General features: G+C 55.7%; 57 protein-coding genes and 6 pseudogenes (2 of these 63 only partly in view). 35 read left to right on the plus strand and 28 right to left on the minus strand.

The genetic code is table 11. The annotated features are described in order from the left end of the window. A protein-coding gene (locus RSAL33209_RS19885) for an AMP-binding protein (protein ID WP_325050148.1) crosses the window boundary here: on the plus strand, positions 1-876 show its 3' portion. It extends 66 nt beyond the left edge of the window; 876 of the gene's 942 nt are visible here — the last part of the coding sequence; its start codon lies off the left edge, out of view; the stop codon is at positions 874-876. 89 nt (positions 877-965) lie between these two features. On the opposite strand, the gene RSAL33209_RS15220 is transcribed toward RSAL33209_RS19885, so the two are convergent. Continuing rightward, a complete protein-coding gene (locus tag RSAL33209_RS15220; RefSeq protein WP_041684880.1) occupies positions 966-2,168 on the minus strand; it encodes an ROK family transcriptional regulator in 1,203 nt (400 codons plus the stop codon). A 142-nt stretch (positions 2,169-2,310) separates the two neighbouring features. On the opposite strand from RSAL33209_RS15220, the gene RSAL33209_RS15225 reads away from it, so the two are divergent. Further along, positions 2,311-3,195 carry an aminoglycoside phosphotransferase family protein gene (locus RSAL33209_RS15225; protein WP_012246804.1) on the plus strand — a complete coding sequence of 295 codons (885 nt, stop codon included), beginning with the start codon at positions 2,311-2,313 and terminating at the stop codon, positions 3,193-3,195. 11 nt (positions 3,196-3,206) lie between these two features. Here the strand turns inward: RSAL33209_RS15225 and RSAL33209_RS15230 are convergent, their stop codons facing one another. Further along, positions 3,207-4,367 (minus strand): class I SAM-dependent methyltransferase, encoded by a 1,161-nt coding sequence (locus tag RSAL33209_RS15230; protein WP_012246805.1) that lies wholly within the window; start codon positions 4,365-4,367, stop codon positions 3,207-3,209. A gap of 113 nt (positions 4,368-4,480) precedes the next feature. On the opposite strand from RSAL33209_RS15230, the gene RSAL33209_RS15235 reads away from it, so the two are divergent. The 3 genes from RSAL33209_RS15235 to RSAL33209_RS15245 all read left to right on the plus strand — a co-directional run bounded on the left by RSAL33209_RS15235 (position 4,481) and on the right by RSAL33209_RS15245 (position 6,832). After that, positions 4,481-4,945, plus strand: coding sequence for a hypothetical protein (locus RSAL33209_RS15235; RefSeq protein WP_012246806.1), 465 nt, complete (start codon positions 4,481-4,483; stop codon positions 4,943-4,945). An 88-nt stretch (positions 4,946-5,033) separates the two neighbouring features. Then, a complete protein-coding gene (locus RSAL33209_RS15240; RefSeq protein ID WP_145962104.1) occupies positions 5,034-6,170 on the plus strand; it encodes a sensor histidine kinase in 1,137 nt (378 codons plus the stop codon). Further along, positions 6,167-6,832 carry a response regulator transcription factor gene (locus tag RSAL33209_RS15245; protein WP_041685958.1) on the plus strand — a complete coding sequence of 222 codons (666 nt, stop codon included), beginning with the start codon at positions 6,167-6,169 and terminating at the stop codon, positions 6,830-6,832. The genes RSAL33209_RS15240 and RSAL33209_RS15245 overlap by 4 nt, the downstream gene beginning before the upstream one ends. On the opposite strand, the gene RSAL33209_RS15250 is transcribed toward RSAL33209_RS15245, so the two are convergent. Then, positions 6,801-7,538 (minus strand): potassium channel family protein, encoded by a 738-nt coding sequence (locus RSAL33209_RS15250; protein ID WP_041684882.1) that lies wholly within the window; start codon positions 7,536-7,538, stop codon positions 6,801-6,803. The two genes, RSAL33209_RS15245 and RSAL33209_RS15250, sit on opposite strands and share 32 nt — an antisense overlap. 102 nt (positions 7,539-7,640) lie before the next feature. On the opposite strand from RSAL33209_RS15250, the gene RSAL33209_RS15255 reads away from it, so the two are divergent. Further along, positions 7,641-8,066 carry a VOC family protein gene (locus tag RSAL33209_RS15255; protein WP_012246809.1) on the plus strand — a complete coding sequence of 142 codons (426 nt, stop codon included), beginning with the start codon at positions 7,641-7,643 and terminating at the stop codon, positions 8,064-8,066. Positions 8,067-8,149: 83 nt separating this feature from the next. Here RSAL33209_RS15255 and RSAL33209_RS18290 read toward each other — a convergent pair whose 3' ends face one another. Then, positions 8,150-8,539: a GyrI-like domain-containing protein gene (locus tag RSAL33209_RS18290; RefSeq protein WP_199533224.1), complete on the minus strand. Its 390-nt coding sequence runs from the start codon at positions 8,537-8,539 to the stop codon at positions 8,150-8,152. A gap of 110 nt (positions 8,540-8,649) precedes the next feature. Continuing rightward, positions 8,650-8,958 carry a MerR family transcriptional regulator gene (locus RSAL33209_RS18295; RefSeq protein WP_267895950.1) on the minus strand — a complete coding sequence of 103 codons (309 nt, stop codon included), beginning with the start codon at positions 8,956-8,958 and terminating at the stop codon, positions 8,650-8,652. A gap of 58 nt (positions 8,959-9,016) precedes the next feature. On the opposite strand from RSAL33209_RS18295, the pseudogene RSAL33209_RS17320 reads away from it, so the two are divergent. After that, positions 9,017-10,282, plus strand: a pseudogene (locus tag RSAL33209_RS17320) (IS3 family transposase). A 29-nt stretch (positions 10,283-10,311) separates the two neighbouring features. Here RSAL33209_RS17320 and RSAL33209_RS15275 read toward each other — a convergent pair. After that, positions 10,312-10,617, minus strand: a pseudogene (locus tag RSAL33209_RS15275) (LysR family transcriptional regulator); the annotation flags it as partial. 147 nt (positions 10,618-10,764) lie between these two features. On the opposite strand from RSAL33209_RS15275, the gene RSAL33209_RS15280 reads away from it, so the two are divergent. The 13 genes and pseudogenes from RSAL33209_RS15280 to RSAL33209_RS15340 all read left to right on the plus strand — a co-directional run bounded on the left by RSAL33209_RS15280 (position 10,765) and on the right by RSAL33209_RS15340 (position 22,807). Beyond that, positions 10,765-11,412 carry an alpha/beta hydrolase family protein gene (locus RSAL33209_RS15280; protein ID WP_049759028.1) on the plus strand — a complete coding sequence of 216 codons (648 nt, stop codon included), beginning with the start codon at positions 10,765-10,767 and terminating at the stop codon, positions 11,410-11,412. Positions 11,413-11,449: 37 nt separating this feature from the next. Beyond that, positions 11,450-12,751, plus strand: coding sequence for an NAD(P)/FAD-dependent oxidoreductase (locus tag RSAL33209_RS15285; protein ID WP_012246814.1), 1,302 nt, complete (start codon positions 11,450-11,452; stop codon positions 12,749-12,751). Continuing rightward, positions 12,739-13,518, plus strand: coding sequence for a DUF1365 domain-containing protein (locus tag RSAL33209_RS15290; protein WP_012246815.1), 780 nt, complete (start codon positions 12,739-12,741; stop codon positions 13,516-13,518). Before RSAL33209_RS15285 ends, RSAL33209_RS15290 begins: the two co-directional genes overlap by 13 nt. After that, the gene (locus RSAL33209_RS15295; protein ID WP_012246816.1) at positions 13,515-14,774 is read left to right on the plus strand and encodes an SAM-dependent methyltransferase; all 1,260 of its coding nucleotides are present in this window, start codon (positions 13,515-13,517) and stop codon (positions 14,772-14,774) included. Before RSAL33209_RS15290 ends, RSAL33209_RS15295 begins: the two co-directional genes overlap by 4 nt. Then, positions 14,771-15,991, plus strand: a complete 1,221-nt coding sequence (locus tag RSAL33209_RS15300; protein ID WP_012246817.1) for an SAM-dependent methyltransferase — start codon at positions 14,771-14,773, stop codon at positions 15,989-15,991. The genes RSAL33209_RS15295 and RSAL33209_RS15300 overlap by 4 nt, the downstream gene beginning before the upstream one ends. A 423-nt stretch (positions 15,992-16,414) precedes the next feature. Further along, the gene (gene nrdH, locus RSAL33209_RS15305) at positions 16,415-16,666 is read left to right on the plus strand and encodes a glutaredoxin-like protein NrdH (protein WP_041684883.1); all 252 of its coding nucleotides are present in this window, start codon (positions 16,415-16,417) and stop codon (positions 16,664-16,666) included. 69 nt (positions 16,667-16,735) lie between these two features. Then, positions 16,736-17,161: a class Ib ribonucleoside-diphosphate reductase assembly flavoprotein NrdI gene (gene nrdI / locus RSAL33209_RS15310; protein WP_049759029.1), complete on the plus strand. Its 426-nt coding sequence runs from the start codon at positions 16,736-16,738 to the stop codon at positions 17,159-17,161. A 74-nt stretch (positions 17,162-17,235) separates the two neighbouring features. Then, positions 17,236-19,356: a class 1b ribonucleoside-diphosphate reductase subunit alpha gene (gene nrdE / locus RSAL33209_RS15315; RefSeq protein WP_012246820.1), complete on the plus strand. Its 2,121-nt coding sequence runs from the start codon at positions 17,236-17,238 to the stop codon at positions 19,354-19,356. A 73-nt stretch (positions 19,357-19,429) separates the two neighbouring features. Beyond that, on the plus strand, positions 19,430-20,407 hold the full coding sequence (gene nrdF / locus RSAL33209_RS15320; RefSeq protein ID WP_012246821.1) for a class 1b ribonucleoside-diphosphate reductase subunit beta: 978 nt from the start codon (positions 19,430-19,432) through the stop codon (positions 20,405-20,407). Between the two features lie 137 nt (positions 20,408-20,544). After that, a complete protein-coding gene (locus RSAL33209_RS15325; RefSeq protein WP_012246822.1) occupies positions 20,545-21,018 on the plus strand; it encodes a DedA family protein in 474 nt (157 codons plus the stop codon). A 10-nt stretch (positions 21,019-21,028) separates the two neighbouring features. Continuing rightward, a complete protein-coding gene (locus RSAL33209_RS15330) occupies positions 21,029-21,823 on the plus strand; it encodes a thioesterase family protein (protein WP_114597762.1) in 795 nt (264 codons plus the stop codon). An 8-nt stretch (positions 21,824-21,831) separates the two neighbouring features. Next, positions 21,832-22,116: pseudogene (locus tag RSAL33209_RS15335) on the plus strand (DUF427 domain-containing protein). Between the two features lie 4 nt (positions 22,117-22,120). Beyond that, complete coding sequence (locus RSAL33209_RS15340) at positions 22,121-22,807, plus strand: lipoate--protein ligase family protein (RefSeq protein ID WP_012246826.1); 687 nt, start codon at positions 22,121-22,123, stop codon at positions 22,805-22,807. A gap of 3 nt (positions 22,808-22,810) precedes the next feature. Here the strand turns inward: RSAL33209_RS15340 and RSAL33209_RS15345 are convergent, their stop codons facing one another. From RSAL33209_RS15345 to RSAL33209_RS17325, 3 genes and pseudogenes are all read right to left on the minus strand, one after another. Further along, positions 22,811-23,086, minus strand: coding sequence for a mycoredoxin (locus RSAL33209_RS15345; protein WP_012246827.1), 276 nt, complete (start codon positions 23,084-23,086; stop codon positions 22,811-22,813). A 110-nt stretch (positions 23,087-23,196) separates the two neighbouring features. Next, positions 23,197-23,703, minus strand: coding sequence for a GNAT family N-acetyltransferase (locus RSAL33209_RS15350; RefSeq protein WP_012246828.1), 507 nt, complete (start codon positions 23,701-23,703; stop codon positions 23,197-23,199). Between the two features lie 686 nt (positions 23,704-24,389). Next, positions 24,390-25,656, minus strand: a pseudogene (locus RSAL33209_RS17325) (IS3 family transposase). A 24-nt stretch (positions 25,657-25,680) separates the two neighbouring features. Between RSAL33209_RS17325 and RSAL33209_RS15365 the strand changes: the two are divergent. After that, positions 25,681-25,944 (plus strand): annotated as a pseudogene (locus RSAL33209_RS15365) (nitrate reductase); the annotation flags it as partial. Positions 25,945-26,026: 82 nt separating this feature from the next. Here the strand turns inward: RSAL33209_RS15365 and RSAL33209_RS15370 are convergent. Both RSAL33209_RS15370 and RSAL33209_RS15375 read right to left on the minus strand, forming a co-directional pair. Then, entirely contained in the window at positions 26,027-27,388 is a 1,362-nt protein-coding gene (locus RSAL33209_RS15370) for an amino acid permease (protein ID WP_041684884.1), read from the minus strand. Positions 27,389-27,419: 31 nt separating this feature from the next. Then, entirely contained in the window at positions 27,420-28,430 is a 1,011-nt protein-coding gene (locus tag RSAL33209_RS15375) for a glycerate kinase (protein ID WP_267895951.1), read from the minus strand. 405 nt (positions 28,431-28,835) lie between these two features. Between RSAL33209_RS15375 and RSAL33209_RS15380 the strand changes: the two genes are divergently transcribed. Both RSAL33209_RS15380 and RSAL33209_RS15385 read left to right on the plus strand, forming a co-directional pair. Beyond that, on the plus strand, positions 28,836-29,453 hold the full coding sequence (locus RSAL33209_RS15380; RefSeq protein WP_012246835.1) for a hypothetical protein: 618 nt from the start codon (positions 28,836-28,838) through the stop codon (positions 29,451-29,453). A gap of 87 nt (positions 29,454-29,540) precedes the next feature. Next, positions 29,541-30,083, plus strand: a complete 543-nt coding sequence (locus RSAL33209_RS15385) for an NUDIX hydrolase family protein (RefSeq protein WP_012246836.1) — start codon at positions 29,541-29,543, stop codon at positions 30,081-30,083. Between the two features lie 152 nt (positions 30,084-30,235). On the opposite strand, the gene RSAL33209_RS16720 is transcribed toward RSAL33209_RS15385, so the two are convergent. Further along, positions 30,236-31,480: a metal ABC transporter solute-binding protein, Zn/Mn family gene (locus tag RSAL33209_RS16720; protein ID WP_158539328.1), complete on the minus strand. Its 1,245-nt coding sequence runs from the start codon at positions 31,478-31,480 to the stop codon at positions 30,236-30,238. Between the two features lie 225 nt (positions 31,481-31,705). Here RSAL33209_RS16720 and tgt point away from each other — a divergent pair, with 225 nt between their 5' ends. Continuing rightward, positions 31,706-33,022 (plus strand): tRNA guanosine(34) transglycosylase Tgt, encoded by a 1,317-nt coding sequence (gene tgt / locus RSAL33209_RS15395; protein WP_049759030.1) that lies wholly within the window; start codon positions 31,706-31,708, stop codon positions 33,020-33,022. Positions 33,023-33,079: 57 nt separating this feature from the next. Then, positions 33,080-34,865: pseudogene (locus RSAL33209_RS15400) on the plus strand (gamma-glutamyltransferase family protein). Positions 34,866-34,934: 69 nt separating this feature from the next. On the opposite strand, the gene RSAL33209_RS15405 reads toward RSAL33209_RS15400, so the two are convergent. The 4 genes from RSAL33209_RS15405 to RSAL33209_RS15420 form a co-directional block, all read right to left on the minus strand. Then, complete coding sequence (locus tag RSAL33209_RS15405) at positions 34,935-35,639, minus strand: queuosine precursor transporter (protein ID WP_041684885.1); 705 nt, start codon at positions 35,637-35,639, stop codon at positions 34,935-34,937. A gap of 74 nt (positions 35,640-35,713) precedes the next feature. Then, positions 35,714-37,240, minus strand: a complete 1,527-nt coding sequence (locus RSAL33209_RS15410; RefSeq protein ID WP_012246842.1) for an APC family permease — start codon at positions 37,238-37,240, stop codon at positions 35,714-35,716. Between the two features lie 38 nt (positions 37,241-37,278). Then, a complete protein-coding gene (locus tag RSAL33209_RS15415; protein WP_012246843.1) occupies positions 37,279-38,139 on the minus strand; it encodes a universal stress protein in 861 nt (286 codons plus the stop codon). A gap of 6 nt (positions 38,140-38,145) precedes the next feature. Continuing rightward, positions 38,146-39,528: a flavin monoamine oxidase family protein gene (locus RSAL33209_RS15420; protein ID WP_267895952.1), complete on the minus strand. Its 1,383-nt coding sequence runs from the start codon at positions 39,526-39,528 to the stop codon at positions 38,146-38,148. A gap of 145 nt (positions 39,529-39,673) precedes the next feature. Here RSAL33209_RS15420 and RSAL33209_RS15425 point away from each other — a divergent pair, with 145 nt between their 5' ends. The 3 genes from RSAL33209_RS15425 to RSAL33209_RS15435 all read left to right on the plus strand — a co-directional run bounded on the left by RSAL33209_RS15425 (position 39,674) and on the right by RSAL33209_RS15435 (position 42,826). Continuing rightward, positions 39,674-40,345, plus strand: a complete 672-nt coding sequence (locus RSAL33209_RS15425; protein ID WP_041685982.1) for a TetR/AcrR family transcriptional regulator — start codon at positions 39,674-39,676, stop codon at positions 40,343-40,345. A 720-nt stretch (positions 40,346-41,065) separates the two neighbouring features. Beyond that, complete coding sequence (locus tag RSAL33209_RS15430) at positions 41,066-41,776, plus strand: choice-of-anchor G family protein (RefSeq protein ID WP_158539329.1); 711 nt, start codon at positions 41,066-41,068, stop codon at positions 41,774-41,776. A 15-nt stretch (positions 41,777-41,791) separates the two neighbouring features. Continuing rightward, positions 41,792-42,826 (plus strand): hypothetical protein, encoded by a 1,035-nt coding sequence (locus RSAL33209_RS15435; protein ID WP_012246847.1) that lies wholly within the window; start codon positions 41,792-41,794, stop codon positions 42,824-42,826. 247 nt (positions 42,827-43,073) lie between these two features. Here the strand turns inward: RSAL33209_RS15435 and RSAL33209_RS15440 are convergent, their stop codons facing one another. The 3 genes from RSAL33209_RS15440 to RSAL33209_RS15450 form a co-directional block, all read right to left on the minus strand. Next, positions 43,074-44,147: an IS3 family transposase gene (locus tag RSAL33209_RS15440; protein WP_012243778.1), complete on the minus strand. Its 1,074-nt coding sequence runs from the start codon at positions 44,145-44,147 to the stop codon at positions 43,074-43,076. Positions 44,148-44,386: 239 nt separating this feature from the next. Then, the gene (locus tag RSAL33209_RS17690; RefSeq protein WP_012246848.1) at positions 44,387-44,530 is read right to left on the minus strand and encodes a hypothetical protein; all 144 of its coding nucleotides are present in this window, start codon (positions 44,528-44,530) and stop codon (positions 44,387-44,389) included. Continuing rightward, the gene (locus tag RSAL33209_RS15450; RefSeq protein WP_233494230.1) at positions 44,523-45,509 is read right to left on the minus strand and encodes a MurR/RpiR family transcriptional regulator; all 987 of its coding nucleotides are present in this window, start codon (positions 45,507-45,509) and stop codon (positions 44,523-44,525) included. The genes RSAL33209_RS17690 and RSAL33209_RS15450 overlap by 8 nt, the downstream gene beginning before the upstream one ends. A gap of 94 nt (positions 45,510-45,603) precedes the next feature. Between RSAL33209_RS15450 and RSAL33209_RS15455 the strand changes: the two genes are divergently transcribed. Further along, positions 45,604-46,368, plus strand: coding sequence for an N-acetylglucosamine kinase (locus tag RSAL33209_RS15455; RefSeq protein WP_012246850.1), 765 nt, complete (start codon positions 45,604-45,606; stop codon positions 46,366-46,368). A gap of 71 nt (positions 46,369-46,439) precedes the next feature. Then, on the plus strand, positions 46,440-46,595 hold the full coding sequence (locus RSAL33209_RS17695) for a hypothetical protein (RefSeq protein ID WP_012246851.1): 156 nt from the start codon (positions 46,440-46,442) through the stop codon (positions 46,593-46,595). A 1-nt stretch (position 46,596) separates the two neighbouring features. Here RSAL33209_RS17695 and RSAL33209_RS15460 read toward each other — a convergent pair whose 3' ends face one another. Genes RSAL33209_RS15460 through RSAL33209_RS15470 form a run of 3 tightly spaced genes read right to left on the minus strand, consistent with a single transcriptional unit; the run spans position 46,597 to position 49,031 of the window. Continuing rightward, a complete protein-coding gene (locus tag RSAL33209_RS15460) occupies positions 46,597-46,980 on the minus strand; it encodes a hypothetical protein (RefSeq protein WP_012246852.1) in 384 nt (127 codons plus the stop codon). 40 nt (positions 46,981-47,020) lie between these two features. Next, complete coding sequence (locus RSAL33209_RS15465) at positions 47,021-47,614, minus strand: DUF308 domain-containing protein (protein ID WP_012246853.1); 594 nt, start codon at positions 47,612-47,614, stop codon at positions 47,021-47,023. A gap of 52 nt (positions 47,615-47,666) precedes the next feature. After that, complete coding sequence (locus RSAL33209_RS15470; RefSeq protein WP_041684886.1) at positions 47,667-49,031, minus strand: MATE family efflux transporter; 1,365 nt, start codon at positions 49,029-49,031, stop codon at positions 47,667-47,669. Between the two features lie 50 nt (positions 49,032-49,081). Between RSAL33209_RS15470 and RSAL33209_RS19040 the strand changes: the two genes are divergently transcribed. Beyond that, on the plus strand, positions 49,082-49,459 hold the full coding sequence (locus RSAL33209_RS19040; protein WP_233494231.1) for a TOPRIM nucleotidyl transferase/hydrolase domain-containing protein: 378 nt from the start codon (positions 49,082-49,084) through the stop codon (positions 49,457-49,459). A gap of 11 nt (positions 49,460-49,470) precedes the next feature. After that, positions 49,471-49,758: a hypothetical protein gene (locus RSAL33209_RS19045; RefSeq protein ID WP_233494232.1), complete on the plus strand. Its 288-nt coding sequence runs from the start codon at positions 49,471-49,473 to the stop codon at positions 49,756-49,758. A gap of 44 nt (positions 49,759-49,802) precedes the next feature. Here the strand turns inward: RSAL33209_RS19045 and dnaB are convergent, their stop codons facing one another. After that, positions 49,803-51,188 carry a replicative DNA helicase gene (gene dnaB, locus RSAL33209_RS15480; protein ID WP_041684887.1) on the minus strand — a complete coding sequence of 462 codons (1,386 nt, stop codon included), beginning with the start codon at positions 51,186-51,188 and terminating at the stop codon, positions 49,803-49,805. A 541-nt stretch (positions 51,189-51,729) separates the two neighbouring features. On the opposite strand from dnaB, the gene RSAL33209_RS15485 reads away from it, so the two are divergent. Together RSAL33209_RS15485 and RSAL33209_RS15490 are read left to right on the plus strand one after the other, a co-directional pair. Continuing rightward, complete coding sequence (locus tag RSAL33209_RS15485; protein ID WP_012246857.1) at positions 51,730-52,077, plus strand: hypothetical protein; 348 nt, start codon at positions 51,730-51,732, stop codon at positions 52,075-52,077. Between the two features lie 5 nt (positions 52,078-52,082). Then, complete coding sequence (locus tag RSAL33209_RS15490) at positions 52,083-52,415, plus strand: DUF1801 domain-containing protein (RefSeq protein ID WP_012246858.1); 333 nt, start codon at positions 52,083-52,085, stop codon at positions 52,413-52,415. Between the two features lie 162 nt (positions 52,416-52,577). On the opposite strand, the gene rplI is transcribed toward RSAL33209_RS15490, so the two are convergent. The 5 genes from rplI to RSAL33209_RS15515 form a co-directional block, all read right to left on the minus strand. Continuing rightward, complete coding sequence (gene rplI, locus RSAL33209_RS15495) at positions 52,578-53,030, minus strand: 50S ribosomal protein L9 (RefSeq protein ID WP_012246859.1); 453 nt, start codon at positions 53,028-53,030, stop codon at positions 52,578-52,580. A gap of 30 nt (positions 53,031-53,060) precedes the next feature. After that, positions 53,061-53,300, minus strand: a complete 240-nt coding sequence (gene rpsR, locus RSAL33209_RS15500) for a 30S ribosomal protein S18 (RefSeq protein WP_010144869.1) — start codon at positions 53,298-53,300, stop codon at positions 53,061-53,063. Positions 53,301-53,429: 129 nt separating this feature from the next. Further along, positions 53,430-53,993: a single-stranded DNA-binding protein gene (locus tag RSAL33209_RS15505; protein ID WP_012246860.1), complete on the minus strand. Its 564-nt coding sequence runs from the start codon at positions 53,991-53,993 to the stop codon at positions 53,430-53,432. A 50-nt stretch (positions 53,994-54,043) separates the two neighbouring features. Further along, positions 54,044-54,349, minus strand: a complete 306-nt coding sequence (gene rpsF / locus RSAL33209_RS15510) for a 30S ribosomal protein S6 (protein ID WP_041684888.1) — start codon at positions 54,347-54,349, stop codon at positions 54,044-54,046. Further along, positions 54,331-55,851, minus strand: a complete 1,521-nt coding sequence (locus RSAL33209_RS15515) for an MFS transporter (protein WP_041684889.1) — start codon at positions 55,849-55,851, stop codon at positions 54,331-54,333. Before RSAL33209_RS15515 ends, rpsF begins: the two co-directional genes overlap by 19 nt. A 166-nt stretch (positions 55,852-56,017) precedes the next feature. Here RSAL33209_RS15515 and RSAL33209_RS19420 point away from each other — a divergent pair, with 166 nt between their 5' ends. Continuing rightward, a protein-coding gene (locus RSAL33209_RS19420; protein WP_012246863.1) for a DUF1345 domain-containing protein crosses the window boundary here: on the plus strand, positions 56,018-56,232 show its 5' portion. The gene runs 193 nt beyond the window's last position; 215 of the gene's 408 nt are visible here — the first part of the coding sequence; it begins with the start codon at positions 56,018-56,020; its stop codon lies beyond the right edge, outside the window.

Consider the following 56,232-nt stretch of genomic DNA (forward strand, 5'->3'; position numbering starts at 1 on the left):
ATTGTCATCCCGGCCCCGGCCTTCGATCCGGAACGCACCTTAGCTGCGGTTGAGACAGAGAAGTGCACGGCACTTTACGGCGTTCCGACCATGTTCATCGCCGAGCAAAATCTACCAAATTTCAAGGACTACGATCTTTCCAGCTTGCGAACGGGAATTATGGCTGGTTCGCCGTGCCCAGTCGAAGTGATGAAGCGTTGTATGACCGAAATGCATATGGCAGAAGTATCCATCGCCTATGGGATGACGGACACCTCACCTGTTTCAACTCAGACTCGACCGGAAGACGACGTCGAACGGCGCACTGCCAGCGTCGGCAGGGTCCATCCGCATCTTGAGGTCAAGGTGATTGATCCCACTACGGGTCTGACTGTTCCCCGCGATACTCCGGGAGAACTGTGCACTCGTGGCTATTCGGTGATGCTTGGATACTGGAATGACCCGGCAAAATCGGGTGAGGCAATCGACGCCGCACGTTGGATGCATACTGGCGATCTGGCTGAAATGCGCGGGGATGGCTATCTCAACATTTTTGGAAGAATCAAGGACATGGTGATCCGCGGTGGCGAGAACCTTTATCCACGCGAAATTGAGGAGTTTCTTTATACCCATCCGGATATTGCTGACGTTCAGGTCGTGGGCGTGCCCGATGAAAAGTATGGCGAGGAGCTGTGCGCTTGGATCACCCTGCGAGCTGGTGCCGCTGCCTTAGATCAGACCGAAATTGCTGATTTTTGCTCGGGCAAACTGTCGAAAAACAAGGTTCCACGTTATGTCTTGATCGTGGACAGTTTCCCCATGACGGTTACCGGAAAGGTCCGCAAGATGGACATGCGCGAAACATCGATTGAGCGGCTCGGCTTAAGCACGCACTGATTCCACTCGAGATAGCTAGACGACTTTGGGTTAGCAAGAAGTACCTACTTCTTGCTAACCCAAAGTCGTCTAGCTATCCAAAATCGAGGCTATTGCTCGCTTGCCAGGACTAAGCTCGCTGCATGCGGGCCGAAGGTGTCTTCAAGCACCAGGCAGGCCGCACCCACTGCACCAACATCGCTGCCCACTCCGGTACCAACTACCTCAACCGAGTGCACCTTTGAAGTGGCGCTACGCTCGTTGATTCGCTGTGGGAGTTTAGCCAGGAAAGTCGGCTCAAAATGTTTCCAAAACGGCCCGCCGAAGACGACGTGGTCGACGTCGAGCAGGTTTGCCTGTACCGAAACTGCAGTAGCGAAACGCTCTGCGGCTAGGTCCAAAATTTTCTGTGCCGCAGCATCTCCGGCCAAAGCGGCCTCGGACAGCGCCGCCATTTGTACTTGAAGCGACTTGCCTTTGTTATCCAGCACTGCTTTAAAGCCTGCGGCGGCAGCTTCAGCAACGATATTCTCTGGCATGCAGGTCACCTTCACGCAACCGCGCTTACCGCAATCGCAGTCAGGACCATCGGGGTCGGCAATAATGTGCCCTACTTCACCGGCATTGCCTGAACTGCCCCGGACGACTTCATCGTCCAGCACCAAGCCGCTGCCAATTCCGGTACCGATATAGACGAAGATGAAGCTCCCGCTACCGGAAAGACCGCCTGCCCAGATTTCAGCAACGGCGGCTGCCGTAACGTCTTTGTCCAAAAGTACCGGTAGCTCAACGGCTTTGTGTAGCCGCTCGCGAAGCTCGACTGTGCCCCAGCCCGGCATATGCGGAGGTTCAACAATCGCTCCGGTTGCGCCATCAATCGGCCCCGGCGCGGCGATGCCCAATCCGGCGATCTTGTTTCGTTCAATATTTTGCTCAGATATGATCGATTCGATCTCTTCCGCCATGGCATCAATAGTCTGCTGTGGCTCAGCATCCGGTTGTGTCAAGTGCGTCCGTGTGGTGACTACCGCGCCAGTAAGATCCAGCAGCGCATAGTTCGTTTCCACTGGATCTAAATGCACACCAACCGCGTACATTCCGCCGGGGTTCAGCCGTAAGATAGTTCGAGGCTTACCAGGACCGCTTCCGTATTTTCCGGCCTCAACGATCAGATTCTGGTCCAGCAACCTTCTACAGATGTTTGATACTGTTTGAGCCGCCAATCCGACGATACCGGCCAGCTCTACTCGGCTGAGCCCTTCAGGACTGCGACGAATCGCGTCCAGAATAACCGAAAGATTGAAGTCTCCCATCCGTGGCAGGTTGGTACCGCGTCTGCGTACCAGTGCCTTTTCCTCTGGCAATCTAACCTCGTCCCTAAAACTCGCCAATCCCCGTCCGCCTGCGCGGCAAGGTACTCTCAGCCCTATCCCAGCGACCGAAGGATCTCTCCCGATGGCCAATATGCCAATTGCTGAAGTTCATATCGACGAAGCTCTGGTGACCCAGCTACTCCGCGATCAGCACCCCGATTTGGCACACTTACCTGTTGACACTTTATCGAATGGTTGGGACAACGTTGTCTTCCGACTCGGCCACGATTATGTGGTCCGACTCCCTCGACGTGAGATCGCTGTTCAACTCATCCGTAATGAACAACTATTCTTGCCGCTCATTGCCGAACTGACTAGTCTTCGTTTGCCAACCCCGTTAAGGATGGGCGTTCCGAGTAGTCTATTCCCTTGGCCGTGGACCATTGCACCTTGGTTCGACGGCGAAGCGACTATCTTGTCCGCTCCGAGCGAACATACGCATCTTATCGGCCCTTTAGCGGAGTTCCTCACCGCCCTCCACAGACCAGCCGTTATTAATGCGCCGCGAAATCCTGTCCGCGGTATTTCGCTTCAACGACGAGACAAGGCTTTTCGGGACCGGCTAGGCTCCGCAAAGTTTGACCGATCTGCTGAAATCAGCAACCTCTGGGAAATATCGCTGGCCATTCCGGAATGGGATCTCGAACCATATTGGCTACACGGAGACCTGCATCCGGGAAACATTTTGATCCACGAGGCAAAGCTCAGCGCGGTGATTGACTTTGGTGATCTATGCAGCGGTGATCCGGCTGCCGACTTTGCCGTGGCCTGGATGGTGTTTGACGGCGCGGACCGGCACGAATTTCAGCGTCTAGTCACCACAAGCACGGGCGCCGACGCCGCCCTTTGGGCGCGAGCACGGGGCTGGGCGCTCAACTTCGGTACCCTTTTGCTGACCAATTCGGATGACAATCCACCGTTCAAAGCACTGGGTAGCCACACAATCGCGGCTGCGTTGGATTCCTGAATCAGTTTTTCTCAGCTACGGCGAGTTGATCGAAGTATCACGAACTTCGAGTTTTGCGCCAGCACGCTGCTTCTACCAACAACTTTTTCTAGAACTTTTGCGTGGGTCAAATGCCGGTTGTAAACGGTGAAAAGCTGACCGCCGGGACGCAATAGTCGGGATGCTGCATGAAAGAGCTTGGTGGCAACTGCTGAGTGCACAGCTGCACCGGAATGAAATGGTGGGTTGAGTAGAATCAAGTCCACGCTGCCCTCAGGCAGGGACACTGCGGCATCGTCCTGAAGCACTCCGACCTGAGGTACCCCGTTTGCTAGCGCAGTCGCCTGAGCAGAGGCTATCGATGCAGCTGATCGATCCGTCGCAATAACGCGGAGACCGCTTTGCGCACTAGCCATCTCCACGGCGAGTAGCCCTGTGCCACAACCGAGATCGAGCGCCGTACCAGATTCCGGAATGGCTATCGCCCCGGCGCGAACCTGTTCGATCAAAAATCGAGTGCCAATATCCAGCGATGCGCCCGCAAAGACCTCGCCGTGTGCTCGCACCTGCAAGTTCAGGTCAGCGATGACAGAGCCCCTAGGAAAATCGGCGCCGACGGCGGCCTCCCGTGGCAGCGAGGCGAACAACGGCCGAGATTTTTGCCTGGCTAAGCCAGCGGTAACTTCTTCGAACGAAGCTGCCAACACCCGATTCATGGCCAAACTCATGTGTTTGATCCGTCCGACGGCGATGACAATAACCTCAGGATCCGCAAATCGCGCAATCGCCTGAGCCATCTCTTCCAGTTCGGCAAGCGAGCGAGGAAGCTTCAACAACACTAGCTTCGCTCCGCCGAGCAGCTGAGCACCGCCGTCGTCAACGAAGGGAAGCTGCGTCAGCAGCTCGCCAAGCCCTAACCGCTCCGCATTGAGGCGTAAGGCCTGCTCGCCAGTCAACAAATCTTGATGCACCCGGATGCCGTTGAGCCCGGAACGAATCGTGAGTCCGAGCGCGACGCCCCCGTAGGAATCATTAAGCACCACGACGTCAGCTGCTTGAGTGGTTGAAGAATCCAAATGCTCAGTCGCTAAATCGAGAAGTAGCGCATCTGAAGCGTCCCAGGCAAACAAATTGCTGGATTCAATATCCGGTCGTCGACGCAAAAGCGCCGGGTCGAACTTAGTCTGCTCCATTCAGCCAATCGTAGGCGCTTACGATCTCCACCTCGCTATCCACCCTTGGGTGGTCGGCCTATCCCGCGAGAAAAAACACAATTGACGGGTACAACATTCTGAAAGGAACCACTGTGATTGAGTCGGCGCCCGGCCTAAACATCGGAATCGGTGTTCTCGTTCTCCTTTATATTCTTTACCGGCAACTAACCGTGCAGCCGCTACGCGAACGGTCCATCTTGCCCCTCGTCCTAGTCGTCGTGGGGCTTGTGGAGACTATCGGGTACGTTGCGAATAATCCGACAAACGGCGGCGAGGTGCTGTTGCTGATACTCAGTTTTTGCATCGGTATGGTACTTGCCGTAGCGCGGGCATTCACGGTAAAAATCAGCCGGCAAGCCAACGGCAGTGCCACTCGGCAAGGAAATGTGCTGACCGCGGTGCTCTGGATTGTCGGCATCGGACAACACATGTTTCTTGACACTTTTATCACCTCCGGGCTCGGCGGCGTCTCGTTATTGCTGTATTTCGGTATCGCGCTGCTAGTTCAGCGGCTCATGCTGATGCAACGTGCCCGCACTCTTGGTCTATTCGTCTGACCTCGGTCACCAAAACCTAGTGCCCTGCGTTATTGCGAAGAAGCAGTTTAGATTGACATTCTGGCCCCGATTGACTGCGATTCACGTTGTGAACAGCAAAATTGGCGTAACCGTACGGGTGCTTCTTAGCGCACTGGTGCTGGCCGGACTCGCCACGTCAATTCTGCATGATCGTCCCGAACGCTACCCGTTGTGTTCAATAGCGCTATTGTTACTTGCGGTGATCTGCTGGTTAGGCGCGATCTCCCTGGGGAACACCCTGGTTCCTCGCCTACGATTCGTGGCTTGGTGCACAGTCGGATTATTAGCTTCCCTCGCACTCACTCAGGTGTACAGCGCTGGTCTAGTGATGACGTTGGTGGCCGTTTTCGCCAGCCCGGCCATTTCCGAAATCAGGATTGGTTATTCGATCAGCTATGTCGCCGTCATTGGCGTGATTTTTGCCTTTAGCGGGATCAGTGGAACCACCGGTTCAGGCATCGAGTTGCTCAATTTGCCTGGTGGAATGATCGCTTTGGTGGCAGCATGGGCACTGGGCTATATTCGTCGGCAAGGCAGATTACGAATTGTCGAACAGCAACACATGGCGCAACGGGAAGCTCAAATGGCGGTTTTGGCAGAACGTGCCAGAATCGCCAGAGAGATCCACGACGTGTTGGCCCAGTCTTTAGGTGGGTTGGCAATTCAGCTCGAAGCGGCCGAAGCCCTTCAGGAATCCGGATATCGCGGGCCGGAGCTGGCCGGCAGAATCAGTCGCGCGCGTCGACTGGCAATCGAGGGCCTTGACGACACGCGACGCGCGGTGCAAGCGCTACGTGCCGATGTTACGGATCTGCCTCAATCCTGCGCCAAACTCATCGAATCGTTTCGTCAAAACGGCGTCAGCCTCATTCTTTGGCAGCTACAGGGAGCTCCTAGAGCACTAGATAATGTGGTGGCAGGCACTTTGGCTGCCGTGCTAACCGAAGCGCTCAATAATGCTCGCAAACATGCATCAGGCGAAGAAGTGGAGGCTATTTTGAGCTACCAGCCGGAATCGATTTCCCTTTTGGTCAGCAATTCTGTTTCGCGGGCCGAACCAACGAAAAACTCTGCCGAACTGGCCAACAGCGGAGCTGGTAATGGACTGTTAGGAATTCGAGAGCGCCTGGAAGAGCTACGCGGCACCTTGAGTATCGACTCGAGCCGCAATCGCTTTATGCTCCGAGCGTGGCTGCAAGCATGACAGCGCCGAACTTCGGTGCCAGAACAACAATTAGTGTCGCACTTGCCGACGATCAAGCATTGATTCGCGACGGATTGGCGACCATCCTCGCTTTTGCTCAGGACATTGACGTCGTAGCCATTGCAGAGAACGGTCGCGATGTACTGCAGCAGATCAATAAATTAGCCATCGATTGCAAGCCACAGGTGACACTGTTGGATTTGCAGATGCCAGTTTTAGACGGCGTCGGAACCACCAAAGAGTTGCTGAGCCAATATCCAGAGATGGCAATCATCATTTTGACGACGTATCAGGACGATGCCTCAATTTCAGCCGCGCTCGCAGCGGGTGCGCGGAGCTATCTCACAAAGGACGCTGGACGGGATCGAATTTTGGCGGCTATTCGCTCAACAGCGTCCGGACAGGCGACATTCGACGTCGCGGTGGCCCGGCGTCTCATTTCCGGACTCAAGCCTTCGAAACCATCGTTCCCTGAACTTACCGAGCGCGAGTCTGAAATTCTGGCCTTGATCGCGGCGGGCCGCAACAATCAGGAAATTGCTCAAGAATCTTTCGTTTCTGTTGCGACCGTTAAGACTCACATAAACAACATTTTTGCCAAGCTCCAGCTTCGAGATCGTGCTCAAGCTATCACGCTGTGGAATTCTCGCGCGGGCCGTTAGCCGCAGAATCACGCAACGCCGCTATCTCCGCCCGAAGCGATTTGAGTTCAGACATCAATTCCTCGAATTCTGGCTTTTCGGCAGCCTGGTTTTCCACAGCGACTCGTTCTACAAGCCACGATGCGATGGTCGCGGTTACCACACCAAGAACCGCCACGCCGCTGATCATAAGACCCACTGCTACCGTCCGGCCGATTGCGGTCACGGGAAAATAGTCCCCATAACCCACCGTCAATATTGTTGCGCAGGCCCACCAGACAGCCTCGCCAAAATTCTTAATATTTGAGCCATCAATATTCTGCTCGGCATCGAGAATTGCTAATGAGCCCACCAAAACTAACAGTGCGGCAGAGACAATGACATAGGCAGCTACTTGACCGCGCAGGGCCGTCCCAGCACGCCGCTGAATTAACGTTACGAACGAGACCAGCCGCAATAATCTAAGCGGTCTCAAGATGGGCAGCAACACAATAAGTAGTAAGTGGAGGTTCCAGACAAACCAGGCTAGCTTTCGCGGAGCTAACACCAGATTGACGACATAATCGACCGCAAAAATTAACCAAACCGCCCACATAATCACCTCAAGAACGGGCGCCTTGTTCTCAGGTAAATCGGCAAGAACTTCTACCGCGTAGGCGAACAAAAAAACGATCGAGACAATGGTGAGCGGCCATTCCATCCTGCGCTGCCAGATCTGCTGAGTCATGGAGACATAATAGGGACAAGCAACATCATCGATAACGCCTCCGCCCTTCCGACACTCAGCCTGAGCGATTAGGATCGAATCAGCTATCAGAAGAGGACAGACATGATCGACTTCGCAAAAACGTTCAGCGGCTTTTCAGTAAACGATATTGCTGTAGCCCAGTCTTTTTACACCGAAAAACTGGGGCTGGAGGTGCTGGAAAACAATGGAATGCTCAACCTCTACTTCGGTGGTCACCGACATTTGATTTATCCAAAATCAGACCACGAACCAGCGAGCTATACGGTCCTAAATTTTCCCACCAACGAAATTGAAGCGACCATCGACCAGCTGGTCGGCCGCGGCGTTCAGTTTGAAAAGTATCCGGGCGTAGACGAGCGTGGTATTAATCGCCGGGGCGGCCCGCTCATCGCTTGGTTCAAGGACCCAGCTGGCAACGTTCTTTCGGTCATCGAATCAAGAGTGACCGAACCACAGCTGGCTGAGCTTCAAACTGCCGCAAGCAGGCAGAAGTTTCCTTTGATTTAGCAGAAACAGGCCCCTCAACGCTTTACTCAGGGGCCCGTTTCTGCTCTATTTTGGCCATCAATTCGCTCGATGCGTACGTCCGTTCACGCTTTACGTACCGGCTCCTGCATCTCAGTCACCCAGGTTTCGGGCTGATCATTGCAGCCATAATCAAGGTAAAGTTCCCGATTGAGACCGGTTGAGACGTAGCCATTAGTTTCAATCCAACGAGCCATGGTCTGAATAGTAGACATGACATTGTCCATGAGACCTTGATGGACAATGGTGGCAGCCTGCTCAACTGCGGGCAGCTCTACGATGGTGAAGCTGCCATCGCTCACTACATCTGCTGACGCTGGCGCTGAGGCGTGAACCAAAACGCCGCCGTCGTCGGTGTTCTCATAGTAAGCAATTCCTGGCCAGATCGGAGTGATACCCAGGGCGGAAATCCGGTTGTAAAGCTGAGGATAAAGAGGTTGGATTACCGGGCCGATCGCCTCTGGCGCGAAACCTTCGGCACGTCGACCAGCTCCCCCATTCGAACAGCTGGCAGGCTCTTGATTTGAATATCTTCAGTAGGCATACTGCCCTCACTTTCAATAAGCTAGAGTCTCGCTTCGACATTAGCTAGCCGCTTAGTGTCCGCAGCGAGCTGCGTCTGCAACTCTGCCTGGCGCAATCTGAGCATCCCACGGAGCTGTTCTGGGTTCAGCTGATCGTCGATGATGGCGCCAACCTGTTCTAGATTGAAACCAAGATCTTTCAGAGCCACCACCCGGTTTAGCCGCGCAAGCTGAGCAACCTGATAGTTTCGATAGCCTGTGCTCAGGACTACGGCCGGCGTCAACAGCCCGATCGCGTCATAGTGTCTGAGCATTCGGACAGATACTTGGCCATGCCTGGCAAAATGAATCGCCCCGGTGAATCGCCCCGGCGTGTCCGGAGACTTTCTTGTTTGAGAGGATCAGGACATGGCAGGGAAAACTACGACACGGTATCCGCAGGAGTTGAAGGATCATACGGTGCACATGGTGGCGGAGATGGAGGGTGCATCTTCGGAGTGGGCGGCGATGCAAAAAGTTGCCCAGCTTTTGGGTGTGGGTGTGCCGGAAACGGTGCGTAAATGGGTCCGGCAAGCCGAGATCGATGTTGGTACTAGAACTGGAACAACGAGCACGGAATCGGCCGAGCTGAAACGGTTACGGCGTGAGAACGCTGAGCTGAAACGGGCGAACGCGATCCTTCGGAGTGCTTCAGCTTTTTTCGCGGTCGAACTCGACCGCCACAACACTGATCGTGAAATACATCAAGGACCATGCCGGTCACCGCGAGAATAATGGATTGCGGTGGGGTGTCGAGTCGATCTGCCAGGTGCTTACTGGGACGGGGTGAAGACCACCCCGTCCACGTACTACGAATGGGTGGATAAAACACGATCTCACCGAGAACAACGTGATGAGGTGCTCAAGCCCGTGATCCAGAAGGTGTATGCCGCTAATTACGGGGTGCACGGCACCAGGAAAGTCTGGTTGGCGATGAACCGTGAAGGTGTGCCGGTGGCCAGGTGCACGGTAGAACGGCTCATGGGGTTACTTGGCATACAGGGTGCGGTCCGTGGCAAGGTCAAACGCACCACGATCAAAGACTCGAAGGCAGCCCGAGCGAAAGACTTGGTCCGCCGTGATTTCACACCAACGGCACCGGATCGGCTATGGGTAGATGATTTCACCTATGTTTCGACCTGGTCCGGGTGGGTCTATGTTGCCTTCGTGATCGATGCTTACTCTCGGAGGATCCTGGGCTGGTCAGCGAGTGCTTCTATGAACACCGTGCTAGTGCTCAACGCAGTTAATCAGGCAATCTGGAGTCGTGAACGGGCCGGGGCTGAGATTTCCGGGGTGATTCATCATCACGATGCCGGGGCTCAATACGCCTCCTTGGCCTTCACCGAACGCCTGGCCCAGGCCGGTATCCGCCCCTCGATCGGTTCTGTGGGTGATAGTTACGACAACGCCTTGGCGGAAACCATCAACGGGCTTTATAAGACCGAGCTGATCAAACCCGGCAAGCCCTGGCGGACTCTAGAAGAAGTCGAAATCGGCACTGCTGAATGGGCCGATTGGTACAACCACCGAAGGCTCTACCAGTACTGCGGAGACATCCCACCAGTAGAGCTAGAAAACCACTACTACAATCACTACCAGAGCACGGCAGCCGCCGACAGGCTCATCGTCTGAGAAACCCTCCGGACACACCGGGGCGCTTCAAGCGAAGGAAAGATGCCAAGCTGTAGCTCTTTGTGTGAACCATCCGGTGATCTTGTTGCCGCCGCCATCAGCGCATCGAGGTCGGTGAGGACCTTTGCCGCGTGCCGGGCCATTACCAAGGCGGCATCAGGGGGTTGCACAGACCGAGCCGAACGAACAAATAGTCCGACGCCGGTTTCTCGTTCGAGTGCGGCCATTTGCTGCGAGACTGCCGACGCCGTGTAGCCAAGTTGATCGGCAGCGGCTGCAAAAGAACCTCGCCGATTTACCTCCAAAAGGGTCCGCAAGTGGATCGGATTGACGATCTGTTTCCTCCTGGCGATTAGCGAATGAGCCGCTCTGTTGGCGACCCATCCAGTGGAATGAGTGCGCCGAATCCCTCACGACTTGATAAATGTATCTCGATTCTAAGCCTATGGTCTGGCTCAAAGATAAGACCGACAGGAGCGGGGATGAAAGCACAACACGCCGGGTTTGTTTTGCTGCTCCCAGATGGGCCGGTTGACGCGGTAATTCTGGTGCTACATGGTGGCAAGCCGAAAAGCACTGCGGGCTCAAAGCCGTGGCATCTCTCCAGTTTGCGGATGCGACCATTTAGTTCGTTACTTGCAGCGACCGGCAGGCCGTACGGCATCGCAGTGGCGCAGCTGCGCTACCGCCAGAGGGGCTGGAATGAGCAGCTTCAAGCTCAGGTGGTGGATGGAAAATGGGCGATCAAAGAATTGAGTGCGCATTTTGTCCAAGTACCGATTGTGCTGGTTGGGCATTCAATGGGTGGCCGCGCGGCCGCCTATCTCAGCCAGGAACCGCAGGTTGTCGGTACCGTTGCGTTGGCGCCCTGGTGGCCACAGCAAGAGGGCGAACTCTTCAGAGCGTCACAGCACCTACTGGTTATGCATGGCACCTCTGACGGTTGGACTGACCCGAGTAATTCAGCGCAACAGGTCCAGATTGCCAAAAGCAACGGAGTTGACGCGAGCTGGCGGGCAATGCCTGGCGGGCATTTCATGCTCCGAAATCCTAGCCAATGGCAACGAATCACCGCTGAAACGGCTGTTGGATGGTTGCACCCATCCCAGCACCAAGCCGCTCCGAATTAACGATGAAAGCTAAGCAATCGCCAAAGGAGCGCGCCACGTGGCCACGACAGACCAAGATAGTAGCCTGCTTGAGCAGCCAAAATCGGTTGCTGTCATTGGCAGCGGAGTCTCTGGACTCGTAGCAGCTTGGGTGCTGAGTGCTTCCGCAGAGGTAACTCTTTTTGAAGCAGACGACAGGTTAGGCGGCCATGCCCACACCCACGAGCTGGCAGATGGCACGGCCGTAGATACTGGTTTTATTGTCTACAACGAGCGAACCTACCCAATGCTGATCCGAATGTTCACGCAGCTTGACGTTCCAACTAAGCCGTCGGATATGTCGATGTCGATCAAATGCGCTGGCTGCGGACTTGAATACGCCGGCGCTAAGGGCTTTACCGGCCTGTTTCCAAAATTGAGTTCATTCGTTAGACCAAAGTACTTGCGGATGCTGGGCGAAGTTTTGCGATTCCACCGAAAAGCTCGGGCGCTCTTGGCTTTGCCAGAGTCGCAAACCACGCTTGGTGAGTTTTTGGCGGCAGAACACTTCAGCAAATATTTCCGCAGCCATTTCATCACACCGGTAGTTTCGGCAGTATGGTCATGTGACGCATCGACCGCGCAGCAATATCCGGCAAGGTACCTGTTCGGATTTCTCTCCCACCACGGCATGCTGGGCATCAAGGGCTCGCCGCAGTGGCGAACGGTCGACGGCGGCTCCCGTGAGTATGTGCGAAGGATCGCTAAATCGATCACCACGGTCAAGCTCGAAGCTCGAGTGTCCTCAGTGACGGAGCTGGCGCACGGCGTCGAAGTGCGCTGGAATGAAGACCTGCATTCGGAGAGCCAGATTTTCGACGCCGTCGTCTTGGCCACCCATCCGCAGCAGGCCGCCCAGATCTTGGGCACCAAAGCAACCGTCGCACAGCATGAAGTATTGACGGCGATGCCATATTCGCGCAACGAAACCTACTTGCACACAGATGAGACTGTGCTGCCGCGAGCAGAAAAAGCACGCGCTTCCTGGAACTATTACCTGCCTGATTGTGATGCGACGCCCGACAGCGTTTTAGTGAGCTACGACCTTAGTCGTTTGCAATCTTTGAGCGCCGAGGACGGCAGGCTCGTGGTGAGTCTGGGCGAATCTGGAGGGATCTCTGATTCGGAGATTATCGACTACATGGTTTACGAGCACCCACAATATTCGCCGGCTTCTTTGGCCGCACAAGCCAAGCTCGCCGAAATCTGCACCGAGCGCGTGGTCTTTGCTGGCGCCTATCACGGTTGGGGGTTCCACGAAGACGGTGCGCTATCTGGGCTGAAGGCTGCAGAAAGGCTAGGCGGACAATGGCCGCAGTGAGCTCGATCTACCAAATCACGGTTCGTCATGTGCGCCGGGAACCCGTGCACAATGAATTTTCCTACCTCAGTTACCAATGGTTTGTGGATGTTGACGATTTACCGGTTTTACCCTGGTGGCTTGCGCCCTTCGCGCAGTTTCGCAGCAAAGATCATGTGGGTGATGCCGGCCTAAGTATCACAACCAACGTGCGTCAATATCTTGCGGATCAAGGAATTGAATCAATCGGCAAAATTACGATGCTGAGTAATGCTGCCGTACTGGGGTATGTTTTCAATCCGCTATCGCTGTTTTGGTGTCATCACGAAGATGGCAGCCTAGCTTGCGTGATTGCCGAAGTGCACAATACCTATGGTCAACGGCATTTGTATCTTTTAGGTCCAGAGGTCAGCGACACCGCTCGCGTGAACAAAAAATTCTACGTTTCACCGTTCTACCCAGTAGACGGCCAGTACCGGATGCACCTGCCGGAGCCTGGCGAAAAGGCGCGGCTTTCCATTGTCCTGGAGCGGGAAAGATCGAAGCCGTTTGTGGCAAGTGTTCTTGGCAATCGACTACCAGCAACTACTCGTAATATCGGCCGTATGTTGGTTGATATCCCACTGGCACCACTGCGGGTAAGTGTGCAAATTTTTTATCAGGGAGTCAAGCTTTGGTTGCGTAAGTTGCCAGTGCAAACTAGACCAAAGACGCCGCCACAAAGCCAATACCAACCCGCGCAGCAGAGGAACAACTCAGTTGCACACGTCGAGGAGGTCCTCAAATGACGCACACTATCCCTACCGCGAAGGTTCGGGCCGATCTTTGGCCAGATGTTGCGATGCCGCCGTCGTCGTTTCGTGCGCGAGCCGGTCAACCCATCGCCGGCTCATTGTTCCGGGCTGCCGTCAAAAGATTGCCAATTCTGGTCGCACAGCCGGACGGATCGACAATGGGCTTGGGCGGTCCCAGAATGGACCTTCGCGAACCGGACAGCTTCTATGCGCGGATCGCTCACAACGGCCTGATCGGGCTAGGCGAGTCGTATATGGCACGTGAGTGGGAAGCCGAGGACCTCGCAGCCCTGATGACGGTCTTCGCCTCCAAGGTGTCCAAATTGATCCCACAACCCTTGCAAACGCTTCGTGGCGCATTGCTTCCGCACCAGCCGCAACGTGAACGGAACACTGAAGGTAATTCGCGGAATAATATCTCCCGGCACTATGACCTCTCCAATGAACTATTTGCCGAGTTTTTGGACGAGACGATGAGCTATTCCTCAGCCTATTTTGTTGATCTTGATCAGCCAGGGTTCGACCGCTTGGCTTCAGCCCAGGAAGCGAAAATCGACCGATTACTTGACTTAGCCGGCGTCACCGAAGGCACTCGACTATTGGAAATCGGCACCGGCTGGGGTGAATTGGCGCTCCGGGCGGCCAGAAGAGGTGCTCAGGTTTACTCGGTGACGCTCAGTAGTGAGCAGAAAGAACTTGCCGAAGATCGGATCCAAAGCGCGGGCTTTGCTGACTCGGTGCAGATCGAGCTGTTGGATTACCGAAAGGTTGAAGGTACTTTCGACGCGATAGTTTCGGTGGAAATGATTGAAGCAGTGGGCTTCGAATTCATGCCAGAGTATTTCCGAACCTTGTCCGCACGGCTCAAACCAGGCGGAGCTATTGGGCTACAGGCAATAACCATCGGGCACGAACGCATGCTGGCCACGCGCAACAGCTACACCTGGGTGCACAAGTACATTTTCCCGGGTGGCATGATTCCTTCCGCGGAGCTGATTTCCGAACAGTCTTCGTTGAACGGGCTGAGAGTGGAAAATCGGCTGGCATTCGGCCAGCACTATGCGCAGACGCTGCGGCTTTGGGACGAACAATTCGCTCGCAATGCCGGAAAAGTCGATGAGCTTGGCTTTGATGAGACTTTCCGCCGGATGTGGCACTTTTACCTGGCATATTCGCGTGCTGGTTTCGCCTCGGGATATCTCGATGTTCAGCAGTTCCAACTTCGCAAAGCCAAGGAAAACAATTCATGATCGCCCAAGAACTTGCCGCATTGCTCGAGCCACTAGTTGGGGGCGAACTGCCAGTCCGGATTCGCTCCTGGGATGGTTCTTCGACTCCTGAGAAGGATCATGATGACCGCCCGGTGGTGAAATTGAATTCACCGGCAGTTTTACGCAGACAGCTTTGGGGCCCGGGGGAGTTGGCGCTGTCTCAGTCATATGTTTTGGGTGAGCTAGAGGTTTCCGGTGGACTGTATCCAGCGTTGCGTCAGGTGTGGGAAGTAGTTCAGGAGCGTGAGCTCTCTGCCATTAAAGTCACACCGGCGTTGCTGGGAAAGTTGGCTCGGCTAGCTCGTTCCGCGGGGGCAATTGGACCGCGACTGGCTGCACCGGATTCGCAAGCCAAATTGGTTGGTCGATTGCATTCCAAGCTTCGAGATAAACGGGCGATTGGCCATCACTATGATCTGTCCAATGATTTTTACGCACTGATTCTTGATGAGCGGCTGGCATACTCCTCCGGTTACTGGGGCGCTGGCGCGCAAGACGTGCACCAGGCGCAGGGCGATAAGTGTCGGCTAGTCGGTGAAAAGCTCGGTTTAAAGCTCGGGATGCGAGTTCTGGACATAGGTTGCGGTTGGGGATCGTTGTCGATCGAGCTAGCAGAGCTTTTCGACGTTCAAATGGTCGGAGTAACTATTTCTGTCGAGCAGCGTGCCTTTGCGCAAGAACGGGCCCGGCAGCGCGGGGTTTCAGAGCAGGTGGAAATCCGGCTACAGGATTATCGAGAGATCACTGGTGGGCCATTCGACGCCGTCGTCTCGCTTGAGATGGGCGAACACGTTGGCCAGAAGAACTATGGCACGTACGCGCAAGTGGTGAAATCAAATCTTAAACCGGGAGCTCCGGCTGTTATCCAACAAATGTCGCGGCACGGAAAGTATCCTGGCGGCGGTCCCTTCATTGAAGGATTTATTGCCCCAGACATGCACATGCGCCCGTTAGGCGAAACTTTGGGCTTTTTCGAGCAAGTTGGCTTGGAAATCGAGGGAGTTCAGTCCTTGCGCAAAGACTATGTGCAGACGATCGCGGCGTGGCGAGAGACCTTTGATAAACGGTTTGACGACGCGGTGGCCATGATGGGCTTGGAAGTCGCCAAAGTCTGGGAACTGTACTTGGCCGGTGGTGAATTGACTTTCGCCCAGGGCCGAATGGGCGTAGAGCAGATTTTGATGCGGCGCACCTGACTATTTCTTCCCACTAAACCTTAGAGTTCAGTGGGACTTAGTGTTTAACCGGCAATATTTGGTCGAGACACGACACGCCAGCCGGTTGCGACACGCCGCGTTATTTAAGTGCGTAAGTCGTCCACAGACTGTGGACAAGGTGGCTTAAAAGTCCGGAATTCCGCTGATTTTTTTGGCATCTCCTGTGGACTATTGGTGCATAAAATGACATACTTGTAATACATCATCTTGGGGTCCAAGCAAACCGCCTGCACTATATGTAGTATCGATTTACGGATCTAGACCAGTTCGCCGAAAGGCCCAACTGGTAGGTGAAGCCAAAGAGTGAAGCATAAAAGCTCCGCAAATAATTACAGTTCAAGCCAGTACAGCAGGCGGACCAGAACAGCATTCGATTTGAATGCACTAAGGGGACGAAAGATCATGACCGTCACGGTTTACACGAAGCCAGCATGTGTGCAGTGCAATGCCACTTACCGAGCCCTCGACAAGAAGGGCATCACCTACCAGAGCGTCGATCTGTCACAGGATCCCGAGGCGTTGGAGCGCGTTCGTGCGTTCGGCTACTTACAAGCTCCGGTGGTAGTCACTGAGCAGGATCACTGGTCAGGATTTCGTCCGGACAAAATTGATGCGATTGCCCAGGCCTCAGACGCCGCGAGTTCAGTCGCCTAAGTCCTTTGCCGCCGTCGTGCTCGCTGTTGTTTGTAGCAGCCAGCCCGATGGTGATTGGCGGAGGGTGCTATGAATCCCACCGATAGTCGAGTCATTTATTTCTCCTCGGTATCCGGCAATACCCACCGCTTCGTCGACAAGCTCGACGTCGGGGCAGCGCGGTTGCCGGTGAAGACTCAGGACGAAACTCTCAAGGCTACTGAACCGTTTGTTCTGGTTTTACCCACTTATGGTGGCGAGACAGGACACGGGGCGGTGCCAAAACAAGTGATCAAATTCCTCAACGTAGCGGAAAATCGATCACTGATCCGGGGCGTTATTGCCGCTGGAAATACAAATTTTGGGGAAACCTACTGCTTGGCAGGCGACATCATCGCTACTAAGTGCAAAGTTCCCCTTCTTTATCAATTCGAACTTATGGGCACACCGGAAGATGTGGATCGGTTTCATCAGGGATTGGAACAATTTTGGACACGACAGTTGCAGGCGCAGTGAGCGCTAGCGCCCGCCCCGAAAGGGACAACGCAGGCGAAGCGGTAGACACCGCTCCGGCTATCAAGAAGAACGATCTGCCGGCCGCATACCAGGGCCTGGGGTACCACGAGCTCAATGCGATGCTCAATTTGTACGATGCGGATGGCAACATCCAATTCGACGCTGATCGTGAAGCTGCGCACCAGTACTTCCTGCAACACGTCAATAACAACACCGTGTTCTTCCATGACCTGGAAGAGAAGCTCGATTACCTGGTGAAAAATCAGTACTACGAGCGGGAAACCCTCGATCAGTACACGATGAACTTCATCCGCGAGCTCTACAACCGCGCCTACAAGAAGAAGTTCCGCTTCGAGACCTTCCTTGGCGCGTTCAAGTTCTACACCTCCTACACGCTCAAAACTTTCGACGGAAAGCGTTTCTTGGAGCGCTACGAGGATCGCGTGTGCATGGTGGCCCTGCACCTGGCGCGCGGTAACGAGGATCTAGCGCTGAAGCTCGTTGACGAAATCATTGACGGACGTTTCCAGCCAGCGACGCCTACCTTCCTTAACGCGGGTAAGGCCCAGCGCGGCGAATTGGTTTCCTGCTTCCTGCTCCGTATCGAAGACAATATGGAGTCGATCGGCCGCTCGATCAACTCTGCTTTGCAGCTTTCCAAGCGTGGCGGTGGTGTGGCTTTTGCCTTGACTAACATTCGTGAAGTTGGTGCGCCGATCAAGCAGATCGAGAACCAATCTTCTGGTGTTATTCCAGTGATGAAATTGCTTGAAGACAGCTTCTCCTACGCGAACCAGCTTGGTGCTCGGCAAGGTGCCGGCGCAGTGTATCTGCACGCGCACCACCCAGACATCAACCGCTTCCTCGACACCAAGCGTGAGAACGCAGACGAGAAAATCCGTATTAAGACGCTTTCGCTGGGCGTAGTAGTACCGGATATCACCTTCGAGCTGGCCAAGCGCGATGAGGACATGTACTTGTTCTCCCCGTACGACGTCGAGAAGGTCTATGGCATACCGTTCTCCGACATTTCGGTCACCGAAAAGTACTACGAAATGGTCGACGATTCGCGGATCAAGAAGACCAAGATCAAGGCCCGCGAGTTCTTCCAAACGCTCGCTGAGATCCAATTTGAATCTGGCTACCCGTACATCATGTTCGAGGACACGGTAAACCGGGCTAACCCGATCGAAGGCAAGATCATCATGAGCAACTTGTGCTCAGAGATCCTGCAGGTTTCCAAGCCAACCGTTTACAACGATGACTTGTCTTATGCCGAGACCGGTAAGGATATCTCCTGTAACTTGGGCTCGCTGAATATTGCGCGAACCATGGACTCGCCTGACTTCGGCAACACGATCGAGACTTCGATTCGGGCCTTGTCCGCGGTGTCGGACATGTCCGACATCAGGTCAGTACCGTCTATCGCTAAGGGCAACCGGGCTTCGCGAGCAATTGGCTTGGGTCAGATGAACTTGCATGGTTACCTTGCGCGGGAGCGGGTGCACTACGGCTCCGAAGAAGGTTTGGACTTCACCAATATCTACTTCTACACCGTGGTCTATCACGCCTTGCGCGCTTCGAACCTGTTGGCGATTGAGACTGGCGAAACCTTTGGTGGCTTCGAGAACTCGAAGTACGCCTCCGGTGAATTCTTCGACAAGTACACCGATCAGGAGCGGCTGCCGCAGACGGAGCGAGTGCGTGAGCTCTTTGCCAATGTGCACATTCCGACTCAGGACGACTGGCGTTCGCTGAAGGCTTCGATTATGGAGCACGGCATCTACAACCAGAACCTGCAAGCAGTACCGCCCACTGGCTCGATCAGCTACATCAACAACTCGACGTCCTCGATCCACCCGGTGGCCTCGAAGATTGAGATCCGTAAAGAAGGCAAAATCGGCCGTGTTTACTACCCGGCGCCGTATTTGACCAACGACAACCTGGAGTTCTACCAGGATGCGTACGAAATTGGTTACGAGAAGATCATCGACACCTACGCTGCTGCTACTCAGCACGTGGACCAGGGTTTGTCTTTGACGCTGTTCTTCAAAGACACCGCCAGCACTCGCGATATCAACAAAGCCCAGATCTATGCATGGCGTAAAGGCATCAAGACGGTTTACTACATCCGTCTGCGCCAGTTGGCACTCGAAGGCACCGAAGTCGAGGGCTGCGTCAGCTGCATGCTGTAACGGCCATCCACGACGTCGGCAAGGCATCACCCGCGTTCGCGGTTCACTTCGGCATTCAGTTCAGGAAGAAGACATGACACCCGAGAAGCTCAAACTGGTCGACCAGGTCCAGGCGATCAACTGGAACCGGATCCAAGACGATAAAGACGTCGAGGTCTGGAACCGTTTGGTAAACAACTTTTGGCTGCCGGAAAAGGTGCCGTTGTCCAACGACGTGCAGTCCTGGGCAACTCTGACACCGGACGAGCAGCAGCTCACCATGCGAGTGTTTACCGGCTTGACGTTGTTGGACACCCTGCAGGGTACTGTGGGTGCGGTCAGCTTGATCCCTGATGCGATCACACCGCATGAAGAAGCTGTCTACACGAACATCGCGTTCATGGAGTCGGTACACGCGAAGAGCTACTCGTCGATCTTCTCTACCTTGTGCTCCACCAAGGAGATCGACGAGGCTTTCCGTTGGTCGGTGGAGAATGAGAATCTGCAGAAAAAGGCGCAGATTGTCATGAACTACTACACCGGCGATGACCCGCTCAAGCGCAAGGTTGCTTCGACGTTGCTTGAGTCGTTCTTGTTCTACTCGGGCTTCTACCTGCCGATGTACTGGTCTTCACGCGCAAAGCTGACTAACACGGCAGACTTGATCCGTTTGATCATCCGCGATGAAGCAGTACACGGCTATTACATCGGCTACAAGTTCCAGAAGGGCTTGGAGAAGGTTTCCGAAGAGCGTCGTGAAGAGATCAAGGCTTACACCTTTGATTTGCTCTACGAGCTCTACGAGAACGAAATTCAGTACACGCACGACCTTTACGACGCTGTCGGCTTGGCTGAGGACGTCAAAAAGTTCCTGCATTACAACGCGAACAAGGCGTTGATGAACTTGGGCTACGAAGCGATGTTCCCGAGCACGGTAACGGACGTCAACCCTGCGATCCTTTCCGCGTTGTCACCGAACGCCGATGAGAATCACGACTTCTTCTCTGGCTCCGGCTCGTCTTACGTGATTGGCAAGGCTGTTAATACCGAAGACGAGGACTGGGACTTCTAAGTCCTAAACTGCCGCGCTCTCTCGTTGAGGGGTCGTGTTATGACGCTAATACCGTTTTTAGCGTCATAACACGACCCCTCAACGCGTTTTTCGCTGATGTGAAACGATAGAGTCAGCAACTAGCTTGGGGAGGGGCAATGGACTTTTTCACGTCGCTGCCTTTCGGCTGGGCATTTCTTTCTCTGTTTTGCATCGTGATGGCACGTGCAAACGTCACCTACTGGCTAGGGCGTGGCGCAGCAGCCGGCGGCCGGAAAACCAATCTCAAAAAGTACTTGGATTCGGCACCTATGGCCCGCGCAGAGTCGATCATTGCGCGCTGGGGAGCTCCCGCCGTCGCCATCTGCTTTATGACCGTGGGCTTGCAAACTGCGATCAACCTGGCCGCCGGCGTCGGCCGCATGCCGTACCCGAGTCGCTACCTGCCTGCCGTAATTGCTGGCTCGGTGATTTGGGCGCTGCTCTACGCCACCATTGGTTTGGCCGCGATCAACGCGACAATTGCGGCCTTTGGCGGCGAACCTGCCAGCTTCGTGGTGCTTTTTCTCATTGCAGTGGCCATTGTTGCTGCCATTTTATGGCGTCGCAAAGTCCGCTCCGCAAACCGGTAATATCGATCTGGTGCAGACAGAGGCAGAATCTTATTACCGTAAGCTCGGCGAAGGCCGCTACGAATCCACGATCCACGCGCAGGGCGCCTGGAACCCAAACGAGCAGCACATGGCGCCGGTTTCCGGCATTCTTGTCCGTGAGCTAGAGGCGTTTTCGCCACGCCCCGATTTGCGGATGGCTCGAATCAACTTCGATATCTTGGGCATGATCCCCGGTGGCGAGTTCAGTATCGAGTGCAAAGTACTCCGGCCAGGGAAGACCATTGAGTTGGTCCAGGCAGAGATGATTGCAAGCGGTCGTGCCGCCGTTCGCGCCACGGCCTGGTGTTTACAGCGTTCAGATACGACGGCGGTCGCGGGCTTGGGCGACGCGGCAATGCCTTCGTTGAGTGAGGCGACTAGTGCGCAGGGGCTGGCTGAATGGCCCGGTGGCTATATTCGATCGATTGATCTGCAATCAGTTCCTGGTGCGGTCCCGGGTCGAGGGCAGTCCTGGCTGCGCGGAAGATACGCAATGGTGGAAGGTGAACCCACTGAAGACCTGGTAAAGCTCATTGGTGTAGCAGACACCGCCAATGGCATAGCGCCACGGATTGCCCCGGGCGAAGGCACCTATATTTACCCCAATACCGATCTTTCGATTCATCTCTACCGTGAGCCCGAGGGTGAATGGCTAGGGCTGGATACTTCAGTGACCTTCGGCAGCGACGGAGTAGGATTGACCTCCTCGGTGCTGAATGATCATAGAGGTCCCTTTGGGCGGGCTGAACAGATTTTGACCGTGCGAGCGACCACTCAACAGTAGGAGGAGCCATGGCTAAGGCAATCTGGAATGGCGAAGTAATCGCTGAATCTGACGATATTGAGCTTGTGGAGGGAAATAAATACTTTCCGCTAGCTTCAGTGCGTTCAGATGTACTCTAACCAACTGATATGCATTCGAGCTGTCGTTGGAAGGGCGAAGCCAGCTACTTCACCTTAAACGTCAATGGTGAAAGCAATACTGACGCCGCTTGGTACTACCCAGAACCTTTGAAAGGTGCCGAAATGGTGCTGGATCGAGTCGCCTTTTGGAAGGGTGTGACGATCGCTGATTGAGCCGTTGGGATCTGCAGGATCCATCGATCTGATCGACCAGACTGAATCTGCGGGGGCCGAAGCAGATCTCCAAACTGGTCTCGATTTACTTGCTGAGGTGAAAGCTGGCCAGCGTGGCCGGACTTTGCGTTTGTATCGTCCAGAACCAACGATGGCGTTTGGCCAGCGGGATGCGAATTTGCCGGGGTTTGCGGCTTCGGCTGCTGCTGCTCGTCGGCACGGCTTTGAACCGTTGGTTCGGAAGGCTGGTGGAAGGGTAGCGCCTTACCACCAAGGCTGTCTAGTGGTAGATCATCTTGAGCCGGAAACCGATGCGGTTCTCAAGGCGAAATCTAGATTTAGCTATTTTGGCCAACTGTTCGCTGAGGTATTGCAGAACGTTGGCGTCGACGCTGGAATTGGCGAAATTCCCGGCGAATATTGCCCGGGCGAATTTAGTGTGCACGGCAACGGCTCTGGCTTGAGCCTGAAGCTGGTTGGCACGGCCCAGCGCGTTGTTGCCGGTGCCTGGTTATTCAGCTCAGTGATAATCGTTGAAAACGGCGACCCGCTTCGAGATGTGCTGATCGATTGCTACCGCGAGCTAGGGCTGGACTGGGACCCCACAACCGCAGGGGCGGCCAATGACTTGCAACCGGGCCTAGTCGTCGAAGACGTTAAGGCAGCATTGTTAGCTGCATACGGCCTGTAACGCTTAGGCTGCCAAGCGTTCCTTGACTTCAAGTAGCGAAGGATTTGTAGCGGCTGTGCCGTCCGGGAAAATCACGGTAGGCACGGTCTGGTTACCGTTGTTGAGTTGTTCAACCAGTTCTGCGCTGCCTGCTACTTCTTCGATATTGATTTCGGTGTAGCCGATTCCCGGCGAATCAAGCTGCGATTTTAGTCTGCGGCAATATCCACACCATGACGTGGAAAACATCGTAATCGTGCCGGCAGCCGGGGTGTACTCAATGCTGTTGGTCAAACTCATTCTTGTTCGTTCTCCTGCTTCTTGGTGCGACTTCCTCAGTTATTCCTAACCGGGCAAGGGCCTCAAGTATTCCGACGTAGCACCAGGAAGACGCAACTTTGAGCGAATGACTAATCTTGATCTTCGTCAGCTTCTGCGCGGCGAAACTCCAGCGAAAGATACAGCGCTAATGCAGCCGAGTTGCTGTCGTCAACGCGGACTGAGACTTCCCGATGTCCAGACTGGAACAGCAGATCGCTGGAAATGACCACCAGACGTTCAGCAAGGCCCCGTCTGCGATGGTCACGGTCGGTGAAAAGTTCAATCAACAAAGGAACTTCAGGGCTGTTATCTTCGGCAGAACGTTCTACCACCAGCACTGCGGCAATAATCTTGCCAGACTCGTCAAGTGCAACTTGCGAAATGTCCGCAAGAAAATTTCCATACTTCCCTGCGAAGGTATCGGTAATATCTGCGGTTGCGGCCTCGACCGATTTCTCACCGAAACCGGCGTCGTAAGCGCTGAAGTACAACTCGCCCAATGCCGAAATATCCTCGGTACTCAAGCTTCGAGTCGTGATATCTAGTTCAGTTGGCAGGGGAGAGGTCCGCGCAATCAGGGTAACTTTGCTGATCATGGATCGCTCCTTCTGTTGGGATCGGACCTTGATTCCATTCCCAAGGTTCCGTTAGCTGTGCAGAGTAGCGCCATTGGACTCTACTGCCATGCTAGACGGCAATGGATTTCATCGCTATTCAAATTTCTTATTACAAGCTGGGAAAACCCTGAGTAAGCGCAACTTTGCCTACCACTCGACAATAAGCTGATTCGAATATATATTCGAATCAGCTTATTGTTCTTCTCGAAATGAGCGATCGACTGACTGAATTTTCAGGCGATGGGGCCCGGTGGCAGTTAGGCGGCGTTGCATGAACACCTTTAGTGAGTCGGTAGAAATTTCTTGCGGTCCAGGTAGTCGGCCGATTGAACTTCGATGGCGTGGTGAGACTTATCACGTGGTTGCCGGGCGCCGGAGACCATTCAAATTATCTGGTTTTCTTCGTGAGGGCGCTGGCGCTACTTCGGCTGAGTATGAACTTTGGGAGCTTGAAGTAACTCATCCAGAGCGCTCACGTTGTGTGCTGCGCGTCAGTCACCGAGCGGGTGGGACTCGTTGGCGGCTGCTGAGACTGGTTGGCGGCTGCTGAGTTTGCGACGTTGGGTTAGTTGCACGTCGCGCAAAGAACGGTGCGTGCTCTGGCGTGATTCCAAAGCCAACCAGTCGTGGCGCAATGAATCGCCCCGGCGTGTCCGGAGGGTTTCTCAGACGATGAGCCTGTCGGCGGCTGCCGTGCTCTGGTAGTGATTGTAGTAGTGGTTTTCTAGCTCTACTGGTGGGATGTCTCCGCAGTACTGGTAGAGCCTTCGGTGGTTGTACCAATCGACCCATTCAGCAGTGCCGATTTCGACTTCTTCTAGAGTCCGCCAGGGCTTGCCTGGTTTGATCAGCTCGGTCTTATAAAGCCCGTTGATGGTTTCCGCCAAGGCGTTGTCGTAACTATCACCCACAGAACCGATCGAGGGGCGGATACCGGCCTGGGCCAGGCGTTCGGTGAAGGCCAAGGAGGCGTATTGAGCCCCGGCATCGTGATGATGAATCACCCCGGAAATCTCAGCCCCGGCCCGTTCACGACTCCAGATTGCCTGATTAACTGCGTTGAGCACTAGCACGGTGTTCATAGAAGCACTCGCTGACCAGCCCAGGATCCTCCGAGAGTAAGCATCGATCACGAAGGCAACATAGACCCACCCGGACCAGGTCGAAACATAGGTGAAATCATCTACCCATAGCCGATCCGGTGCCGTTGGTGTGAAATCACGGCGGACCAAGTCCTTCGCTCGGGCCGCCTTCGAGTCTTTGATCGTGGTGCGTTTGACCTTGCCACGGACCGCACCCTGTATGCCAAGTAACCCCATGAGCCGTTCTACCGTGCACCTGGCCACCGGCACACCTTCACGGTTCATCGCCAACCAGACTTTCCTGGTGCCGTAAACCCCGTAATTAGCGGCATACACCTTCTGGATCACGGGCTTGAGCACCTCATCACGTTGTTCTCGGTGAGATCGTGTTTTATCCACCCATTCGTAGTACGTGGGACGGGGTGGTCTTCACCCCGTCCCAGTAAGCACCTGGCAGATCGACTCGACACCCCACCGCAATCCATTATTCTCGCGGTGACCGGCATGGTCCTTGATGTATTTCACGATCAGTGTTGTGGCGGTCGAGTTCGACCGCGAAAAAAGCTGAAGCACTCCGAAGGATCGCGTTCGCCCGTTTCAGCTCAGCGTTCTCACGCCGTAACCGTTTCAGCTCGGCCGATTCCGTGCTCGTTGTTCCAGTTCTAGTACCAACATCGATCTCGGCTTGCCGGACCCATTTACGCACCGTTTCCGGCACACCCACACCCAAAAGCTGGGCAACTTTTTGCATCGCCGCCCACTCCGAAGACGCACCCTCCATCTCCGCCACCATGCGCACCGTACGATCCTTCAACTCCTGCGGATACCGTGTCGTAGTTTTCCCTGCCATGTCCTGATCCTCTCAAACAAGAAAGTCTCCGGACACGCCGGGGCGATTCAGTACGGCATGATTGGCGTTTTGGGTGTGCGGATTTGGGTGCAGAACAAGGTCGATTTTGGCAATCCGGTCAACCTGACCACGGCCGCCGTCGCACTGATCATTGGCATTGCTAATTACACCTGGAACATCGGCGATTTGCAGTTCGCCGGCATCGCCTTGGGCACTGCGGCGGCACTGGTGATCTATCACGGCATGCACAGCCTCACGAAGCTCCGCTCCTCATTCAGCACCCTTTAACTCCGTCGAGTGTCGACTTGTGGTTGGTTTTCGCGCGCAAAACCAGCCACAAGTCGACACTCGACGGTTAGGAAGGTGGGGGTTAGGGGCTGTTTGCCCGACGTTGCCGGAACACGCCAATTCCGATCATGACGACGGCGAGCGCTGCCGAGATGATGCCGGACTCTCGGTTCGCATCCAACACGAACATGCCGACGAGCATCGCGATAATCGCCAACATCGTGATCCAGGGCAGATACGGGAAGAACCACATCTTGAGCGGCAGATCTTTTGCTGCCGCGCCCATCCGCTGTCGCAATATCAACTGCGAGACGGAAATCGCGAGCCAAACAAACAAAGCCACCGCACCGGAGGTGTTCACCAAAAACAGAAACACTGTGTCCGGGTAAAACAGGTTTAGACCAACCGTGACAAAGCCGACCACAGTGGAGGCGAGCACTGCGGAACGGGGCACACCGCTGCGCTCAATTCTTTGCAGTGCCTTCGGCGCATCACCACGTTGCGCTAGCGAGAAGATCATTCGGCTGGCCGTGTATAAACCGGAATTTAAACAAGAAAGCACTGAAACTAGCACGACGACGTCCATAATCGTCCCAGCGCCGGGGATGCCGTAAAGCTCCATCACGGCAACGTACGGACTTTTCGCCACGTTGGCATCATTCCAAGGCAAAAGCGTCACGACGATGGCAATCGAGCCGATGTAAAACACCAGAATCCGCCAAACCGTGGAGCGAACCGCTTTTTTGACCGCGGTAGCCGGATCTGCAGATTCACCAGCCGCAATCGTGGCAATCTCAGCTCCGAAGAACGAGAACACCACTACTAAAATACCAGCGAGTACCGCACCGGGTCCGCTAGGAAAGAAGCCGCCTTGACCGGTGAGATTGCTCAGTCCCGGAGCGGCGACGCCTGGCATTAAACCAAAAATCGCGAGTACGCCGAGGACCAAAAAGACCACGATCGCCGCAACTTTGATCGACGCAAACCAGAATTCAAATTCGCCGAATGACTTCACAGAGAACACGTTCGTCCCGGTGAGCAGCACCATGAGGATCAGCGCCCAAACCCACTGATCAATATCGGGGACCCAACGATGGACAATTGCTGCACCAGCGGTTGCTTCAATGCCCAGCACGATGATCCAGAACCAGGCATAGAGCCAGCCAATACTAAACCCTGCCCAGCGACCAAAAGCTTTATCTGCATAGGCGGAAAACGAGCCCGTTTCCGGATTTGCCGCGGCCATTTCGCCCAGCATCCGCATCACGAAGATCACCACAAGGCCGGCGGCCGCATAGGCGACCAGGATTCCCGGCCCGGCCTGTTGAATGGCGGCACCTGATCCCACGAAAAGCCCGGCGCCGATGACGCCAGCTATCGCGATCATTGAAAGGTGCCGCGGCTTGAGCGATTTAGCCAGCTCTGGACTCGCTGGGGTATTCATCGGGGTTCTCCATACGGACAAGGGGTCGCAATCAGCACCCCACCCTACTCCCCTCGTCTACACCTTCCCCTTCCGTCGAGGCAGCTGCAACCACACCAAACGCCGCAAGTTCATCGAAGTCAATGCTGAACTGCCCAGCAACCAGCACTACTGGTTTATCTTGAGCCTGCGCAGCTTTGGCCACGCTGATCGGAGTTTTTCCAGCCAGCGATTGCTTGTCGATCTGGCCCTCGCCAGGAACCATGAGGTCCGCCGCGGCAATATGTGCTTCCAAACCCACTAGCTCGGCCACCAGCGAAGCACCCGATTCGATGCCAACCGAGCCAATGTGCTGACCGGCAAACGCCAGGAAAGCTGCGGGGAAACCACCAGCTGCACCCGCGCCAGGCACATTAACATCTGCACCGGTTTCCTGGCGCAGCAACGAGGCCAAGTTGCGAAGACCCACGTCGAGTAGCTCCACCCCGGCTTCATCGACACCCTTTTGCGGTGCAAAAACATATGCCGCACCATCAAGACCGCTCAGCGGATTCTCCACATCTACTGCCAATCTGATCTGCACAGAAGTCAGCCTGGCGTCTAAACCGCTGATATCAATCGCCGCAACCTCAGCCAGAGGACCTCCGCCTAACGGCAGCAATGCGCCGTGCCGATCCAGCAGTTTCAAACCCAAAGCGCGCAGTGCACCGGTACCGCCGTCGGTCATTGCGGTACCGCCCAGTCCCAAAACTATTTCTGTGGCACCAGCGTCTAATGCCGCTGCGATTAATTGTCCGCATCCGTAGCTGTGTGCACGCAAGGCGTGTTCAGGGGTCTGATCCGTGAGGAGGAATCCGCTGGCTTGCGCAGTCTCAATGACCGCCGTCGTGCCTTTGATCGCCCAGACCGCTCCAGTTGGCTTCAAGATTGGGCCAACCACCGCGGTAAGACGTTCCTCAAAACCAGTCGCTACCGCTACCGCTACCGTACCTTCGCCGCCGTCGGCCATGGGCAGAAGATCGACGTCGGCATCCGGATAGACCCGGAATACCCCTTCGGCGATGGCTTACGCTGCTTCGGCCGCACTCAGCGTTCCTTTGAACTTATCCGGGGCAATCAACACGCGCATAGCTCCATCTTTGCACCCGCGGGCGTCTCGTTGAATTGTGCTTTGCAGCCAAGGGCTGATTTGCTAGCATTCCTAAATGCCGGAAGCTAAAATCCAGCTCAACGTGTATTTGCCAGCAGGGTTCATCGGCAAGTGCATACATCGCGAAGTTCACGAAGGAATCGCTTAATGCTTCGCGTTCGCCCCATCCACTACACGTCGCGTGTGGAAGAATTTTTGCCAATCTTCGATGCGCTGGGACTGACGAGGCGCAATTCAACCGAAAATACTTACCAGTTCGACGCCGGCTCTGGCCGCCTTACACTGCGTCAAGTCCCGGTTGGCTAAAAAGAGGACGGCGTGGCTCAACTGGGCTTCGAAGTCCGTGATCTTGAGATTTTCGCGAGCAGAACCGTGGCCGATGGCACTGCCGCCGAAATCGTTCATCGAGAGCACCAAACTAGCGTAGAAGTCCGCGACCGCGATGGTTTGAGCTTCTTCGTCAATACTGCAGAGCCTCTGGAGTCTGACCCGGCTGCGGATGGCCGGTTAAGCGTAAATATGCTCTGGCTAACGCCCGATGTTCCGGCGGCAATAACCGACCTCAGCAACATCGGCGCGCGGCTACTGAAAACTGCAGACAACGGTCACATCGCGGATTTCGCCGCTAAAAATAGTGGAAAAATCATGGCGCACTTTGCTAAAACAGCAGCCCACGGTCCGCTTGGTTTCGGCTATCACGGCAAGGTGGAGGAGTTGTTGGAAAGGCTACTCGCCGCAGGCATCGATGCGCATCTAATTGATGAAAGTTATGGCCGAACGCTACACATAACGAATCCAGATTTCGCAGACCAGCCAAGTAATCCCACCGGGCCCACCATCTGGGTTAACGAAGAAGACCAGCCAGATCAGTATGGATATACCGCACCTTCTGGCACGGCCCCGCAAGCTGCCCGGCTGGACCGCGATTCGAATTGAGCCACTTCATCTCGGTGCGACGAGGGCGCACGCGGATCAGAGACGGCAAAGTGCAACATACTGAGCTTCATCGGGTAGAAATGAGACATGACCGTTCGCACCCCCGATCCGAATCCAGGCTGGCTCTCCGAAGGGGACCTCTACGAGGCACGCAGCCGACTTCCGATGATTTATGTCGAGGCAGTGCCGGTCCGCTTGGACCCGCTTGGCTACGTCAACGAAGTCGGGCTGCTGCTTCAAGCTGACGATGATGCCAGCATGATCCGCTCCTTAGTCTCGGGCCGTGTGTTGTACCGCGAGACAATCCGGGCCGCGCTGATGCGTCACATTGAAAAAGACCTTGGCCCGCTTGCCTTGCCGCAACTTCCGCTCAGCCCAGTGCCGTTCACAGTGGCCGAGTATTTCCCCGCGCCGTCGCAGACTGGATTTACCGATGAACGGCAGCACGCGGTTTCACTGGCCTACGTGATTCCAGTGACCGGTGAGTGTTCACCTCGCCAAGACGCGCTGGAGTTGACCTGGATGACTCCGCAGGAAGTGTTGAGCCCGTTGGTACAAGCCGAGTTCGACGGCGGACGCGGCGAGCTGGTGAAGCAAGCGTTGGCATTCGCCGGGTTCAACCCGGCCTAACCCAACGGGGGTTCATCCCCCCCGTCATCCCGGTTTCGGATAGGCAGACAGCTTTGCGATAGCAAGAATGCACGTCATCTTGCTATCGCAAAGCTGTCTGCCTATCCGAAACCGGGAGTACCGAAGCAGCACGCTCGAAGGAGCGCAGCGAATCAGCAGGTAGCTAAGCCAAAATCGGCCGGTCCCTTAAGGTAAATATTGCTGACGTAGCCACCCAATGCGGACGAGTAGCTCCAAATGTCGTTCGTGTAACCAGAATCCTGGACTTCTTGACCACGAGCTTGGCAACTAAAGGTAGCGTCTTGGTCGCTCACGGTCTTCACTGCGGTACTAGACGTATTGGCCGCGGCCCGAACATTCACATCGGTACCCCAAATGTGAATAGTCTTGCCGCCAGCCGGTGGCGGCGTGTCCCCGCTGCAGTTTGGCAAGCCAAAGTCGGCTGGCCCCGAAAGATAGATGTTGTTGACGTAGCCACCAAGCCCCGGCGAAAAACTCCAAATATCGTTGGTGTAACCCTCAGCGGTGACCTTTTCCCCACGGACCTGGCAGCTCAAGCGCGTGTAGGTGTCGCTGACGGTTGTTACCACATCGCTCTGCGTATTCGGTCCCTTCCGGATCCGCACACCATTGGCCCAAATATGCACTGAATTGGGATCAGGCGGATTATTGCCCGGCGGCACCGGGGTGCCGCCGTCGCCAGTGTAGCGATAGACCCCGGTGGTACCGGAGGTCCGCAAGGCTCTGACGTTGAGTCCTTCAATATCACCTTGGACTTGCACCATTTTGCCGCCGCCCAAGTTCATTGCGGTGTGTCCGTTGTATACGAAGACATCGCCAGCTTGATAGGCGCCGTTGGTGACCCGGCTGAACTTGTGTGAGGTCAAAGCACTATCCATACCGCCAGTGGCAACGCCGCCCCAATCTACGCCGGTGGCTTCGTACCAGGCCCAGCGCATGAAGCCAGAGCAATCCAGACCCACTTTGTTTCGGTCGTCGAAATAGCTGCTGTCGTCGTTATAGATAGTGCCGGTTGAGGGCCCCGGCCAGATGGTGTTCAAGGTCAGGTTTTCCATCAGCGGCATGATGTGCGCGCCATACTTTTCGCTGGCTTCGGCGAGTGAAATGTTGGGAATCCCGGGCCGGAGGTTCGCATCGAGGGATTTGATCAAATTGTGCTCTTCGAGCAGCAAGTGATTTGTGAAAGCTAAATCCGCATAAGCAATATTGCGCACATCGCGAAGGCTGGGTTCGTAACTGTGCGGATCAGCACCTTCTGGCACAAGCGCCAAGACATTTGCTCGGTCACCAGCCACGTTCCTGGTTAAGTCGGCGATGATTCCCGTGGTGGTAACCACCTTGAGCCGATAGTCTTCAGCGTCGAAGGTGCTAGTCACGGCACAACCGCTCAAAGCGACCGCAGCGCAAACTGCGAGCGTGGCGAAACGAGCACGACGGAGTCGTACGAAATAGGAGCGGGGCATCGGAAGCTTTCTAACTAGTCGACGAAGCCAGTCTAACCACTAATGATTCTCATTTGCATTAACAATTCGCTCCGCACCCGTTTCGGATAGCCAGACGCATCTGCGTTAGCCAGGATGCGGATGTTCTGCCTAACGCAGATGCGTCTGGCTATCCGAAACGGATTGGGCTGCGAGAATAGACAGGTGCCTCAATCAGATTTCAGCTTCACCATCGGCTCCAAACTCAGCGAGACGTCGCCAACTAAGAGCGCCGAAAAACCCGACGGCGGCGAGTTCCTAGGCCGCACCGGAACCATCAGCACCCCGCACGGTGAGATTCAGACGCCGGCCTTTATTGCCGTAGGCACCAAGGCGACCGTCAAAGCAGTGCTGCCCGAATCGATGAAAGAGCTTGGCGCGCAGGCGCTGCTCGCTAACGCTTACCACCTCTACTTGCAGCCCGGACCGGAGATCGTGGACCAAGCTGGCGGCCTAGGGTCGTTTATGAATTGGTCCGGCCCCACATTCACCGACTCCGGCGGATTCCAGGTGATGAGTCTGGGGTCTGGCTTCAAAAAAGTCATCGATATGGTGAATATCGATCAAAGCGGCGCGGATGACCGAGTTGCCCCCGGCAAGGAACGCTTGGCGCACATCGACGACGACGGCGTCTGGTTCAAGTCACATCTAGATGGTAGCAAGCACCGCTTCACCCCCGAAGTTTCACTGCAGATTCAGCACCAGCTGGGTGCGGACGTGATGTTTGCTTTCGACGAGCTCACCACATTGCACAACTCGCGCGGTTACCAAGAAGAAGCATTGGAACGAACCCGGCTGTGGGCCGAACGCTGCATCTCTGAACATCAGCGGTTGATTGTAGAACGTGAAACTAAGCCTTATCAAGCCCTTTTCGGCGTGATTCAAGGTGCTCAATATGAGGACTTGCGCCGCAAGGCATCCCGCGATCTTGGCGGCATGGACATCGACGGCATGCAGTTTGATGGCTTTGGCCTGGGTGGCGCGTTGGAAAAGGAAAATCTGGGCACGATTGTGCGCTGGTGCTGCGAAGAGCTGCCCGAAAATAAGCCGAAGCACTTGTTAGGCATCTCAGAACCGGATGACATCTTTGTCGCGATCGAAAACGGTGCCGATACTTTCGACTGCGTCTCCCCCACCAGAGTCGCCAGAAACTCTGCTTTCTACACGCCGTTCGGCCGTAAAAACCTTTCAAACGCAAAGTACAAGCGCGATTTTGGCCCGCTCATGGACGGCTGCGATTGCTACACCTGCATCAATTACAGCCGGGCATACATCCACCACCTCTACAAGTCCAAAGAGATGATTTCAGCAACGCTGATTTCCATTCACAATGAGCGGTTCGTGGTCAAAATGGTCGACGACGCACGGCTAGCTATTGAGGACGGTTCATTCTTCGAATTCAAGGACGAGACTTTGACGAATTACTACTCCGCCTAAGCGAAAACACCAGCAGTTCCTGCTCACCAACCCCGGCGATCAGCGTAGATTGGCGGTATGACCCTGCCTTTCACTCCTGCACCGGATTTCAGCACTCGACCAACTCTTCGCGGCACCTTTGGCATGAGCGCCAGTACGCATTGGCTAGCTACAGCCACCTCGCAATCTGTTTTGGAGCGCGGCGGAAATGCTTTTGATGCGGCAACGGCGGCGGCGTTTGTACTGCATGTTGTGGAACCGCACCTCAACGGGCCAGGTGGGGGATATGACCGGCATTTTCGTCACGGCGAATGATCCGACGCCGAAGGTTCTGATGGGCCAGGGGCCAGCGCCCGCGGCAGCCAATCGCGAGCATTACTTAGCTGAAGGACTAGATCTGGTGCCCGGCTCCGGCGCGCTAGCAGCCGCCGTGCCCGGCGCGGTCGACGCATGGCTGATCTTATTGCGCGACCATGGCACTTGGGCCTTGGCCAAGGTACTTGACTACGCGCGCGATGGTCACCCGGTAGCCGCCGGCGTGTGCCGCACCATCAGCACGGTGAAAGAGCTTTTCAACGAGCACTGGCCGACGTCGGCTGCGCAGTGGCTACCCGACGGCAAGGTTCCGCAGCCTGGCCAGTTGGTGCGCAACGAGGCGTGGGCGGACTCCCTTCAGCGACTCGCCTCAGCCGGAAACGCCGATCGGGTTGCCAGCATCGAGGCGGCCCGGGCCTTGTGGCGCAGTGATATCGCTCAGGCGGTGGCGGATTTCGCAAAACAACCGCACCGGCACTCTTCGGGCTCAGACCATGCCGGCGTGATTACCGCCGCTGATTTCCAATCTTTCGAAGCCGGGTATGAGGAGCCTGTGAGCATCGAATTCCGCGGCCATACCGTGGTCAAAGTTGGCGCTTGGAGCCAGGGCCCCGCGCTACTACAGACGCTAAGAATTCTCGACGGCTTTGACGATGAGCAATTAGATCCTTCGACCGCGCTCGGAGTGCACACAATCCTCGAAGCGCAGAAGCTTTCGTATGCAGATCGCGACGCCTACTATGGCGACAGCAATAATATTCCGCTTGAGGTACTTCTCTCAGTGGAGTACGCGGACAGACGCCGAAAGCTCATCACCGAGCAGGCGAGTCATGAGTTCAAGCCGGGCGAAATTGATCAGATCGAAGCCTTCCTTCCGCCACTTCGGACCGAATATGCCGCTTCCGGCATGGGTTACACCATTGCGGGAGTTGGTGAGCCGACAGTGCGGCCAACTGGCGAAACTCGTGGCGATACTTGTCATCTTGATGTGGTGGACCATTGGGGAAACATGATTTCCGCAACGCCTTCTGGTGGCTGGCTGCAGAGCTCACCGTATGCACCCGAAGTTGGCTTTTGCCTGGGCACTCGGTTGCAAATGACCTGGCTTGAAGATGGCGGTCCGGCGACTCTCCAGCCAGGGAAACGGCCACGGACAACGCTCACACCAACTTTGGTACTCAAGGACGGCAAAGCTGTTGCCGCACTAGGCTCGCCCGGCGGTGATCAGCAAGATCAGTGGCAGCTGCTGTACCTCTTGCGCACTATCGTGGGCGGCTATGAGTCACAACAGGCAATCGATGCGCCGTCGTTCCATACCACCTCGTTAGCCGGCTCGTTCTGGCCGCGGACGTGGGAGCCCGGTGGCACCGTCGTCGAAAATCGGCTGGGTATCGAAGTCATTGCCGAGCTAGAACGGCGTGGCCACGTGGTAACCCGGGCCGGCGATTGGGCGCTGGGTCGACTCTCGGTGGCTGGAAGTGCTGACGACGGCGTTCTATACGCCGCAGCAAATCCACGCGGCATGCAAGGCTACGCCGCCGGGCGCTGAAGCCACTTGCGTACAGATATTGGTTGGAGCCGCGGAAATTTCAGCGGCTCCAACCAATATCTGTGCAGGCTAGGCAGTTGCTGCGTCTAGGCCGTAGCTCGGCTCGCGCTTTTTGATCCAACCAATCACCAGCGCGGTCACTGGCACCAAGAGATACTGCAGGGCAACCTTGTAGACGAACCCGACCACAGTGTAGTTAACCAATCCGCCGAAGTCCGTGATGCCAATAATTGGCGCAGCCACCGCGCAAAAAATTAGCGTGTCCACAAATTCACCAGCGCCAGAGGAGCCCAGGAGTCGCACCCAAAGCCGCCTTTCGCCTTGCCGCGCCTTGAACCGGGACATGATGAACGAATTGAGCAACTGGCCAGCTAGGAAGGCGATCAATGAACCGGCTACCAATTGCGGTACCGGCCCCAGCAGGCTTTCCAACGCAGCCTGCTTCTGATGGCCAAAGTCGTCGTCGAAGCCGGGCAAGATGATGATGATCCAGTAGCAAAGGGAAGCGAAGATCGAGAGCGCAAAACAGGTGTAGACCGCTTTACGTGCTGCCTTGAACCCGTAGACCTCGCTAATAACATCACCAAGGATGTAGGCGAACGGGAAGAGGAAGAAGCCGCCATCGGTAATAATCTGGCCAAATTGCACGCCTTTGACAGCGCCAATCCCAGACAGAATCACAATGCCGCCCATAATCGCGAGCAAGATACCAAAGTATCTGCTGCCAATAGCGGCGTAACGGGGTGCGGAATCAAGGGGTGCGGTGGGTGACACGGAAAAATCCTTTAAGCTGGGCCCTTTCGGGCTGAGTATCCGATAGCCCGTCTGCACCCAGGCCGCGCACTATTCTACGCGCGACTACGTTCTTCTGCGCCGCGGTGCAGAATTTTGCCGCGAAAGAAGTCCGGATCGCGGACATACATGACCAACATCAGCACTACGCCGAGCAAGAGAACGCCAATGCCCAAAATGAAAACCAGACCTAAACCGCCGATTTCTGAACCCGAGCCATAGGCCGGATCCATGGAATCAATCGCGGTTTTGACGAACATCAAGAGCAAAATGATGCCACCAAGCAGCGGCAGCAGCAGGCGGAAGCTGAAGGACCGTATTGACTCGAACCAGGTTCGCCGGAAGAACCAGACACACGCCAATGCAGTGATGCCGTAGTAGAAACAAATCATCATGCCTAAGGCGGTTACCGTGTCAGAAAGAGCATTTTCGGAGACGATTCTGGTGAGAGCGTAGAAGCCAGCTGCGGCCACCGCGGCAGCCAGAGTCGCCGTCGACGGTGATTTATAGCTGGGGCTAATCTTGCCCAGCGATTTAGGCAGAGCGCGGTAATGCCCCATCGCTAGCAGCGTCCGGCCGGGTGAGACGAAGGTTGATTGGAGCGAAGCGGCAGAGCTGGAGAGAATCCCCAAAGACATCAGAATCGCAAACGGACCCATTACTGGCCCGGCAAGCACGGCAAAGATGCTGGCTTGGTTCTCCGGATTCCCTGTGCCTAGGCCGGTGTCGCCAATTCCGGCATAAGCCAAGGTGGCCAAAACAACCGTCATGTAGATAACCACAATGATTAATACCGTAAGCATTGCCGCCCAGCCCGGCGTCTTTTTCGGATTTTTCATCTCTTCGTTCATGGTCAAGGTGGTGTCCCAGCCCCAATAAACGAAGATCGAAAGCGAGACCCCAGCGGCAAACTCCGTAAACGAACTCACGCCAAACGGGTTGAACCACTCGGCCGAGATCGGCGTGGCGTCGAATGCGCTTCCAGCAGAAACGTGCACAAAGGCCGAAATAGCGAACCAGCCCAGCACCAGAAGCTGAAATCCCACCAAGATGTATTGCACTGCTTTGGTGGTCTCCATGCCCCGGTAAGAGACCCAGCACGCCAGCGCGATGAAAATGAAGGTGGTCAAAATATTCAGCCAAAGTACGTGCCGCAGCTCCCCGAGTTCAGGATTGCTGAAGATTTGGCCCAGCAGTAGATAGAAAAAGTCGACGGCGACGGCGGCCAGGTTAGACAAGACGATCACGGTAGCGGCAATCAATCCCCAGCCCCCCATCCAGCCGATCCACGGGCCGAAAGCCCGGCTAGCCCAGGTGAACGAAGTACCAGAATCCGGCATTGAGTTATTGAGCTCACGGTAACCAAAAGCCACCAAGATCATCGGGATAAAGCCGATCAGGAAAATTGCTGGCAGGTGCACGCCTACCACTGAAACCGTGGGACCAAGGGCCGCGGTTAGTGTGTAGGCCGGTGCAATAGTGGAAATACCAATCACCACGGCGCCTAAAAGTCCTACAGAGCCGGCTTTGAGGCCCTTTTCGCTGAGTCCTGAACCAATCACGGACGTCTTTGTCTCGCTCATATCACCCTCTTGTTTTCTACAGTGAGATCTATTTAGGTCTATTGCTGACCGCGCGGAAGCGCGATCATTGGCACCGGAAGGGCTCGAAGAATACGCTGAGCCGTGCTGCCGATGAAGAGCGAACGTCCCGGGGCCAGTCGGCTCGAGCCGATCAGCAGTACCTCACCCGAATCCCAGTCCAGACCGTCCACGGCCTGCTCAATGCTGCGTCCCTGTGCAACAACAATTTCGACCTCAACTTCCGACGCCGCGCGGCTAGAAAGTGCCTCAGTGAGTTTGCGCTGAAGAAAGGACCGCGCCGCAAGCTGCAACTGCACGTCCGCAGAATCATCAGTTTGATCGAGTGCTAATAGCGAGATCAACCGCAAGGGCAAGCCCTGCCGTTCAGCTGAGTCGAGCGCGAGCCGCAAAACGTCGTCGGCTCCTGCTCGGGTACCTACTGCACAACTGAGCCGAGTGATCGGCTCGCGTTCTTGGTATCCGCTAGGTGCCAGCGCTACCGGGACCGTGGCTGAATGCAGTAGCGAACTCGCCGTACTACCGATGGTGAACCGTTTGAACAAGCCATGACTGGGTGCACCGACGAGCAGCAGACTTGCCTCAAACTCAATGGCCGCCGCGCTTAGTGCTTCTGCTTCGGATTCAGCGAAGCGTAAATGCCCTCTAGCCACGATGTCTGCCGGAAGCGTGCCAAGTGCTTCATCAAGCCAGCTGCCAGCTTGCTGTTGCAAGGCACGTTGATATCCCGGCGCCGGCGGATAGCTCGCGTTGAATGGCGACTCTTGCGGCAGCACCAAGACGAGATCAAGTTCTGCACGCTGCCGCTTAGCTAGCGCGACGGCCAAATTCAGTGCCCCTGCGCCCTGTGCATTGGCGGTGCACCCCACTACATATCGCATCGGAGCTCAGACCGTCACGGTCTTTGACGACTTCAGCGAGTCAACAAGATTGCTTGCGGTGTATTCACCCATCCGTACTGCGCCGTCAACATGCTGGTAGCCTTCCGCGGCCAGATCTGAAGATGACCAGTGAATCGGACCCACCGGTTTGAGCTGATCGGCACCGTAACGATGCAGGCCGCCTAAGTCATAGCTGGCGGCGTAAGCGCCACGCGTCCATTCTTCCGATCCCCAATCAGATTCGTAGTAGACCACCGGTTCCTGGGCCTGTGGCCCCAAATAGTTGGCTAGCGACTTCAATATCTGGACTCGCCGATCAACTTCACTCAGCTCGAAAACGTGATCAGCTTTTTCGTCAGAGATAAAGCCAACTAACGTACCGCGTGAATCTTTGTAATTGCTGTTGTCGTAAACCTCTTGAACTAGCTCGTCCGCACCAAAGCCGGTACCGGAGAGACCATCAGCCCGCCAGAATGGCGTTTCATACACCGCGTGAACCTTGATAACTAGGCCCAGCGACTGATGTTGATGCATCTGATGTTGACGCCGCGGAAGCGGCGGATCAAAAGAAACCCTTGAATAAAGGTTGGGCGGTACCGCCATCACCACCCGGCGTCCTTCGACGACGACGCCGTCGGCCTCAACAGTGACCCCGTCCTCAGTCCAGCGGATGGTTCGGACCGGTGAGTTAAGCCGAACGTCGGTGCCCAACTTCGCGGCTAGACGTTCCGAGACCTGCTGCATGCCGCCGATTACCCGCTTGTCCAGAATGAAGTCTTCGTCAGTCAGATTGCTAAACGAACCGGCCGAGGCAGACATCAGCACTGCTTGCAGCGTAGAGAAAGCATGTGCGGGTTTAGTTAGCATGCCACCGGCGATGAAAAGCCCAATATTGTTACAAGCTTCTTCATCGTCAGAGTGCTGCCGCAGCCAATGATAAAAGGAGATTGTGTCGAGTTCGCGCGCCCGAAAGTGGCTCCATGGTGCGGTTGCGCCAACATCGGCAGCCAAACCGTCCAGAATACCGATCAGCCGGTCCATCTCAGCGACGGTGTGCTCTGAAGCGGGAAACATATCGCCGGTATAACGTGTCCGGCCACCGTCGTGAGCAAGATAAATCGAATCGCCGTCCCGGTAGCGGTCAAACATTTCAAGTCCCAGCTCCGTCAACAAGGATTTGAGTGCGGTTTGGTCTGGCGATACCCACTGGCCACCAATTTCCAGCACAGCCCCGTCGATAGTGTTCGTCCAAGTTCGGCCCCCGACGCGGTCTCGAGCTTCCAGAACCACGACGTTATAGCCTGCTTGCTTGAGCCGCCAAGCAGTAGTCAGGCCTGACGGGCCTGCTCCAACGACGACGACGTCTGTGCTCAAAGTGCTCATTGCGATCCTTTCGGCGGTGCACGGCGCCACCGTGCGATAAATAGTAAATGAACTATATTCATTTAGTGAGCCAGCTTACGCCTTTCGAACCGAAAGCGGAAGATCCCCTTGATCGATGGATGCAATAATCGATTGGGTCGAAAGGGGCATCATGGCCGAACCGATAGCAGATCAACCCGCCAGGAGACGTGCAGGCAGGCCTGTTAAGGCAGTTCTTTTGCCGGACCGGATCACCGAAGCCGCGTTGGCGCTGATTAACTCAGACGGCTACAAAGGGCTCACGATGTCCGCACTGGCCCAAAGGCTGAAGGTAGCGCCATCCGCGCTCTACAATCATGTGCGCTCAAAGCAGGATGTACTCAGCTTGGTGCAGGATCACCTGATGTCCCATATCGACGTGAGTCAATTTCAAGATAAGAGCTGGGACGACGCCGTTCGGGCGTGGGCCCGCGCGTATCGCGACGTCTTTGCCGCGCATATCCCACTTATTCCAATCATTGCCGTGCAGCCAGTTACCGATTCCCCGCAAACGCTGCGGATCTATGAAGCTGTAGCGCAGGGCTTCCGAAATGATGGCTGGCTAGAACAAGACATCGTGGACGCGATCGTGGTGCTCGAGTCCTATATTTACGGCGCAGCCTTTGATGTCAACGCACCAGAAGAGATCTTTGACTGCGGAAGCTTGGCACCGGAGGCGCCATTTTTCTCCACTGCGGTGCAAGCTAGAGAAAACTTCTTCGGTCGCTACAACGCCGAGCGAGCCTTTGCCATGGGACTAGATGCAATCATCGTCGGATTGAAATCTCGGGAAGCCTTTACCTGACATGTCCCAGATCACATCTGGTTGATCGGCTCTATTTAGATAACCATTAGGCTATAAATTGGCTAACCGAATAGTTATGTTTCTCGTTTTTGTTATATCTTATGGATAGTTATTTGCGTCAAGCGGGGTAATTAAATGGATTTGCTCGACCCAGGCAGCTATTAATCTACGCGCTTCGTAATATGAAAAAAACTTACGCAACATTGCCTTTTAGTGTCTTGCGGACAAAAAGGCTACTCGAAATCGAATTAAAATATCGCCTTAGTCGCTGACGTTACCGGTAAGTAGTCTCAGCCAGCCACGGATAACCAATCGGAAACCTTGGTCAAATTCCGCGGATTAACAGCAAATTCAACGATTTTCCCCCAATAACTCTAGCCGCATCGCGCGACCTCAGCTCGATCGAGGCGATAGTGTGCCACGCTTCTTCTTGCGAATGCAGCGCTCGGTTTGGGCGGCAAAATCTCCTTCTCTCAAGTCTTTTCTCTAAGGCTAAATAGCTGGTCAGCGGCGAATTACGACTAATTTTCCTCCCATTGCTGGGATCAATACTTGGGAATACTCTTTCCATAACTTGGGGCATATCTGCATTTATGTGCGCGTGTGCTGCTAGTACGCCATAAAGGCGGTTGGTGATGGATGACCTTGAGTTCTACTCGATGCGAGTCTGCGCCAAACGCGAAACCAGATTCAGCAGAGTTAGATTCGAGGGAAAATAACTTGAACACATTTCAGAAGCGCCGAGCGCGCCAGGGCAGTTCGCCCGGCGCCTTGGCCGCCAAACTTCTCAGTGGAGCAGTAGCGGCGTCGCTTGTGGCCTTGCCGCTTGCCGGCACTGCCGTTGCTGTACCCACGGATCAATCCGAAGGTCAAGCGCAAGTTTTGCGTAGCGATCTCTTCGCAAACATTCCGGTAGCCAACCTTGGCTTCACCAACACCGGCAACCCCTCTAATCCCGGGCCGAGTAGCACGCCGCTCAATCTGGGACTTCTCGTCAATGAGAATGTCAATCTTGGTAGCCTTACGCTTCCCCTGATTGGTAATGGCACCAATGGCGGGTTGCTGAACCTGGGTGCGCTTGGCGCGCTCAACAGCTACAGCACCTCCCCCAGCGGCACCAAGTCAAGTGCTAGTTCCGGCTTGGTCGGCGCAGACGGCGCAATCCAGGTCAGCCCTGGCAGCGGCGTAGGTGCCAACCCGGCTTATGTCGACCTGACTTCGTTGTTCGGCCAGCTGGGCATTGCCGGTTTGACCAATGAGATCCTCGACCAAGCACGGGTAGAGCTTGGTGCACTGGCATCACAGGCTGACCAAACCGGCACGGCGATTACTTCCAAGTACGTCTTCGCCGGCTTGAACCTCAAACTGCGCAGCCCGCTAGTTGCTAAGTTGTCCGCAGCATTGACGACGGCGATCAACACGGCTATCTAGCCGGTAGGCGACATTGTGAAGACCGGCGGCGGCGCCGTCGACACTTTGTTGACCACGTTGAAGAACGCTTTGAATGTCAACATTCTTGCCGCCTCGGTTAAGGTCACCAACGCGACTGCGACGATTGATGGACTGGACACTGCAGCCCAAACCATCACCACTCAGCTGTTGCAGACCCCGATTCAGAACGCGACCGGCTCAATCAAGATCAACTTGGCTGACGGCTCGATCGAGCTCGATTTGGCTAAGTTGCTCGCTGAGACTCCCACTGGTGGCGACATCAATGCGTTGCCGCCGAACAGCCAGGTCCTCTCCGCTGAGATGATCACGGCGATCCTGGACGGAATCAGCAGCTCGATCTCTGGTCTGACCACCAAGATCACTGACACCACGACTCAGGTTCTGAACAACCTGAACCTGACGCTGAACATCGGCCTGAATGCCTGTGTCGGTATTCCACCACGGGGCACCTGTGCCGACGGTGGCGTACTCATCAAGGGCAAGCTGTCCGACTTCGCCGGAACCACTGTTCCGCCGACGTCGCCGGTAGTTACCACCACCTTGAGCGTTGGCCCGCTTGATCTTGGCGCAGCAGTAAACGCCATTGTTCAGCCGTTGGTCAATACCGCGATCACCCCGGTTACCACTGGCTTGACTCCGGCAGTGAATGCTTTGACAGCACCGCTACTCACCACCATCAAGCCAATCCTCGACCAGGTTCTTGCCAAGTTGGTTCAACTAACCATCAACGAACAGCCGACCAAACTAGCTACTCCTGGTCCGGGTGACCTGGGCGCTGACTCGTTTACAGTCCGCGCACTTTCGTTGACCCTGCTACCTAATGGTACTGGCTCTGGCCTTGCCAAGGTGAGCCTGGCTTCATCGACGGTACGTGCGACTGTTGCCGCAGTTCCGACGATTGCGGTCACCCGACCACCGTCCCAGCAGGAACGCCCACCAGCGTCACCGGCACCGGATGGGACCCAGCAACACAGGTCTCCGTCCAACTCAAGGACCCGGCCGGTAACAACGTTGGCGCACCGGTACTAGTAACCCCGAACGCAGACGGAACACTGCCTGCAACGAGCCTGCCAGTACCCGCAGGATCCGCCCCCGGAGAATACTCCGTCGTCGGAAACCAAGGCACCAACGCCCAAACCGCACCACTAACCGTCACCGCAGACGCAAACGCCAATACGAATGCCACGGCATCCGCTTCGGCATCCGCTAACGCTGACGCAAACGCCGCAGCACAAGCAGCAGCTAACGCTGAACCGTTACCGGTTTCTTGCCGCTTTTATGCGAGCCCCTGCACCGGTTGGGCCGGGATGGTTTCTTTAGCGTAATACACTACTTCGTGTTCTGTCGGTGGGATGTCTCCGATGCTGGTGTGTAGGCGGTCGTTGTTGTACCAATCGATCCAGGCCAAGCTGGCCCATTCAACCTCATCGATGGTTTTCAACGGCCCGTTGCGGAAGGGAGAATCTTCTCGGACGGCTTCAGTCTTGAACAGGCCGATGGTGGACTCGGCCAAGGCGTTATCGTAGGCGTCCCCGACAGAGCCGATTGATGCTGCGATGCCCTCCAGAGTCAGGGTTTCCCCGAAATGCAAGGAAGTGTACTGGGACCCGGCGGCGGAATGATGGATCAGCCCTTCTGCGACCGGATGCCTGGTGCGTGTCCGCTGCCATAAGCCCATCCTGAGTGCTGTGCTCACCAGGGCGGTGTCCTTGATCGTGGAGATGTTCCAGCCCACGATGTACTTGGAGAAACAATCAATGATGAACGCGACATAGACGAAACCTGCCCAGGTGCGCACATAGGTGAAGTCCGCAACCCAGCGCTGATTTGGGCCAGCTGCGGTGAAGCACCGATCCAATAAATCCGGGGCACGGTCATGGTTTCGGTCCGGCACCGTGGTGCGCACACCTTTGCCCCGTACCCGGCCTTTCAAACTCAACAAGCTCATGAGCCGGTTCACCTGCCGGTAAGAGACCTCGAATCCTTTCCGACGCAGCCAAGCCGTCATTTTCCTCCTCCCGTACATTCCCTCCGGTGTCCCTACCGTTCCTAGCAACGCATCCATAACCGAAGCCTCTGCCATGTCCCGGACCGAAGCGGTGGAGACCTTCCAACTACGGTAGGTCCGGGCAGTGACCGTTAAGCCCTGGCCACGCAGGACCTTGCAGATCACCTCGACTGCCCAGCCAAGGAAGCGTTGTTCATCGATGAATCCCCTGATCAATGCTTCGCGGGGGTCGAGTTCCCCCGCGAAGAAAACCGACGCAGCCTTCACAATCTCTAACGACTCACGCAGCTCACGATTCTCACGTTTGAGCGCACGTACCTGCTCCGATTCCGTCGTGGACATCCCTACCCTGGTCCCGGCATCAATTTAGGCCTGCCTCACCCAACGACGTAGGGATTCCTTCCCAACCCCGACTTTGCCGCCCACAGCAGCACAAGCAGCCATCAACGATGGATACTCCTGGAGATGATCCAAAACCAGCCGCACCGACCTGTCCCGAACCTCCCGCGAAAACTTCCGATTCATAACCATCAATACTTCCTTCCAAACTCAAAAGGAAGCGGCATAAAACCGGTAACGGTTCAGTTGCGCACTGATTCGGTAATCAGCGCAACCGCGTCGTCCAGTCCGCCGTCGGCTGCAAATGCGGCAAGCCGGCTCAGGCGGTCAGAAACTTGACCGCCGAAGTCCGCCATTAGCTGCTTTTCTTCAGTATTCTCAGGCAAGATTTTTCCTCTTTCGATCTACGGAATGTGGGGTAAGTCGCGCCATGTGTTCGGCTGCCGAAATTGCACGACCAGGACGCCGATGGGGCGCAACAGCCATTGCTGAAGCAGCGAGCTGCGAAGTGGCTCGGGGAAAATTCTCTTGTGCCAGCAGAAGGTACAGCAAATCCATCGCCAGTAATTGCACGTGCTTTGCGGAAAGATCATCGGGCTGCAAAAACTGTTCATGCACGCTTGTGGTGATCTGGAAATCTGCAGATTCGGCCAAAGTCGAGTTCGGGTTATTGCTCAATGCGACGGTGGTAGCGCCAGCTAGCCCCGCTTGCCGCAGCATTTGAATAGTCTCTTCGGTTCGCCCGGTATTAGAAATACCAATCGCGATGCATTGCGAGTTCTGCAATGAGGCACTGGTCAATCCGGCGTACACCTCGGTGCAATGATGACAGGGGATGCCAATTCGATAGAGCCGATTTTGCAGCTCCTTGGCCATCACCGCGCTGCCGCCAATGCCATAGATATCTACGTGCTCACTGAGCGCAATGCGTCGAGCCAAGTTTTTCATCAGACGCAGATCGAGCACCGCGGCGGTCTCTTGGAGCGAACGGGCATGGGCGTTCATTAACGTGCTCAACACATCACGCGGCGAGTCGTCTGGGCCAAAGGCGCGGCCAATATCCGTCTTCCACGATTCGCGGGCATCGGAGCGGCCAAGATCAGAAGCTACACCCACCCGGAACGGCGCATAGCCGGTGTAACCGATCAATCGGCAGAACCGAGTTACCGTTGCCGCCGACGTGCCAGTTTCATCCGCAAGCTCCTTGATTGAGAGCTCAAGCGGCGCCAGCGGCTTCTCAATGAGATACCTTGCAATCTTCGACATTGCGCCACTCATTTCGGGAAGCTGCGCCTTGAGCCGGTTGACAACGCCCACGGCAGAGTCGACGGCGAAGTGCGTCGCGGTTGACCCCTCGAAATCCACGATGAAAATCCATTTCTTGCAAATGAGCGTTGTTGGAAAACTATTCTCATACACTATTGTGTGTCAAGTCGCAGATTGTAAAAGGTAGGTTACGATGCCGCTATTTTTAGCCATCGATGCTGGTGGAACGTCCACGCGAGCAACTTTTCTTGATCAGCAAGGTACCTGCCTGGGCTTCGGTAAATCTGGCCCCGGAAACCCAGTTTCTTCAGGTTTTGAAAGGGCGATTGGCTCGATCTCTGAGGCCTCCAAGCTCGCTTTAGCTGGGCTTTCCGACGCCGGGACTCAGCTTGAGAGCGTCAGCTTGGCGATGGCCGGAGGTTCGAGCAAAGTTCCAGTGGAAAAAATCCAGTCGGCACTTCAAGAACTCGGCCTTCGCGGAAACCTAATGATCGAATCTGATCTTTTAGCCATGTATTTGTCCGGAACTTATCATCCAAATGGTTATGCAGTAATCTCAGGCACCGGCGCAATCTGTGCCCGAGTTATCGACTTTTCGACGGATCGCGTCGCCGACGGCCTAGGTTGGCTGCTTGGCGATGCTGGCTCGGGGTACTGGATTGGGCTTGCCGCAACTCAGGCCGTCGCCGCCGCCCTCGACGGACGCGGAGCACCCAGCAGTATGGTCCCCACGATGTTGAGTCGATTAGGCGTCAAGGCAACCGAGCAGATGCACGAAGGTCGGCCGATGCAATTGCAGGAGCTGCTGATCGCGGTTTATAGCCTGCGCCCCATCGAACTTGCGAGCTTCGCGACGCTTGCCTTCGAAGCTGCTGCTGAAGGCGACTCAGTGGCGGCAGGAATACTTCAACGCGCCGGCGAGGAGTATTGCGCAGTCTCGCCGTTGTTCGTCCAGTAGGGGCGGATTCAGCGCGCCTACCCCTCATCCTGGGTGGCAGCATTCTCTGACCCGGATCTGCGGTTCGCCGGGTGCTAGAACAAGAGCTCACCGACGTCGAAATCATTGGGGTTTCAGATGGCCTTGCCGGAGCCGCTTCCCTGAGTTTGCGTCGAGCTGGCATCGAGGTGGACGCCGCGATATTCTCCGAGATTCAGCGAAGATTAGAAGAACTGCGAACGAGCTGAATTAGCTCTCGGGGTCCCCAGTTGCTCCCGTTTTGGGATCTGCTTCAGAAGTCGTTGAATCGGCTACCGGCGGGTTCTTCTTCAATCGGTCTTCAGAACGAAGAATCACGCCGGAGCCCTTACTCAAATGCTCTGGATTTTCTTTGTAGCTCATCGCCAGCATTGCGCACATTACTAAGCAGACTATGAAGGTGATCGCAAAAGCGGTCAGGCCAAGATCAAAGCGCACAATGCGAGCTTGGCCATTGCTGGCGTCCCGCCCAGTACCACCAGTGGCAACCACGGTAGTGATCACGCCAGCGATTAATCCGAGTACTGCAGAGAAGATCAGGGGTCCCTTGACCGAGGTTCGCAGCTTCTTGCCACTGCCTTCTTGGTCGGCCACGAGCGCTCCTTCTAGTTTGACAACTCTTTTAACACCCGAGTTATTCTACGCCCGGTAGAGACTGTTCAGAACTCAAGGTGCTTGCCGCTCCGCGCGAGCCATCAGTCCGGTAAGTCAAAGCGGCAAGAATCAGCGCCACACCAATGATCACCGCAGAACCACCCATCACGCCCAAGGGAGCTCTTGGCGAACCATTGGCTAGGGCAAAAATCAAGATTCCAGCAACCGCAGCGATCGTGCCAGTAATAAGCCAGTCCCGGCCAAGTACAGTCTGTTGGCGGAACTTGAAGCCAAGCAAGATTTCCAAACCACCGGAGAGCACTAATGCCAAGCCGATAATCAAAGTGCTAGCACCGGGCGCAAGTAGTGAAACAAGGCCACATACCGCCAGCACAATGCATTCGATTCGCAATAACAAGCCAGAGCCTTGCAAACCGTGCCGCACACTCATGTTAAGCACTAGTACCGCCGCAGCAGTGAGAAGCAAGTAGACTCCGGCAGCGGCTGCAGGAACATCTGGCCAGAAGACAGTCAGCAGGCCAAAGGCAAGCGCAACCAGCGAACGCAACAGAACAGGTCGCCAAAGGCCCGGTTCCGGCGTCGGCCGTCCGACCTGTGCATTGTTCGACGTCACTTTGCCTCCAATAACTGATTGCCCGCCGTATTAGTCTATTCGCATCAGGCACTCATCGGACGCCGGTCAACAGCCAAGCGTCCGTGCGTGCGCGCAAGCCTAAGCTAACCGCGCGCGCCAAGAGATAGCCGCCAGTAAAAGCAGCCCACAGCCAGCCGAGCCCCACTGGGCCTTGTAGACCGGAAATTGCCACCCAAATCAGCAAGGGGGCATAAGCGGCAAGACACGCCATGCCGACCAAACCCAAGTATCGGACGTCGCCGGCCCCCATCAATACGCCGTCGAGCACGAAAACAAATCCAGCTATTGGCTGGCACACCGCGAGCGCTATCAACGCGGCAAATAATGACTTGTGCACTTGCTGGTCAGTGGAAAAGATCCAACCGAGCCAAGGCGATCCAGCCAGCACTAAGATACCGGTCAAGACTCCGAAGCCAATCCCCCATCGAATCATGGTCCGGGTGAGTGCATGCACTAATGGCAAGTTGCCAGCACCTAGCTCTTTGCCAATAAGCGCTTGTGCGGCAATGGCCAATGCGTCTAGCGCGAACGCCAAGAGGTAGAAGATGCTGGTGGCAATTTGATGGGCAGCAAGGTTGTCCGGGCCTTGCCCGGTAGCGACGACGACGGTCGCCACAGTGGCCGCACGCAGGCTCAGCGTGCGAACGAAAAGCCAGCCGCCAACCGAGGTCAACGACAACACGGCCCGCCAGTCTGGCGCTAGGGCCAGCCGCTCCTGCCGGGCAGCGCGAACCACAATGACTAGGTACACCGCGGTCATCAACCATTGTGCGATCGAGGTTCCAATGGCCGAACCCGCCACATCTAAGTTGAGCGGGTAAACAAGAAGCCAGTTCGAACCCGCGTTCAGTGCGAAGCCGAGTACCGCCACCACCAACGGGGTCCTAGTATCTTGTAAGCCGCGCAAGACGCCGATCGCCGCCAACACCATGAGCATCGCCGGAATGCCGGGCATAGACCACTGCAGGTAGCTTGTGCCAGCAGCCAAGATTGGGCCCCGTGCGCCCAATAATTGCAGCAGCGGTTCAGCAACAAATACGCCAGCAATTGCCAAGCCCACGCCCAGAACCAAAGCCAGCCAGATTCCGTCGCGGCCAATCGCCACCGCGTCTCGATGCCGCCCCGCACCGATCAACCTGGCAACTGCAGGGGTGGTCGAGTACGCCAAGAAAACAAGCAAGCCCACTGCGGTTTGTAAAAGAGTCGAAGCAAGTCCGACGCCGGCCAGCTGGTTGACGCCGAGATGGCCGACAATTGCGGCATCGGCGAGCAGAAAAAGCGGCTCGGCGATCAAAGCACCCAGGGCGGGCACCGCGAGGCGAAGGATTTGGCGGCCGATGCCGGCAGGTCCGGTGGGCGTTGAAGTCTCCGCAGATCGCGAATGGGCAGGATCCACATCAGAAGTGTACTCAACGAAAGTTGTGCCGAAGTGCGAAGCTTGACGCCATGGAACCATCAGGATCTTCGGAGAAACTAGAGCAGTTCCGGCAAAACGCCACCCGTTGGGCAGCAGGTGGCAGTGCTGCCGAGGCCGCCGGTGTAACTGCTGCTGCGCTGGCAAGCAGCTGCTGTCTGCAAACGGTCGTCTTCGTTGAGGGTGCAAGTGATCAGGCGGCGGTAGAGACGGCAGCCTTTCGCCGGGGGCGCGATTTGGCTGCTGAAGGCATAGTAGTAATCTCGCTCGGCGGTGTAACCAATATTGCCAAATTTATGGACGTTCTGGGCCCAGCCGGTTTGCGCCTAAATGTCGCTGGCTTGTGTGACAGCGGCGAAGAACGTTATTTTTGCGCGCGGCAGAACGGGCCGGGCTCGGAGTTCGATTAAGCCGAACGGAGATGGAAGCGCTGGGTTTTTGGGTCTGCGAAGCTGATCTAGAAGAAGAGCTCATGCGCACCCTAGGTGTTGCCGTCGTCGAATCTGTCATAGAAGCTCATGGTGATCTACGCGCGCTAACCATTTTCCGAAAACAACCCGCACAGCTGGCGTGCACTGAGCAGCAACGCCTGCACCGATTTATGGGCACAATCAGCGGCCGGAAAATCAACTATGGCCAGTGGCTAGTAGAAGCGCTCGAGCCAGCTGAGATGCCAAGGCCACTGTCTGGGCTACTAGATTCGATCTGATTCCGAGAGCTCAGCACTGCTGCTAATACGTGCTGCCGAGAGAATTAATACGCGCTGCCGGTGCTATCCGGGGCCATATTTGAAAAGCGAGAGTAATGGCCTTGGAAACCCACCACGATGGTCTTGGTTGGACCGTTACGGTGCTTAGCGATGATGACGTCTGCTTCGCCGGCTCTTGAGGACTCTTTGTCGTAAATATCTTCACGGTGCAGCAAAATGACCATGTCCGCGTCCTGCTCAATAGAGCCCGATTCACGCAAGTCAGAGACCATTGGCTTCTTGTCAGTTCGCTGCTCAGAACCACGGTTCAGCTGCGACAGGGCAATAACCGGGACGCCAAGCTCCTTGGCCAGCAGCTTCAAAGCACGGGAAAATTCAGAAACTTCCTGCTGGCGCGATTCAACGCGTTTGCCAGAGGACATCAGCTGAAGATAGTCCAAAACGACTAGCTTCAGCTCGTGTTGTTGCTTAAGCCGACGGCATTTTGCCCGGATCTCCATCAATGACATGTTGGGGCTATCGTCAATGAAAAGTGGCGCTTCGCTCAAGGGCCCCATCACCTTGGCCATTTTGGTCCACTGCTCGTCTTTGACGGTGCCCTTGCGCAAGTCCTGGAGTTGAATGGTCGCTTCAGCGCTCATGAGGCGCATCGCAATTTCAGTACGGCTCATTTCCAGCGAGAAAAAGACGGTTGCCATTTTGTTCTTAATCGCTGCCGAACGGGCAATATCCAGAGCAAAAGTCGACTTACCAACCGCAGGACGAGCCGCGATGACGATCATCTGCCCCGGATGCAAGCCATGGGTCAGCTCGTCCAGATCATAAAAACCAGTCGGCACACCGATCATGCCCTCGCCACGGTGCCCGGCAGCCTCAATCTCATCAACCGCGGTCTGCATCACTTCACCCAGCGAAACGTAATCCTCCGCGGAGCGGCGTTCGGCGACGGCGAAGATCTCAGCCTGAGCGGCGTTGACGATGTCTTCGACTTCACCGTCGTTGCCGTAACCGAGTTGGACGATCTTCGTTCCAGCATTTACTAGCCGGCGCAAGACTGCACGCTCCGCGACGATCTGAGCATAGAAGCCCGCGTTTGCCGCCGTGGGCACCGATTGAATCAACTGATGCAAATAGGCGGGTCCACCAACTTTGGAGATCTCACCCCGTTTTGTTAGCTCGTCAGAGACGGTGACCGCATCGGCAGGCTCACCACGACCGTATAAATCGAGTACAGCCTCATAAATATTTTCGTGGGCCGGACGGTAGAAGTCCTGCCCACGCAACACCTCAACGACGTCGGCAATCGCGTCTTTTGAAAGCAGCATGCCGCCCAATACGCTCTGCTCGGCGACAAGATCCTGGGGTGGGGTTCGGGGGAAGTCCGGTTCACGCAGCGAAGTAGTCTCCGCCTGCTGATCAGCTACCGACATCGATGCCCGCTCCCTTCGAGTCGTTTGCACAAAACTGCATCCTTCAACCTGATAACTGCATTCTGCCGCCTAGCACCGACAGTGTGGCTTTGTGCCACTTAGTCAAAGCCGTGGCCAGCCTCAGCAAGCATCGCCAAGCGATGTTCAGTATGGATACCTGGCAACGTTAGACGCTGCATCGCCCAACGCCAAGCTGTCAGCCCAACCACATTGTGGATAACTTGTGGATAGCGCGGCGTGTCATGTGCACAGGCTGGGGACAACGCTGTGGATAGAAATATTTATTTTTAACAAATGCCTTGCTGACCTGCGGTTATGCAAAACACAGGCTGTGGAGAAGAGGAAGTTTTTGCGGAACCTTCATCCACAGCTTGCATGTTGACAACTTTCAAAAAATGGGCATGCACCGTTAAAAAAGTCAGTTCAAAACTAGTCAATGTGACCGATGTCACTGCAACACTTGGTTGCAAAGAGATCAAGAATCTAGTCCATCAGCAAAGCCGCGCTAGGCAGCGTGCGCAGCGACGACTAAGCTCTGTTCATGGATTGGTTGATCGTAGTACTCATCGGCATTGTGGGAGTCGTGGTACTGATCTGGGCCATGCGCGTTGGCCGCCCCCGCGGCTCACAACTTTCCGACGCCGACCACTATATGCGTGAGCTGACCTCACGGTCACATAGTTCGCGAATTTCTGCCCCACAAAACATGACCTCGGCCCAATCAACCCAGGCCTACACCCAGGCACCAGCTGTCCAATTGCCGCCACAACTGGTGGCGCAGGCACAGGGTATGGTTCGGAACGGCCAAAAGATTCAGGCGATTGCCCTGATTCGACAAGTGACCGGATTCGACCTGGCCACTTCCAAGCGAATCGCAGACAACCTCTAAGCGCCATGCAGGCTCAGAACAAGACGATGCCTACGGGTGAATCTGTCTCAGCATTCATTAGCGGCGTAAGCAACGCAAAACGGCGACAGGATGCAGAAGAGCTTCTTGAACTGTTTGGCCGTTGCACAGGCCTTAAAGCAGTTATGTGGGGGCCCAGCATCATTGGCTTTGGCCTGAACCACTATCGTTACGCGAGCGGTCGCGAGGGTGACCAGCCCGCCGTCGGCTTCTCGCCGCGCGCTTCGAATCTGGCACTGTATGGCCTTATCAACACTGCTGAAGCCCGCGAGCAATTGACCTCTTTGGGCAAGCACAGAGCCGGTGCGGGCTGTCTTTAATTTGAGCTTGCTCAGCGACGCAAACCTGGGCGTTCTGGAAAAACTGATCCGAGCTGGGTTCGACTTGATGCACAACGCCACTTAAACGAAAACGCTGCACCACTTTTGGTCGCTAAACCAGTTGTTTAGCGACCAAAAGTGGTGCAGCGTTTCAGTAACGAGTTACTTACCTGCGACGACGTTCAAGTCGATCACAGCGGAAACGTCCTCGTGCAGACGAACGTTTGCCTGGTATTTGCCAACGCTCTTGATGTGCGCCGGGATCTCGACCTTGCGCTTGTCGATGCTGCCCAAACCAGCAGCTTCAACAGCCTTTGCAACGTCCTCAGCCTTAACGGTGCCGAAGAGGCGACCGGAATCGCCGGCCTTCACCTCGAGGCGTACCGGGGTGGAGGACAGCTTGGCGGCCTGAGCCTGAGCAGCTTCAACGGAAGCGTGCTCACGAGCAGCGCGAGCAGCCTTGATGGACTCAACCTGCTTCTCGCCACCCTTCGTCCAGGTCAGAGCGAAGCCGCGGGGCAGAAGGTAATTACGTGCGTAACCGTTCTTCACCTCGACGACGTCGCCAGCAGCACCGAGACCGGTCACTTCATGGGTCAAAATGATTTTTGCCATTGTAGTTTTCTCTCCTTGCTTTCTGAGCGCTTAGCCGCGACCCGCGCCGGAGTACGGCAGTAGAGCAACTTCGCGAGCGTTCTTGATCGCCTGAGCGATCTTGCGCTGTTCCTGCACGGTCACGCCAGTAACGCGACGAGCACGGATCTTTCCGCGATCGGAGATGAACTTGCGCAGCAAAGCTACGTCCTTGTAGTCGATGACAGTGATGTCAGCGGCCTTCAGGGGGTTGGACTTTGGTTTGGGCTTACGGATTTCAGCCTTAGCCATCGTGGAGCTCCTTTTCTGTGGAGCCCGTGGGTTTCACGCCACGGGATGGAGAGTGGTGCACACTCGCAGTGCCGGCATCGCCGTCACAGGGGGTCCCTCGTGCACCAATCTATGAATTATTTTGGTGATTTAGAACGGAGGTTCGGATGAATCCGGACCGGCGCCCCAATTACCGGAGTTAGACGAGGGAGTAGCCCACGGGTCTTCGGCCGGAGCTGACTGTTGGCCAGATCCACCCCATGCAGCGTTGCCGCCGCCCTGGTTGCCACCGAAGTTGCCGCCGCCACCATTTCCGCCGCCGAAGTTGCCGCCACCCTGACCGCCGGAGCGTTGGGTGCGGTTAACTTTGGCATTGGCATAACGCAGCGAGGGACCGATTTCATCGACCTCAAGCTCCATTACAGTGCGCTTTTCGCCCTCTTTAGTTTCGTAGGAGCGTGACTTCAGTCGTCCGGAAACAATCACCCGGGAGCCTTTAGTCAACGACTCGGCCACGTTTTCAGCCGCTTCGCGCCACACCGATGCGCGCAAGAACAGCGTTTCGCCGTCTTTCCATTCATTGGAGTTGCGGTCGAAGGTACGCGGCGTAGACGCAATGGTGAAGTTGGCCACCGCAGAACCGGACGGTGTGAACCGTAATTCCGGATCGTTGGTCAGATTGCCAATCACGGTGATGGTAGTTTCGCCTGCCATGTCTGCCCTCTTCCTACGTATTGTTCAGATCAGATGATTGATAGCCGAAATTACTCGGCAGCAACCTTCTGGTCTTCGGGGCGGATGATCTTGGTGCGCAAGATGGTCTCGTTGAGGCCAAGCTGGCGGTCAAGTTCCTTAGCGGTAGCCGGCTCAGCAGTGAAGTTCACTACGGCGTAGATACCTTCAGATTTCTTTTTGATGTCATATGCCAAGCGGCGACGTCCCCAGATGTCCACCTTGTCGACGGTTCCACCGTCTGTGGTGATCACGTTGAGGAACTTCTGAAGCGTTGGCTCGACGGTACGCTCTTCGACCTCTGGGTCGATGATTACCATCAATTCGTAAGGACGCATATGTGAACCCACCTCCTTTGGGCTAAGCGGTTGCGGTATTTCCGTAACAGGAGGTTCATTTGCGTCGACCGCCGTATTGCAGGATGTACCTGAGACACGGCAAATCGAATCCGTGCTAACACAGACCTAACTATGTTACCGGAAACCATCGATAAGCAATACCCCCCCCGTCGTCGAGTGACGACGGGGGGAAAGAGTTGCACAGGTTGGGCGAGGGCTATTCGGGTAGCGGCTTGAACGCGGTTTCTCGCAACGCGAAGATTATAGACCGCGAGCGAGATCAAACACAGCACGACTACGTACCAACCAAACAGCCCCGGCACACCCCATGTTTTGAAGAGGGTGCCCACAAACGGTGCGGTGTCGCCAAAGATCGCCACCGTGAGCGAGTACGGAAAACCAATCCCCGCGCTCCGAACATGAGTGGGGATCGTTTCTGCATTAACCGCTGCCGAGATTGAGGTAAACCCACTCAGTACCAACATGCCCACCAAGGTCACCCCCAACGCTCCGACGAAGGTTGACTGGGAGACCAGGTACAAACCAGGAACGATTCCCACGGCAAAGATCGCAGATGAAGCAATCAGCAACGGCTTGCGGCCAATCCGGTCGGACAAGATGCCAACCAGCGGCTGAATAATCAAGAAGAAGAACAGCCCAATGGTCGAAATGACCAAGAAATCCTTAGTTTCTAGGGAACCGTTGGTAGTTGCATAGGTCGGCAGGTAAGTGGTCCAGGTGTAATAGAGGATCGTGCCAGAGATGGTTATGCCAACGATCAACAGCGACTGCTTCGGGTATTTGACCAACGCATCAAAGACTTTCGGCCGCACAGCCTCAGCTTTCACCACAAGGGTCTCTTCGGTGCCACGGCGAATCCACAATCCGACCAAGCTGAGCAATGCGCCAACGAAGAATGGCACCCGCCAGCCCCAAGCATTCATGTCGTCTTTGCTGAGCGTGCTCAGTAAAAGGGCCGCTAGCCCGGAGGCGAGCAACTGCCCCACTGTGGTGGAGACGTATTGAAATGATGAGTAAAAACCGCGACGGTTGGCCGGTGCGGACTCCACGAGGAAGACGGTGTTGGCCGCAAACTCGCCACCAACGGATAATCCGGAAATTAGCCTGCCCAGCACCAAGATGATTGGCGCCCAAATACCGACGGTAGCAAAGCTGGGGGTGAGTCCTACGATCAGGGATCCCAGCCCCATGGCGGAAATGGTCAATACCAGCGTATTTTTCCGCCCAATTCGATCAGCCAGGTTTCCTACTAACAGCCCGCCGATTGGGCGCAACAGGAAGCTTGCGGCAAAGACTGCGAAGGCGGAGAGCAGATCAGCGGTCGCATCGCCGGCGTGAAAGATCTGCGGCGCAAAAACTACCGCCAGAAAGCTGTAGATATACCAGTCGTACCATTCAATGGCGTTACCCACCCCGGAGGCGACAATCTGGCGGAAACGATTACTGACCGGCTGAACGGTCGAGGTAGCTGCTGCGCTCATTGCCACATGCTACTTCCGGCCGACCGCCAAAGTTGCGGCACGACGTCGTAATCAGTCACTTCCTGCCCGTCGAGTGTCGAGTTGTGGTCATTAAACCCCGATTAAAGCGACCACAACTCGACACTCGACGGGGGGATAACGGGGAGATGGGGGATACGATCGGCACGTGGAGAATCGAACGCGACGGGCCCGGATTGCACGCAGGCGATTTCTGGTGATGATCGCCGCCGCGATCGCGGCACTTTTGCTCACCGGCTTCCTTGATTCCTGGCTGCACGCACCCGCGGTAGCCTGGGCAGTCGCCGCCGGCATTTACGATCTCTGGATCTGGCTGGCAATCTCAATGATGGATGCGAGCACGACGGCGGCGCACGCCACCGA

Origin of the sequence: Renibacterium salmoninarum ATCC 33209, assembly GCF_000018885.1 — a bacterium.
Classification (GTDB): Bacteria; Actinomycetota; Actinomycetes; order Actinomycetales; family Micrococcaceae; genus Renibacterium; species Renibacterium salmoninarum.

What these genes read in the sequence shown, in the direction of transcription:
- RSAL33209_RS15220 (WP_041684880.1), bottom strand. Translation starts at nt 2,168, where the DNA reads ATGGGAGACTTCAATCTTTCGGTTATTCTGGACGCGATTCGTCGCAGT.
- RSAL33209_RS15225 (WP_012246804.1), top strand. Translation starts at nt 2,311, where the DNA reads ATGGCCAATATGCCAATTGCTGAAGTTCATATCGACGAAGCTCTGGTG.
- RSAL33209_RS15230 (WP_012246805.1), bottom strand. Translation starts at nt 4,367, where the DNA reads ATGGAGCAGACTAAGTTCGACCCGGCGCTTTTGCGTCGACGACCGGAT.
- RSAL33209_RS15245 (WP_041685958.1), top strand. Translation starts at nt 6,167, where the DNA reads ATGACAGCGCCGAACTTCGGTGCCAGAACAACAATTAGTGTCGCACTT.
- RSAL33209_RS15250 (WP_041684882.1), bottom strand. Translation starts at nt 7,538, where the DNA reads ATGACTCAGCAGATCTGGCAGCGCAGGATGGAATGGCCGCTCACCATT.
- RSAL33209_RS15255 (WP_012246809.1), top strand. Translation starts at nt 7,641, where the DNA reads ATGATCGACTTCGCAAAAACGTTCAGCGGCTTTTCAGTAAACGATATT.
- RSAL33209_RS15280 (WP_049759028.1), top strand. Translation starts at nt 10,765, where the DNA reads ATGAAAGCACAACACGCCGGGTTTGTTTTGCTGCTCCCAGATGGGCCG.
- RSAL33209_RS15290 (WP_012246815.1), top strand. Translation starts at nt 12,739, where the DNA reads ATGGCCGCAGTGAGCTCGATCTACCAAATCACGGTTCGTCATGTGCGC.
- RSAL33209_RS15295 (WP_012246816.1), top strand. Translation starts at nt 13,515, where the DNA reads ATGACGCACACTATCCCTACCGCGAAGGTTCGGGCCGATCTTTGGCCA.
- RSAL33209_RS15300 (WP_012246817.1), top strand. Translation starts at nt 14,771, where the DNA reads ATGATCGCCCAAGAACTTGCCGCATTGCTCGAGCCACTAGTTGGGGGC.
- nrdH (WP_041684883.1), top strand. Translation starts at nt 16,415, where the DNA reads ATGACCGTCACGGTTTACACGAAGCCAGCATGTGTGCAGTGCAATGCC.
- nrdI (WP_049759029.1), top strand. Translation starts at nt 16,736, where the DNA reads ATGAATCCCACCGATAGTCGAGTCATTTATTTCTCCTCGGTATCCGGC.
- nrdF (WP_012246821.1), top strand. Translation starts at nt 19,430, where the DNA reads ATGACACCCGAGAAGCTCAAACTGGTCGACCAGGTCCAGGCGATCAAC.
- RSAL33209_RS15325 (WP_012246822.1), top strand. Translation starts at nt 20,545, where the DNA reads ATGGACTTTTTCACGTCGCTGCCTTTCGGCTGGGCATTTCTTTCTCTG.
- RSAL33209_RS15345 (WP_012246827.1), bottom strand. Translation starts at nt 23,086, where the DNA reads ATGAGTTTGACCAACAGCATTGAGTACACCCCGGCTGCCGGCACGATT.
- RSAL33209_RS15350 (WP_012246828.1), bottom strand. Translation starts at nt 23,703, where the DNA reads ATGATCAGCAAAGTTACCCTGATTGCGCGGACCTCTCCCCTGCCAACT.
- RSAL33209_RS15370 (WP_041684884.1), bottom strand. Translation starts at nt 27,388, where the DNA reads ATGAATACCCCAGCGAGTCCAGAGCTGGCTAAATCGCTCAAGCCGCGG.
- RSAL33209_RS15385 (WP_012246836.1), top strand. Translation starts at nt 29,541, where the DNA reads ATGACCGTTCGCACCCCCGATCCGAATCCAGGCTGGCTCTCCGAAGGG.
- tgt (WP_049759030.1), top strand. Translation starts at nt 31,706, where the DNA reads ATGCGTCTGGCTATCCGAAACGGATTGGGCTGCGAGAATAGACAGGTG.
- RSAL33209_RS15410 (WP_012246842.1), bottom strand. Translation starts at nt 37,240, where the DNA reads ATGAGCGAGACAAAGACGTCCGTGATTGGTTCAGGACTCAGCGAAAAG.
- RSAL33209_RS15415 (WP_012246843.1), bottom strand. Translation starts at nt 38,139, where the DNA reads ATGCGATATGTAGTGGGGTGCACCGCCAATGCACAGGGCGCAGGGGCA.
- RSAL33209_RS15425 (WP_041685982.1), top strand. Translation starts at nt 39,674, where the DNA reads ATGGCCGAACCGATAGCAGATCAACCCGCCAGGAGACGTGCAGGCAGG.
- RSAL33209_RS15440 (WP_012243778.1), bottom strand. Translation starts at nt 44,147, where the DNA reads ATGTCCACGACGGAATCGGAGCAGGTACGTGCGCTCAAACGTGAGAAT.
- RSAL33209_RS15455 (WP_012246850.1), top strand. Translation starts at nt 45,604, where the DNA reads ATGCCGCTATTTTTAGCCATCGATGCTGGTGGAACGTCCACGCGAGCA.
- RSAL33209_RS19040 (WP_233494231.1), top strand. Translation starts at nt 49,082, where the DNA reads ATGGAACCATCAGGATCTTCGGAGAAACTAGAGCAGTTCCGGCAAAAC.
- RSAL33209_RS19045 (WP_233494232.1), top strand. Translation starts at nt 49,471, where the DNA reads ATGGAAGCGCTGGGTTTTTGGGTCTGCGAAGCTGATCTAGAAGAAGAG.
- dnaB (WP_041684887.1), bottom strand. Translation starts at nt 51,188, where the DNA reads ATGTCGGTAGCTGATCAGCAGGCGGAGACTACTTCGCTGCGTGAACCG.
- RSAL33209_RS15485 (WP_012246857.1), top strand. Translation starts at nt 51,730, where the DNA reads ATGGATTGGTTGATCGTAGTACTCATCGGCATTGTGGGAGTCGTGGTA.
- RSAL33209_RS15490 (WP_012246858.1), top strand. Translation starts at nt 52,083, where the DNA reads ATGCAGGCTCAGAACAAGACGATGCCTACGGGTGAATCTGTCTCAGCA.
- rplI (WP_012246859.1), bottom strand. Translation starts at nt 53,030, where the DNA reads ATGGCAAAAATCATTTTGACCCATGAAGTGACCGGTCTCGGTGCTGCT.
- rpsR (WP_010144869.1), bottom strand. Translation starts at nt 53,300, where the DNA reads ATGGCTAAGGCTGAAATCCGTAAGCCCAAACCAAAGTCCAACCCCCTG.
- RSAL33209_RS15505 (WP_012246860.1), bottom strand. Translation starts at nt 53,993, where the DNA reads ATGGCAGGCGAAACTACCATCACCGTGATTGGCAATCTGACCAACGAT.
- rpsF (WP_041684888.1), bottom strand. Translation starts at nt 54,349, where the DNA reads ATGCGTCCTTACGAATTGATGGTAATCATCGACCCAGAGGTCGAAGAG.
- RSAL33209_RS15515 (WP_041684889.1), bottom strand. Translation starts at nt 55,851, where the DNA reads ATGAGCGCAGCAGCTACCTCGACCGTTCAGCCGGTCAGTAATCGTTTC.